This is a genomic window from Cupriavidus sp. GW822-FHT02D05 (genome assembly GCF_058802485.1).
Genome location: NZ_JBXAOE010000001.1, coordinates 237,124 through 292,469, shown reverse-complemented (window position 1 = coordinate 292,469; position 55,346 = coordinate 237,124). Strand labels below are relative to the sequence as shown.

At 66.3% G+C, this 55,346-nt stretch carries 53 protein-coding genes and 1 pseudogene (2 of these 54 only partly in view); 30 read left to right on the top strand and 24 right to left on the bottom strand.

Features of this window, described 5'->3' with window-relative positions:
• From shc to AC1RQK_RS01330, 4 genes are all read right to left on the bottom strand, one after another.
• Positions 1-1,351: the 5' portion of a squalene--hopene cyclase gene (gene shc, locus AC1RQK_RS01345; RefSeq protein WP_492807259.1), read on the bottom strand. The gene continues 695 nt to the left of window position 1, outside the view; only the first 1,351 of its 2,046 coding nucleotides appear in the window; its start codon is at positions 1,349-1,351; its stop codon lies beyond the left edge, outside the window.
• Positions 1,348-1,923, bottom strand: a complete 576-nt coding sequence (locus AC1RQK_RS01340) for a TetR/AcrR family transcriptional regulator (protein WP_492807257.1) — start codon at positions 1,921-1,923, stop codon at positions 1,348-1,350. The genes shc and AC1RQK_RS01340 overlap by 4 nt, the downstream gene beginning before the upstream one ends.
• A 186-nt stretch (positions 1,924-2,109) precedes the next feature.
• Positions 2,110-2,880, bottom strand: coding sequence for a substrate-binding domain-containing protein (locus tag AC1RQK_RS01335; protein WP_492370961.1), 771 nt, complete (start codon positions 2,878-2,880; stop codon positions 2,110-2,112).
• Between the two features lie 240 nt (positions 2,881-3,120).
• A complete protein-coding gene (locus tag AC1RQK_RS01330; protein WP_492370885.1) occupies positions 3,121-4,080 on the bottom strand; it encodes a LysR family transcriptional regulator in 960 nt (319 codons plus the stop codon).
• Between the two features lie 272 nt (positions 4,081-4,352).
• Between AC1RQK_RS01330 and AC1RQK_RS01325 the strand changes: the two genes are divergently transcribed.
• Positions 4,353-5,549, top strand: coding sequence for a GGDEF domain-containing protein (locus AC1RQK_RS01325; protein WP_492370886.1), 1,197 nt, complete (start codon positions 4,353-4,355; stop codon positions 5,547-5,549).
• A gap of 4 nt (positions 5,550-5,553) precedes the next feature.
• On the opposite strand, the gene AC1RQK_RS01320 is transcribed toward AC1RQK_RS01325, so the two are convergent.
• Positions 5,554-6,591 (bottom strand): AraC family transcriptional regulator, encoded by a 1,038-nt coding sequence (locus AC1RQK_RS01320; RefSeq protein WP_492370887.1) that lies wholly within the window; start codon positions 6,589-6,591, stop codon positions 5,554-5,556.
• 213 nt (positions 6,592-6,804) lie between these two features.
• Here AC1RQK_RS01320 and AC1RQK_RS01315 point away from each other — a divergent pair, with 213 nt between their 5' ends.
• The 5 genes from AC1RQK_RS01315 (at position 6,805) to AC1RQK_RS01295 (ending at position 12,697) form a co-directional block, all read left to right on the top strand.
• Positions 6,805-7,938, top strand: coding sequence for an acyl-CoA dehydrogenase family protein (locus AC1RQK_RS01315; protein WP_150985556.1), 1,134 nt, complete (start codon positions 6,805-6,807; stop codon positions 7,936-7,938).
• 88 nt (positions 7,939-8,026) lie between these two features.
• Positions 8,027-9,547: a CoA-acylating methylmalonate-semialdehyde dehydrogenase gene (locus AC1RQK_RS01310; protein WP_492807254.1), complete on the top strand. Its 1,521-nt coding sequence runs from the start codon at positions 8,027-8,029 to the stop codon at positions 9,545-9,547.
• A 318-nt stretch (positions 9,548-9,865) separates the two neighbouring features.
• Complete coding sequence (gene mmsB, locus AC1RQK_RS01305; protein ID WP_492807252.1) at positions 9,866-10,765, top strand: 3-hydroxyisobutyrate dehydrogenase; 900 nt, start codon at positions 9,866-9,868, stop codon at positions 10,763-10,765.
• Positions 10,762-11,532 carry an enoyl-CoA hydratase gene (locus tag AC1RQK_RS01300; protein WP_492807250.1) on the top strand — a complete coding sequence of 257 codons (771 nt, stop codon included), beginning with the start codon at positions 10,762-10,764 and terminating at the stop codon, positions 11,530-11,532. Before mmsB ends, AC1RQK_RS01300 begins: the two co-directional genes overlap by 4 nt.
• Before the next feature lie 10 nt (positions 11,533-11,542).
• Positions 11,543-12,697: an enoyl-CoA hydratase/isomerase family protein gene (locus tag AC1RQK_RS01295; RefSeq protein WP_492807249.1), complete on the top strand. Its 1,155-nt coding sequence runs from the start codon at positions 11,543-11,545 to the stop codon at positions 12,695-12,697.
• A 65-nt stretch (positions 12,698-12,762) separates the two neighbouring features.
• Here AC1RQK_RS01295 and alaC read toward each other — a convergent pair whose 3' ends face one another.
• The 8 genes from alaC to AC1RQK_RS01255 all read right to left on the bottom strand — a co-directional run bounded on the left by alaC (position 12,763) and on the right by AC1RQK_RS01255 (position 20,240).
• On the bottom strand, positions 12,763-14,019 hold the full coding sequence (gene alaC / locus AC1RQK_RS01290) for an alanine transaminase (protein ID WP_150985560.1): 1,257 nt from the start codon (positions 14,017-14,019) through the stop codon (positions 12,763-12,765).
• A gap of 132 nt (positions 14,020-14,151) precedes the next feature.
• On the bottom strand, positions 14,152-14,664 hold the full coding sequence (locus AC1RQK_RS01285) for a 2-thiouracil desulfurase family protein (RefSeq protein WP_492807248.1): 513 nt from the start codon (positions 14,662-14,664) through the stop codon (positions 14,152-14,154).
• Positions 14,665-14,752: 88 nt separating this feature from the next.
• Positions 14,753-15,214, bottom strand: coding sequence for a winged helix-turn-helix transcriptional regulator (locus AC1RQK_RS01280; protein WP_492371963.1), 462 nt, complete (start codon positions 15,212-15,214; stop codon positions 14,753-14,755).
• Between the two features lie 128 nt (positions 15,215-15,342).
• A complete protein-coding gene (locus tag AC1RQK_RS01275; RefSeq protein ID WP_492807247.1) occupies positions 15,343-16,161 on the bottom strand; it encodes a siderophore-interacting protein in 819 nt (272 codons plus the stop codon).
• Positions 16,162-16,232: 71 nt separating this feature from the next.
• A complete protein-coding gene (locus AC1RQK_RS01270) occupies positions 16,233-16,988 on the bottom strand; it encodes a PadR family transcriptional regulator (RefSeq protein ID WP_492371965.1) in 756 nt (251 codons plus the stop codon).
• Positions 16,989-17,477: 489 nt separating this feature from the next.
• Entirely contained in the window at positions 17,478-17,861 is a 384-nt protein-coding gene (locus tag AC1RQK_RS01265; protein ID WP_492807246.1) for a hypothetical protein, read from the bottom strand.
• 805 nt (positions 17,862-18,666) lie between these two features.
• Positions 18,667-19,293 carry an isochorismate family cysteine hydrolase YcaC gene (gene ycaC / locus AC1RQK_RS01260; protein WP_492371968.1) on the bottom strand — a complete coding sequence of 209 codons (627 nt, stop codon included), beginning with the start codon at positions 19,291-19,293 and terminating at the stop codon, positions 18,667-18,669.
• Positions 19,294-19,358: 65 nt separating this feature from the next.
• The gene (locus AC1RQK_RS01255; protein ID WP_492807244.1) at positions 19,359-20,240 is read right to left on the bottom strand and encodes a pirin family protein; all 882 of its coding nucleotides are present in this window, start codon (positions 20,238-20,240) and stop codon (positions 19,359-19,361) included.
• A 123-nt stretch (positions 20,241-20,363) separates the two neighbouring features.
• On the opposite strand from AC1RQK_RS01255, the gene AC1RQK_RS01250 reads away from it, so the two are divergent.
• Both AC1RQK_RS01250 and AC1RQK_RS01245 read left to right on the top strand, forming a co-directional pair.
• Positions 20,364-21,272, top strand: coding sequence for a LysR family transcriptional regulator (locus AC1RQK_RS01250; RefSeq protein WP_492371970.1), 909 nt, complete (start codon positions 20,364-20,366; stop codon positions 21,270-21,272).
• A gap of 317 nt (positions 21,273-21,589) precedes the next feature.
• Positions 21,590-21,821: pseudogene (locus tag AC1RQK_RS01245) on the top strand (patatin-like phospholipase family protein); the annotation flags it as partial.
• A gap of 121 nt (positions 21,822-21,942) precedes the next feature.
• On the opposite strand, the gene AC1RQK_RS01240 reads toward AC1RQK_RS01245, so the two are convergent.
• Together AC1RQK_RS01240 and AC1RQK_RS01235 are read right to left on the bottom strand one after the other, a co-directional pair.
• Positions 21,943-22,476: a hypothetical protein gene (locus AC1RQK_RS01240; protein ID WP_492807486.1), complete on the bottom strand. Its 534-nt coding sequence runs from the start codon at positions 22,474-22,476 to the stop codon at positions 21,943-21,945.
• Positions 22,477-22,992: 516 nt separating this feature from the next.
• Positions 22,993-23,841, bottom strand: a complete 849-nt coding sequence (locus AC1RQK_RS01235) for a LysR substrate-binding domain-containing protein (protein WP_492807242.1) — start codon at positions 23,839-23,841, stop codon at positions 22,993-22,995.
• 100 nt (positions 23,842-23,941) lie between these two features.
• On the opposite strand from AC1RQK_RS01235, the gene AC1RQK_RS01230 reads away from it, so the two are divergent.
• Positions 23,942-24,589 (top strand): LysE family translocator, encoded by a 648-nt coding sequence (locus AC1RQK_RS01230; protein WP_492807484.1) that lies wholly within the window; start codon positions 23,942-23,944, stop codon positions 24,587-24,589.
• 55 nt (positions 24,590-24,644) lie between these two features.
• On the opposite strand, the gene AC1RQK_RS01225 is transcribed toward AC1RQK_RS01230, so the two are convergent.
• Positions 24,645-24,995 (bottom strand): VOC family protein, encoded by a 351-nt coding sequence (locus tag AC1RQK_RS01225; protein WP_492807241.1) that lies wholly within the window; start codon positions 24,993-24,995, stop codon positions 24,645-24,647.
• A 200-nt stretch (positions 24,996-25,195) separates the two neighbouring features.
• Positions 25,196-25,666, bottom strand: a complete 471-nt coding sequence (locus AC1RQK_RS01220) for an SRPBCC family protein (protein ID WP_492371973.1) — start codon at positions 25,664-25,666, stop codon at positions 25,196-25,198.
• A gap of 225 nt (positions 25,667-25,891) precedes the next feature.
• Here AC1RQK_RS01220 and AC1RQK_RS01215 point away from each other — a divergent pair, with 225 nt between their 5' ends.
• Positions 25,892-26,647: a hypothetical protein gene (locus AC1RQK_RS01215; protein WP_492371974.1), complete on the top strand. Its 756-nt coding sequence runs from the start codon at positions 25,892-25,894 to the stop codon at positions 26,645-26,647.
• 110 nt (positions 26,648-26,757) lie between these two features.
• On the opposite strand, the gene AC1RQK_RS01210 is transcribed toward AC1RQK_RS01215, so the two are convergent.
• Entirely contained in the window at positions 26,758-27,390 is a 633-nt protein-coding gene (locus AC1RQK_RS01210) for an MlaC/ttg2D family ABC transporter substrate-binding protein (protein ID WP_492807240.1), read from the bottom strand.
• A gap of 55 nt (positions 27,391-27,445) precedes the next feature.
• A complete protein-coding gene (locus tag AC1RQK_RS01205; RefSeq protein ID WP_492371976.1) occupies positions 27,446-28,024 on the bottom strand; it encodes a TetR/AcrR family transcriptional regulator in 579 nt (192 codons plus the stop codon).
• Positions 28,025-28,215: 191 nt separating this feature from the next.
• Between AC1RQK_RS01205 and AC1RQK_RS01200 the strand changes: the two genes are divergently transcribed.
• Both AC1RQK_RS01200 and AC1RQK_RS01195 read left to right on the top strand, forming a co-directional pair.
• On the top strand, positions 28,216-28,944 hold the full coding sequence (locus tag AC1RQK_RS01200; RefSeq protein WP_150985585.1) for an SDR family oxidoreductase: 729 nt from the start codon (positions 28,216-28,218) through the stop codon (positions 28,942-28,944).
• A gap of 82 nt (positions 28,945-29,026) precedes the next feature.
• Positions 29,027-29,620 (top strand): 2-hydroxychromene-2-carboxylate isomerase, encoded by a 594-nt coding sequence (locus AC1RQK_RS01195; protein WP_492807239.1) that lies wholly within the window; start codon positions 29,027-29,029, stop codon positions 29,618-29,620.
• A 29-nt stretch (positions 29,621-29,649) separates the two neighbouring features.
• Here the strand turns inward: AC1RQK_RS01195 and AC1RQK_RS01190 are convergent, their stop codons facing one another.
• The gene (locus AC1RQK_RS01190) at positions 29,650-30,453 is read right to left on the bottom strand and encodes a MetQ/NlpA family ABC transporter substrate-binding protein (protein ID WP_492371978.1); all 804 of its coding nucleotides are present in this window, start codon (positions 30,451-30,453) and stop codon (positions 29,650-29,652) included.
• Positions 30,454-30,702: 249 nt separating this feature from the next.
• Between AC1RQK_RS01190 and AC1RQK_RS01185 the strand changes: the two genes are divergently transcribed.
• A complete protein-coding gene (locus tag AC1RQK_RS01185; protein WP_492807237.1) occupies positions 30,703-31,068 on the top strand; it encodes a hypothetical protein in 366 nt (121 codons plus the stop codon).
• Between the two features lie 7 nt (positions 31,069-31,075).
• Here AC1RQK_RS01185 and AC1RQK_RS01180 read toward each other — a convergent pair whose 3' ends face one another.
• Positions 31,076-32,323: an AI-2E family transporter gene (locus tag AC1RQK_RS01180; RefSeq protein ID WP_492807236.1), complete on the bottom strand. Its 1,248-nt coding sequence runs from the start codon at positions 32,321-32,323 to the stop codon at positions 31,076-31,078.
• A gap of 343 nt (positions 32,324-32,666) precedes the next feature.
• On the opposite strand from AC1RQK_RS01180, the gene AC1RQK_RS01175 reads away from it, so the two are divergent.
• Positions 32,667-33,578, top strand: a complete 912-nt coding sequence (locus AC1RQK_RS01175) for a YihY/virulence factor BrkB family protein (RefSeq protein WP_492371981.1) — start codon at positions 32,667-32,669, stop codon at positions 33,576-33,578.
• A 43-nt stretch (positions 33,579-33,621) separates the two neighbouring features.
• Here the strand turns inward: AC1RQK_RS01175 and AC1RQK_RS01170 are convergent, their stop codons facing one another.
• Positions 33,622-34,377 carry a sulfite exporter TauE/SafE family protein gene (locus tag AC1RQK_RS01170; protein WP_492371982.1) on the bottom strand — a complete coding sequence of 252 codons (756 nt, stop codon included), beginning with the start codon at positions 34,375-34,377 and terminating at the stop codon, positions 33,622-33,624.
• Between the two features lie 90 nt (positions 34,378-34,467).
• Positions 34,468-35,451, bottom strand: coding sequence for a LysR substrate-binding domain-containing protein (locus tag AC1RQK_RS01165; protein WP_492807234.1), 984 nt, complete (start codon positions 35,449-35,451; stop codon positions 34,468-34,470).
• 156 nt (positions 35,452-35,607) lie between these two features.
• Between AC1RQK_RS01165 and dsdA the strand changes: the two genes are divergently transcribed.
• The 7 genes from dsdA to AC1RQK_RS01130 all read left to right on the top strand — a co-directional run bounded on the left by dsdA (position 35,608) and on the right by AC1RQK_RS01130 (position 44,066).
• On the top strand, positions 35,608-36,981 hold the full coding sequence (dsdA, locus tag AC1RQK_RS01160; RefSeq protein WP_492807232.1) for a D-serine ammonia-lyase: 1,374 nt from the start codon (positions 35,608-35,610) through the stop codon (positions 36,979-36,981).
• Positions 36,982-37,033: 52 nt separating this feature from the next.
• Positions 37,034-38,014 carry a Bug family tripartite tricarboxylate transporter substrate binding protein gene (locus tag AC1RQK_RS01155; protein WP_150985594.1) on the top strand — a complete coding sequence of 327 codons (981 nt, stop codon included), beginning with the start codon at positions 37,034-37,036 and terminating at the stop codon, positions 38,012-38,014.
• A gap of 135 nt (positions 38,015-38,149) precedes the next feature.
• The gene (locus AC1RQK_RS01150) at positions 38,150-39,328 is read left to right on the top strand and encodes a DSD1 family PLP-dependent enzyme (RefSeq protein ID WP_492807230.1); all 1,179 of its coding nucleotides are present in this window, start codon (positions 38,150-38,152) and stop codon (positions 39,326-39,328) included.
• 74 nt (positions 39,329-39,402) lie between these two features.
• Positions 39,403-40,929 carry an amidase gene (locus AC1RQK_RS01145; RefSeq protein ID WP_492807228.1) on the top strand — a complete coding sequence of 509 codons (1,527 nt, stop codon included), beginning with the start codon at positions 39,403-39,405 and terminating at the stop codon, positions 40,927-40,929.
• 505 nt (positions 40,930-41,434) lie between these two features.
• Positions 41,435-42,889 (top strand): cytochrome ubiquinol oxidase subunit I, encoded by a 1,455-nt coding sequence (locus AC1RQK_RS01140; protein ID WP_492807226.1) that lies wholly within the window; start codon positions 41,435-41,437, stop codon positions 42,887-42,889.
• 5 nt (positions 42,890-42,894) lie between these two features.
• Positions 42,895-43,902, top strand: coding sequence for a cytochrome d ubiquinol oxidase subunit II (cydB, locus tag AC1RQK_RS01135; protein WP_492807224.1), 1,008 nt, complete (start codon positions 42,895-42,897; stop codon positions 43,900-43,902).
• Positions 43,902-44,066 (top strand): DUF2474 domain-containing protein, encoded by a 165-nt coding sequence (locus AC1RQK_RS01130; RefSeq protein ID WP_492371990.1) that lies wholly within the window; start codon positions 43,902-43,904, stop codon positions 44,064-44,066. The genes cydB and AC1RQK_RS01130 overlap by 1 nt, the downstream gene beginning before the upstream one ends.
• A gap of 89 nt (positions 44,067-44,155) precedes the next feature.
• Here AC1RQK_RS01130 and AC1RQK_RS01125 read toward each other — a convergent pair whose 3' ends face one another.
• On the bottom strand, positions 44,156-44,920 hold the full coding sequence (locus AC1RQK_RS01125) for an SDR family NAD(P)-dependent oxidoreductase (protein WP_174423665.1): 765 nt from the start codon (positions 44,918-44,920) through the stop codon (positions 44,156-44,158).
• Between the two features lie 158 nt (positions 44,921-45,078).
• Here AC1RQK_RS01125 and AC1RQK_RS01120 point away from each other — a divergent pair, with 158 nt between their 5' ends.
• The 9 genes from AC1RQK_RS01120 to AC1RQK_RS01080 form a co-directional block, all read left to right on the top strand.
• Positions 45,079-45,675: a TetR/AcrR family transcriptional regulator gene (locus AC1RQK_RS01120; RefSeq protein ID WP_492807222.1), complete on the top strand. Its 597-nt coding sequence runs from the start codon at positions 45,079-45,081 to the stop codon at positions 45,673-45,675.
• A gap of 54 nt (positions 45,676-45,729) precedes the next feature.
• Positions 45,730-47,046 carry an MFS transporter gene (locus AC1RQK_RS01115; protein WP_492807220.1) on the top strand — a complete coding sequence of 439 codons (1,317 nt, stop codon included), beginning with the start codon at positions 45,730-45,732 and terminating at the stop codon, positions 47,044-47,046.
• A 364-nt stretch (positions 47,047-47,410) separates the two neighbouring features.
• Entirely contained in the window at positions 47,411-49,426 is a 2,016-nt protein-coding gene (locus AC1RQK_RS01110; protein WP_492807218.1) for a hypothetical protein, read from the top strand.
• A gap of 30 nt (positions 49,427-49,456) precedes the next feature.
• A complete protein-coding gene (locus AC1RQK_RS01105) occupies positions 49,457-49,624 on the top strand; it encodes a hypothetical protein (protein WP_416052405.1) in 168 nt (55 codons plus the stop codon).
• Between the two features lie 101 nt (positions 49,625-49,725).
• A complete protein-coding gene (locus AC1RQK_RS01100) occupies positions 49,726-51,894 on the top strand; it encodes a phosphocholine-specific phospholipase C (RefSeq protein ID WP_492371994.1) in 2,169 nt (722 codons plus the stop codon).
• Positions 51,895-52,041: 147 nt separating this feature from the next.
• A complete protein-coding gene (locus AC1RQK_RS01095) occupies positions 52,042-52,911 on the top strand; it encodes a LysR substrate-binding domain-containing protein (protein ID WP_492807216.1) in 870 nt (289 codons plus the stop codon).
• 137 nt (positions 52,912-53,048) lie between these two features.
• A complete protein-coding gene (locus AC1RQK_RS01090) occupies positions 53,049-53,747 on the top strand; it encodes an HAD family hydrolase (RefSeq protein ID WP_492807214.1) in 699 nt (232 codons plus the stop codon).
• 166 nt (positions 53,748-53,913) lie between these two features.
• Entirely contained in the window at positions 53,914-54,945 is a 1,032-nt protein-coding gene (locus tag AC1RQK_RS01085) for a M14 family zinc carboxypeptidase (RefSeq protein WP_492371997.1), read from the top strand.
• A protein-coding gene (locus AC1RQK_RS01080; protein ID WP_492371998.1) for an alpha/beta fold hydrolase crosses the window boundary here: on the top strand, positions 54,942-55,346 show its 5' portion. Its footprint extends 363 nt past the window's final position; 405 of the gene's 768 nt are visible here — the first part of the coding sequence; the start codon lies at positions 54,942-54,944; its stop codon lies beyond the right edge, outside the window. The genes AC1RQK_RS01085 and AC1RQK_RS01080 overlap by 4 nt, the downstream gene beginning before the upstream one ends.

The following is a 55,346-nucleotide window of genomic DNA, read 5'->3' as shown; positions in this document are numbered from 1 at the left end:
TCCATTTCACGGCGCTCGCGACCGCGTCCTGGTAGCGCTCGGGCTGGCCGATCCGGCGCGCGTGCACGGCCAGCATGGCGGCTACCACGGCGCTGTCGTCGATGTCCGGGTAATGGGCATTGGCGTACTGGAACGCCCAGCCGCCGGGCTGCACGGAGGCCGGCACGTGCTTGCCCCAATCGCCGCGCAGGTCTCGCACCTGCCGCGCTTCCAGCCAGTCGTAGGCGCGCTGCACCGCCTGCTGCGTGCACGCGTCGGTGCTGGCGTGCTGCAAGGCCATAATGCTCCAGGCGGTATCCCACACCGGTGACAGACAGGGCTGGCAATAGGCCGAGCCGTCGGCGCGGCGCACCACGAGCTTGCGGATCGCGGCCAGGCAGGTAACGCGTGCCGGATCGGTCTTTGGCACGCCAAGCAGCGTCATCATCTCGTACCAGTACACCATCGGCGGAAAGATCCCGCCCAGGCCATCCTCGCCGTTCATGCGCTCCACGCACCAGGCTTGCGCCCGGGCGATGGCCCGCCGGCGCACCGCGGCGGGAATCCACGGCTCGATCGTGCGTGCCAACTTGTCGGCCACCAGAAAGGCCTTGCGCATCAGGCCCTCGCGGGAGAAATAGTGCCGCTCGTGCTCGGGCGGCGTGACGAACAGCTCGCTGACCCCGACACGGTGCGGATTGATGGCCTTGGCCCGCAACGAACACAGCACCGTCAGCGGCACCAGCGTGGAGCGCGCCCAGTAGGCCATCTTGTCCAGATGCACCGGCGCCCAGCGCGGGAACAGGATGAGCTCGACCGGTACGAAGGGCGTGGCGCGCCAAGGCACCTGACCGAATGTGGCCAGGAGGATGCGGGTGAAAACATTGGCCTTGGCGGCCCCGCCCTGCGCCAGGATGGCGCGGCGAGCCTGGGCCATGTGCGGGGCATCCGGGTCGTCGCCGGCCGCCTTCAGCGCGAAATAGGCCTTGACGCTGCATGACACGTCGAGCGCGCCGCCGTGGTACTGGTCCCAGCCACCATGACGGTCTTGCCTCTGGATGCTTCGCAGGTAGACCGCCATCGCCGCCTGCAAATCGGCGTCGATTTCGTCCACGAAGTGCATCATCAGAATGTACTCCGCAGTAATGGTGGCATCTGACTCGAGCTCGAAGCACCAGTGGCCATCGCGATGCTGGTGGCTCAGCAGGGCGTCTCGGGCCGCGTCGATGGCCCGGTGCAAATTCGCGTCGGCGCCCGGCGTGGCCGGCGTGGGCGCGCCGGCGTCCTGCCAGGGGCCAAATTGAGCGCTTGGCTGGGTATTCAGTTGGGTATTCAGTGAGGTACTCAATTGAGCGTTCGATCGTGCGTTCATTGCGGCTGGCACCGCGTCATCTGGTCCAGCTGGCGCAGGACCTCGACCCTCAGCCCGGGTTCCATCGACTGGCTGCCCAGCAGGTCGGCGAGCCACAGCCCGTCAGCCGCCAGGCGGCAAATCATCAGCCTCGCCGCCTCCGCCGCGGGCAGCGGATCGGGGCGCGCGATTTCGGCAATGCGTGGTGCCCAGCGATCGCGTGTATCGGCATCGGTCAGCATCAGCGCCAGCAGCAGATGCAGATAGCTGGCGGCGTCCTCTTTCCGCTCTTCCTGCAACGTCGCCTGCATATAGGCCCGCGCCGCGCGGCCCTCGGCCTGCGTGTCGCTGGCGATCGCAGCGGCCACATCGGTGTTGAAGGTCTCAACCGCATCGTCGAAGAGCGCGTCCAGCAGCGCCTGCTTGTTGCGGAAATGATGCTGCAAGCCACCCTTGCTGACGCCGGCACGCGCCGCCACCGCATCCAGCGTCACGGCGCGCAGGCCGGATTCGAGGGCGAGCTGCGCCGCAGCGTGCAATAGCTGCGGGCGCAGCACGTCGGGCTGCTTCTTTCGGCGGTGTGCTTGTGTCATGGGCCCGGATCATACCATCCAGACGGATTGTTTTGAATCCGGTTGCACGGCGCGCCAAGAACCCGTTTCAGGATGAAGTCTCCTCGCGCCGGAGCAGCCCCGCCGGCGCCGCTTCGCCGCCGTTCCGGATTGCCAGGGCAAGCGCCAGGGCGAACGCGCAACCAGCGCCCGCCCTGCCTCTCACACTCACTGCCTCCGCGTATCCCCAACGACCGGATCCATGCCGCTGCGCTCGATCTCGCCCCGCGCCGCGGGCGAAGCCAGATAGCGAATCAACGCGCGCCCGGCCTCAGGATGCTCCGCCCCCACCGGTACGCCGGCGGCAAATGTCGTGATTTTCTGCAAAGGCTCGGGAATCTTGCCAACAAAGCTGGCACCCTTGACCGGCAGCAGCTCGCTGACCTGCTGCAGCCCGATCTGGTATTCGCCCTGCGCCACCACGCTGCCAACCGGCGTCTTCTCGATCTTGTGGGCTCGGCCCTTGACCTGCGCCTCGATGCCTAGCTTCCTGAACATCTCCGTCTCGACATACACGCCGCTGGCGCTGTCCGAGTAGGCGATGGACCTGGCATCCAGCAGGGTCTTGCGGAATGCGTCGACGGTGCTGATATCCGGCTTGGGTGCGCCCTCGCGCACCGACAGGCCGATGCGCGAATCGGCCAGGTCGACCCGGCTGTCCGGCAGCACCTTGCCTTGCTTGATCAGGTCATCCAGCGCATAGGCCACCATGATCACCACGTCGGCATGCTCGCCGCGCGCGAGCCGGTTGGGAATGGCCTCGGGCGACTTGCCCATCGAGGGGCCCCATGCGGTGGACAGCGTATTGCCGGTGGCCTTCTCGAAGCCCGGGCCGAGCGCCTTGTAGGCCGCGGTAAAGCCGCCCGAATTCATGACCTTGACCTCGTCGGCCAGCGCATTGCCGGCGGCCAGCGCCATGCTGGCCACGCCGGCCAGCATGAGCGCCAGCCATGGCTGCTTGTGTTGCCGAGGGAGATGGGAAGGGGAAACAGGCTTGCGGGCTGCCTTGACGGGGGACGGCACGGCAATGGTCAGCATGGTCGGCGTGGTCATATGCGCTCTCTGTGGGCATTGAAATGGAAATCGGCCTGCCCGCTTCAGTCTCCGCGGCGCAGGCCGACCATTCTATGCAAGCACCGCGCACGGCGATAATGCAATGTTTCTTGGATTTGATCGGTTTTACGCATCAATACCGGCGCTGCCGCCCCCGCCTTGCGCCGATGTGGCCGCGCTCCGGCCACGCCGTGCCACCGCCTGCCCGACCATGTCGTACAGCGCTTGCGCATGCGCCGGCAACGTACGCCCACGGCGGCGCAGGATGCCCAGCGTGCGGGACACGGCAGGATCGCGCAGGGGGACCGCGACCAGCGTGGCGCGCTCGCCACCGGGCAGCGCCAGGCGCGGCACGGCCGCTACCCCCAGCCCGGCCTCCACCAGCGCGAGCACGCTGCTGACATGGCGCACTTCGTAGAAGGCGGCCGGCCGCAGCGGCAGCTCGGCCAGGGCAAGATCCAGCATCAGCCGGTTGCCGCTCGACTTGGCTAACGCTACCAGCGTGTGGGCGCCAAGTTCAGCCCATTTCACCGAGCGGCGCCGGGCCAGCGGATGGTCGTGTCGGCAAGCCAGCACGAAAGGATCGCGCAGCAAGGGCTCGAACAGCAGGTCGGCCTCCTGCGTGCCGATGAAGTTCAGGCCAAAGTCCGCCTCGCCGCTGGCCACGCTGTGCAAGACGACGTTGGCGCCTTCGTCCACCATCTTGACGCGGACGTTGGGGAATTGCGCATGAAAACGCGCGATCACCGCCGGCAGGAAGTAATGCGCCGCCGACGGCACGCAGGCAACCGTCACCTCGCCTGAGCGCGTCGCGGCCGCGTCGCCGATGCCCATCAGGGAAGATTCCACTTCCGCCAGCAGCGCGCGCGCCTTGCCGACAAACTCCCGGCCCACCACGGTCAGGGTGACGCGGCGCGTGGTGCGCTCGAACAGCCTGACATTGAGCGCCTGCTCCAGTTTGTCGATACGACGCGACAGGGCCGGCTGCGACAGGCTGAGAGCCTCGGCGGCAGCGCGGAAGCCGCCTTGCTCCACCACGGCCACCATCGCCTGCAGGTCGCCGAGGTCAAATCTGATCGGTTGCATTGTGTTCCAGGCTAGGGCAGTGATGAAGGGATCAGGCAGGCATTGATGCGCCCCGCCGATCAAAGCGTTCCGCCCCGCATTCTAGCCGTCCGGCCCCGGCGCGTCCTCTCGCACCGGCCTCCCGCAGGCGGTTGTCCGACACCCCACGTGCGTAGGTGAATGGGGACAACGCCATTGAGGTATTCTCGCGAGCTTCGCCGCCAGGCCCGGCGAGACTACCCGCCTCACCAAGCCTCATCACGCCCACCCACTGCACCGGAGGAAATTTGCAGATGTCCGACCCGTTCGCCCTGCTAGCCGTTACGACGCTCCTTAGCGTCATGATGCTGGCGATCGTCTGGTCGCTGCGGCGCTGCGGCCAGCCGGGCGTGACGCTGTGGTGGCAAGCCAACCTGACGGCCATGGTCGCGCTGCTGCTGATTACACTGCGCGACAGGATCCCGGATGCGCTATCGATCGTGGTGGCCAACGGCGCGCTGGCTTGGGGGCTGGCATTGTTTCATGCGGGCATCGCCCGCTTCTGCGGGCGGCAGCCACCCTGGCGCGCGATGATCGCCGGCACCCTCGCCGTGGTGGCCGGCGTCGTGACGTGGCGCTATGTATTCAATGATTTCAATACCCGCGTGGTCATCGTCTCGGCATTCCACGCCACATTCTGCGCCTGCGCAGGGTACGTGCTGGTGCGCTACCGCCCGCGCGCTCGCCCGGCCAGCCATTACCTGACCACCGCCGGGTTCGCCTTCTTCCTGTCCGCGGCGCATGCATTGCGGGGCGTGCTGTCCGCGCTCTCGGTCATGGACCACCCTGCCACGACGAGCACGCCCGGATTGAATGCCGCCTTCCTGGTGCTCGGCGCGCTGGCCATGCCGGGCCTCACCATGGGCGCCGTGCTGATGATCCACGACGCCATGGTGCGCCAGCTCGAGGCCGTGGCCAACACGGATTTCCTGACCGGCGTGATGTCGCGCAAGGCGTTCGAGAACGAGGCCGCGCGCGAGCTGGCGCGCGCCGGGCGCGGCGGCCCTCCGCCCGTGCTGCTGATCATCGACATCGACCACTTCAAGGCGGTCAACGACACCTTCGGCCATGCCGCGGGCGACGCCGTGCTGGTGGAGTTCGCGCGCCTGGCCGCCGCCAGCCTGCGCGCGCCTGACAGCATCGGCCGCATGGGCGGCGAGGAATTCGTCGTGCTGCTGCCCGCCAGTTCGCTGGAAGCGGCCCGCCCTGCCGCCGAGCGCATCCGCCTGCTGGCCGAAGGTAGCCGAGTCAGTGGCCCGTTCGGCACCGTGCACTACACGGTCAGCGGCGGCTATGCCCGGTGGCACCCCGGCGAGAGCCTGGCGCAGCTCACCGCGCGCGCCGATACGGCGCTCTACATGGCCAAGCTATCGGGACGCAACCGCATGCTGGCGCATGTGCCTGCCCCGGCAGCAGCCAGCGCGCCCTCCGAACTGGTCACTAGGCACTGACGCTCTAAGCCTGCAACGGCGTGCCCCGGTACGCCCCGGGCCGCAGCCCCGTCCAGCGCCGGAACGCGCGATGGAACGCACCCGGCTCGGCAAAGCCAAGCTCGGCCGCGATTTCCGCCAGCGGACGGCTGGAATGGCTCAGCGCTTCGATGGCCAGGTCGCGCCGCATCTCATCCTTCAGTTGCTGGTAGGTCCCGCCCTCCTCCATCAGCCGGCGCCGTAGCGACGATGACGACATGTGCACGTCGTGCGCCAGGCGGTCGAAGGTGGGCCACTGCTCCGGCGGCTGCGAGCGCAACTGGCGCCGCACGCGCGCCATGATGCTGGTGCGGTCGGTGTATTTCACCACCACGTTGTGCGGTGCGTCGCGCAGGAAGGCCTTGAGGCTGCGCTCGTCCTGGTGCACCGGCTGGTCCAGCCAGGCCGCGTCGAACACCAGCGCCGTGGCCGGCTGGCCGAACGCCAGGTGGCGCGAGTACATCAGGCGGTATTCGGCGCTATAGGCCGGCTCCGGATAGCTGAACGCCGCCAGCAGCACGGGCACCCGCCGGCGCAGCAGCCAGCTCATCAGCCCGTGCAGCATGATCAGCATGGTCTCCTGCGCGAACACGCTCGGCGGCTGGCTTGAGGTGGCCGTGAGCACCAGCGCAGCCCGTGCGCGCTTGCCGGCGCCCGGCTCACCGCCCACGCCTTCGCGCTCCAGCCGCACGCCGATATCGTCCAGCAGCAAGCCGAAGTAACGCACCACCCTCTCCAGCCCCTGCGCCAGCGTCTTGCTGCCCACGATGGCGTGGCACAGCATGGCAAAGCTGCCGCACTTCATGCGGCGCGAGTCCTGGCCAAAGAATTCATCGTCCAGCGCGGCGGCCACCTCCATCCACAGCGCGCTATAGCTTGCCGCTGACACACGCGCCTGCGGCACCGCCAGCAGCGCGGGCACGATGCCCGCCGCCTGCAGCACCGGCTCCGGCGCGATGCCGCGCGCGCGCAAGCCCGTGATGGCGTGATGCACGAAGCAAATGGCGACACTGTGTTTTTCCATGGAAAGGCAAGGATCTGGAACGGATGGCTTGCTGGCCCAGGCTTGCCAGCAGTGGCAAACGAGTTCAGCAAGGTTGGCGGATTCTGGCATAGGAGCGCCTCGCCTGTCTTCCTACACTTGCTGCCAACACTCCCGCCCAGTGCGGGCCACCAGACCGCCAGCCTCACCCGGATCGCGTGCCCCCACGCCAATCCCGGCCCAACCCGAGCCGCCATGCACCACGAATTCAGCGAACAGCAAGCCATGATCCGCGACACCGCTCGCGCCTTCGCCAGCGAGCGCCTGGCGCCCTGCGCCGCCGAGTGGGACCGTGCCGGCCAGTTGCCGCCGGAGGTGGTGGCGGAGATGGGCGCGCTCGGGCTGCTCGGCATGATCGTGCCGGAGGAATGGGGCGGCACGTATACCGACTACATCGCCTACGCGCTGGCCATCGAGGAAATCGCCGCAGGCTGCGCCGCCTGCGCCACCCTGATGAGTGTGCACAACTCGGTGGGCTGCGGCCCGATCCTGCACTACGGCACGCAGGCGCAAAAAGAGCGCTACCTGCCGCGCCTGGCCAGCGGCGAAATCATCGGCGCGTTCTGCCTGACCGAGCCGCAGGCCGGCTCGGAAGCGCACAACCTGCGCACCCGGGCGCGCGCCACGGACAATGGCTGGGTGCTGTCCGGCAGCAAGCAATTCGTCACCAACGGCCAGCGCGCAGGCGTGGCCATCGTGTTTGCCGCCACCGAGCCGGCACAAGGCAAGCGCGGCCTGTCGGCCTTCGTGGTGCCCACCGATACGCCCGGCTTCTCGGTGCACACGCCCGAGCGCAAGATGGGCATCCGCGCCTCCGACACCTGCGCCATCACGCTGGACGACTGCCACGTGCCGCACGACGCGCTGCTCGGCGAACCCGGCGAGGGACTGCGCATTGCCCTGTCAAACCTGGAGGGCGGGCGCATCGGCATTGCCGCGCAGGCACTCGGCATCGCCCGCTCGGCCTTTGAGGCCGCCTGCCGCTACGCTGCCGAGCGCGTGCAGTTTGGCCGCCCGCTGCGCGAGCATGCGCCCATTGCCAACATGCTGGCCGACATGGCCACCGAGCTCAACGCCGCACGCCTGCTGGTGCACCGCGCCGCGCACATGCGCACGGCCGGCCAGCCCTGCCTGTCGGAAGCCTCGCAGGCCAAGCTCTATGCCTCCGAGCTGGCCGAGCGCGTGTGCTCCAAGGCGCTGCAGATCCATGGCGGCTACGGCTACCTGGAAGACTACCCGGTCGAGCGCCATTACCGCGACGCCCGCATTACGCAGATCTACGAAGGCACCAGCGAGATCCAGCGCATGCTGATCGCCCGCACCCTTTGAGCTGCTTGCCCGACGACTTGCCTGACCACTTGCCCGAACACCTTCCTGTCTTGCACCACCCACACTTAGAACCGACGGAGACCACCCCATGAGTGCCCAGAACCCCAACGCCGCCGTGCCCACCGTCAAGCTGTTGATCAACGGCGAGTGGGTGGAGTCCGCTGCCACCGAATTCCGCCCCGTGGTCAATCCGGCCACCCAGCAGGTGCTGGCGCAGGTGCCGCTGGCCACCGCGGCCGAGATCAATGCCGCCGTGGGCGCCGCGCACCGCGCCTTTGCCACGTGGCGCCACACGCCGCTGGGCGCGCGCCTGCGCATCATGCTCAAGTACCAGGCGCTGATCCGCGAGCACAGCAAGCGCATCGCCGCCATCCTCACCGCCGAGCAAGGCAAGACCCTGGCCGACGCCGAAGGCGACATCTTCCGGGGGCTTGAGGTCGTGGAACACGCGTGCTCGATCGGCACCCTGCAGCAAGGCGGCTTTGCCGAGAACGTGGCCGCCACTGTCGACACATACACCCTGCAGCAGCCGATTGGCGTGTGCGCCGGCATCACGCCGTTCAACTTCCCGGCCATGATCCCGCTGTGGATGTTCCCCATGGCGATCGTGTGCGGCAACACCTTCGTGCTCAAGCCATCGGAGCAAGACCCGCTATCCACCATGGAACTGGTCAAGCTGGCCATCGAGGCCGGCGTACCCGCCGGCGTGCTCAACGTGGTCCATGGCGCGCGCGAGGTGGTGGACGCGCTGTGCACGCACCCGGACATCAAGGCGGTTTCCTTCGTCGGCTCCACCGCCGTGGGCACCCATGTCTACAACCTCGCCGGCGCGCACGGCAAGCGCGTGCAATCGATGATGGGCGCCAAGAACCACGCCGTGGTGCTGCCCGACGCGCACCGCGAGCACACGCTCAACGCGCTGGCCGGCGCAGCCTTCGGCGCGGCCGGCCAGCGCTGCATGGCGACGTCGGTAGCCGTGCTGGTGGGCGCCGCGCGCGAATGGCTGCCCGAACTGGTGGAAAAGGCCGCCACGCTCAAGGTCGGCGCCGGCAACGAGCCTGGCACCGACGTATGCCCGGTAGTATCCATCGCCGCCAAGCAGCGCGTGCTCGGCCTGATCGAAGCCGGCGAACGCGAAGGCGCCACGCTGGCGCTCGATGGCCGCAACGTGCAGGTAGCCGGCTACCCCGAAGGCAATTTCATCGGCCCGACCGTGTTTGCCGATGTCACCACCGAGATGTCCATCTACACGCAGGAGATCTTCGGCCCGGTGCTGGTAGTGATCGGCGTCGACACGCTGGACGAAGCCATCGCCCTGGTCAACCGCAACCCCTTCGGCAACGGCACCGGCGTATTCACGCAAAGCGGCGCGGCCGCCCGCAAGTTCCAGAGCGAGATCGACGTCGGCCAGGTCGGCATCAACATCCCCATCCCGGTACCCGTGCCCTACTTCAGCTTCACCGGCTCACGCGGCTCCAAGCTCGGCGACCTCGGCCCCTATGGCAAGCAAGTGGTGCAGTTCTACACGCAGACGAAGACCGTCACGGCAAGGTGGTTTGACGACGCAACGGTAAATGACGGGGTGAATACGACGATCAGCCTGCGCTGATTGGCAAGCATCGGCTTCGGCCAGCGCCCGCCCTCTCCCCCGGCCCCTCTCCCACAAGTGGGAGAGGGGAGCCAACCAGCAGGAGAGTCAGAGCACCGATTTGGTGTAGCCATGCGCGATGCGAAGCGAGCCGTCAAGGTTTACCTAGGCCGTATGGCGCGCCTTCTTTGCCTACTTTCTTGGCAAGACAAGAAAGTAGGTCTGCCGCCCCGCAGGGGTGGTGAAACTGCAGTTGAAGTTCAGCAGTTTCAGTTAAGCAGTTCCAGTCGCCACAACCACCAAACACCGACCACCAAACACCAAGAGTAAGGACCCAACATGCACATAGCCTTCATCGGCCTAGGCAACATGGGCGCCCCCATGGCCCGCAACCTGCTCAAGGCAGGCCACACCCTGACCGTCTTCGACCTCAACCCCACCGCCCTGTCAGCCCTGCAAGCCGACGGCGCAGCCGTAGCCCCCTCCGCCCGCAAGGCCACCGCCGAAGCCGACTTCGTCATCACCATGCTGCCGGCCGCCGCTCACGTCCGCGCCACCTACCTCGGCCCGGAAGGCGTCCTTGCCGGCGTACGGCCCGGCGTACCGCTAGTGGACTCCAGCACCATCGACCCGGCCACCATCCGCGCACTGGCCGTCGAGGCCAAGCAGCAAGGCAACCCGATCGCCGACGCCCCCGTCTCCGGCGGCACCGGCGGCGCGCAGGCCGGTACGCTGACGTTCATGGTCGGCGCCGAACCAACCCTGTTCGAACAACTGAAACCTGTGCTGTCCGGCATGGGCCGCAACATCGTCCATTGCGGCGACACCGGCACCGGACAGGTCGCCAAGATCTGCAACAACCTGATCCTCGGCATTTCCATGATCGGCGTGTCGGAAGCCATGGCGCTCGGCGTCAAGCTGGGCATCGACGCCGGCGTGCTGGCCGGGATCGTCAACACCTCCACCGGCCGCTGCTGGGCCGCCGACACCTGCAACCCCTACCCGGGCGTGATCGAGACCGCGCCGGCCTCGCGCGGCTACAGCGGCGGCTTTGGCGCGGACCTGATGCTCAAGGACCTGGGCCTGGCCACGGATGCCGCTCGCAGCGTGCGGCAACCGCTGTTCCTCGGGGCACTGGCCCAGCAGATCTACCAGGCGGTGAGCCAGGCCGGCGACGGACAGCTCGACTTCTCGGGCGTGATCCGCCAGTACCTGGCCCAAGAGGAGCGGCAAGCATGATCGAGCACGTCATCGACGGACATATCGCCCGCCTCACCCTCAAGCGCCCGCCCGCCAATGCGTTCAACGCCGAGGGGCTGGCACAGTTGCAGCAACTGGTGGCCACGCTGAATGCGGACACGCGCGTGCGCGCCATCGTGATCACCGGCGACGGCAGCCGCTTCTTCAGCGCCGGCGCCGACCTCAATGGCTTTGCCGACGGCGATCGCGCCCATGCGCGGCTGATGGCGCAACGCTTCGGTGCCGCCTTTGAGGCGCTGCAAAACGCACGCCCCCTGGTGATCGCGGCGATCAACGGCTATGCCATGGGCGGCGGGCTGGAATGCGCGCTGGCCTGCGACGTGCGCATTGCCGAGGAACAGGCCCAGATGGCGCTGCCGGAAGCCGGCGTCGGCCTGCTGCCGTGTGGCTGCGGCACGCAAACCCTGCCCTGGCTGGTGGGCGAGGGCTGGGCCAAGCGCATGATCCTGGCCAACGAGCGCATCGATGCCACCACCGCGCTGCGCATCGGGCTGGTGGAAGAGATGGTGCCCACGGGCCAGGCGCTGGACGCGGCGCTGCGGCTGGCCGAGCGCGCCAGCAACGTGAGCCCGCGCGCGGCTGCCTACAGCAAGCAGCTGGTGCACCTGGCGCGCCAGGGCGTGCCGCGCGGCCCGGCGCTGGCGCTGGAGCGCGAGCGCTTTGTCGACCTGTTCGACGACGAGGACCAGCGCGAAGGCGTCAACGCCTTCCTGCAAAAACGTGCGCCGCAATGGCGCAATGCCTAGGAGCCGCGCCATGCGCCTGAACCCGAACGATGCCGCCCAGGAACGCCCCGCAGCCGCGCCGAGCGCCGAAGACGAGGTGTGCTTCGTCGAGATCAACGGCATCGGCCTGATCACGCTCAACCGGCCGCGCCAGCTGAACGCCTTGTCCTACCCGATGATCGGCCTGCTCGATGCGCAGCTTGCCGCCTGGGCCGCGCGCGACGACATCGCTGCGGTGGTGCTGCGCGGCGCGGGCCCCAAGGCGTTCTGCGCCGGCGGCGACATCCGCGCGCTGTACGACAGCTTCCACGCGGGTACGGCGCTGCATCGCCAGTTCTTCGTGCACGAGTACCAGCTCGACTATCGCCTGCACTGCTACCCCAAGCCGGTCGTGGCGCTGATGGACGGCATTGTCATGGGCGGCGGCATGGGCCTGGCGCAGGCCGCGCACCTGCGCGTGGTCACCGAGCGCTCGCGCGTGGCCATGCCGGAGACCGGCATCGGCCTGGTGCCCGATGTGGGCGCGAGCCATTTCTTGTCGAAGCTGCCGCCGGCGCTGGCGCTCTATGTCGGGCTGACGGGCGTGACGCTTGGCGCTGCCGATACGCTGCTGTGCAAGCTGGCCGACATCGCCGTGCCTGCCGCAAGCCTGGAGCACTTCGAGCAGACGCTGGCAGCCATCAACCGGACAGGCGACGTGCTGGCGGACCTGCGCGCCGCGCTGCAGGCAACGCCTGCCGCCAGCGCGCCCGCGGCGCCGCTGCAGTCAGTGCTGCCTGCCGTGCTGCGGCATTTCCGGGCAGACGCCAGCGTGGCCGGCCTGCTCGAGAGCCTGGCCGCCGAATCCGACCCGGCCTATGCCGACTGGGCCGCGCGCACACTTGAGATCCTGCGCGGGCGATCGCCGCTGATGATGGCGGTCACGCAGGAATTGCTGCTGCGCGGCCGCGACCTGGATCTTGCCGATTGTTTCCGCATGGAGCTCGGCGTGGTGTCGCACGCGTTCACGCAGGGCGATTTCATCGAAGGGGTGCGCGCGCTGATCGTCGACAAGGACAATGCGCCGCGCTGGCGCGTGAAGGATGCGAGCGAAGTCAGCAAGGCCATGGTGCAGTCGTTCTTCGACAGCACATGGCCGCGTGAGCCCCACCCGCTGGCCATGCTTGGCCGATCAGGGCACGCCTGATGGTTGCACGCCGGCATGGCGCCGGCGTGTGGTCACGTGCATGCGGATACGGAAAAACTAGGCACTCAGTCCTTGGGCTTCGGCGCGTGGCCGTGCGGCTGGTGCTCGTCCACCGGCACCTTCACCAGCCCATCCGCGCGGAACATCGCCTTGATGCCGCGCACCGCCTGCCGGATACGCGCCTCGTTCTCGATCAGCGCGAAGCGCACGTACTCGTCACCGTAATCGCCAAAGCCGATGCCGGGTGAGACGCAGACTTTGGCCTTGGCCAGCAGTTGCTTGGAGAACTCCAGCGAGCCCAGCGCGCGATACGGTTCGGGGATGCGCGCCCAGATATACATCGATGCCTTGGGAATCTCCACCGGCCAGCCGGATTCGATCAGCCCGCGCGCCAGCACGTCGCGGCGTGTCTGGTAGTGCGCGGCGATCTCCTTGACGCATTGCTGGTCGCCTTCCAGCGCGGCGATGGCGGCCACCTGCAGCGGGGTGAACGTGCCGTAGTCGTGATAGCTCTTCATGCGCGTGAGCGCGGCCACCAGATCCGGGTTGCCTACCATGAAGCCGATGCGCCAGCCCGCCATGTTGTAGCTCTTGGACAGCGTGAAGAACTCCACGGCAATGTCTTTCGCCCCTTCCACCTGCATGATCGACGGCGCCTTCCAGCCGTCGAACACGATGTCGGCATAGGCCAGGTCGTGCACCACGAAGATATCGTGCTTGCGCGCCAGCGCGATCACGCGCTCGAAGAAGTCCAGCTCCACGCATTGCGCGGTGGGATTCGACGGAAAGCCCAGCACGATCATCTTCGGCTTGGGATAGCTGCCGCGAATGGCGCGTTCCATCTCGGCGAAGAAGTCCACGCCCGGCACCAGGGGCACGGAACGGATATCGGCTCCGGCAATCACCGCGCCATAGATATGGATGGGGTAGCTCGGGTCGGGCACCAGTACAGTGTCGCCCCGATCGAGCGTGGCCAGCATCAGGTGGGCCAGCCCTTCCTTGGAGCCGATGGTGACAATGGCCTCGGTGTCCGGATCGATCTCGACGTCGTAGCGCTCGCGATACCAGTGCGAGATGGCGCGGCGCAGTCGCGGGATGCCCTTGGAGGCGGAGTAACCGTGGGTATCGGGGCGTTGTGCGGCTTCGGTCAGCTTGGCAACGATATGCGGCGGCGTGGCGCCGTCCGGGTTGCCCATGCTCATGTCGATGATGTCTTCGCCACGGCGGCGCGCCGCCATTTTCAACTCGGCGGTGATATTGAAGACGTACGGGGGAAGACGATCGATACGCGCGAAGCGGCGCTTGCCTGCGGAGGCTGACATGGATTTTCCTTGAACGTAAGCGCCCGGAACCGTCCGAGCGACGCTGCCAGCCGTTGGTGCGGCTGACCGGAAAGATCTTAGCGGCGAATACCGGCCGCGTCTACGGCTTTTGCAAGCTGGGCGGCGGCACCGCTACGCACCGGGCACGCCGGCCGTGCGGATCAGGGCATCGATCTCGCTTTCGTTCCACACGCGCACGCCGGCCTCGGCCAGCAACGCCGCGGCCACGCCCTGGCCCGGGCGCAGCACGCCGCCAAACGAGCCATCGTAGTGCTCGTGATTGCCGCATGAGGGGCTCAAGGCCTTGAGCAGCGCGTGCCCGCATTGACGCTGCCGGGCGATGGCCAGCGCGTCGCGGGCGCCTGCCACGAACGGCGCGGTCACGTCGGCACCGGTGGCATCGCGCACGATGGCCGCGCCGGCCAGCACCTGCGCGCCGCTGCCGCCGACGATCTCCGCTGGCGGGCGCGGCGTCGGCAAGCCCCCCATGGACTCCGGGCAGACCGGAATCAGTTCGAAATGCCGCGCCAACATGGCCAGCGTGGCGTCGGGCTGGGCCTTGGCCTGGCCGTCATAGCGCACGGGCTGGCCTAGCAGGCAGGCGCTGACGAGAAGGGGCGGCCGGGTGAGAGATGTTTGCGGCATGGCGATGCGCGAGAGAAGGTGTCGGACAGTGTTGAACAGTATTGAACAGTGTTGAAGCGCGGGATGGTCGATGCATCCGGCGCCGGACTTACTGCAACGCGTCCTCGCCGACCTTGCGGACCACCGCATCGTCGGGCCCAAGCAACCGGCCATCCTCGGCACGCACCTCGAGCGGCCGCACGGGCTTGCCAGCCTTGCTGTCCACCAGCACGGAATGCGGCTCGCCAGGGGCATAGAAGAACGCTTCGCCCCACTGCCGCAAGCCCACCACCACGGGGAACAGCGCGCGCCCTTTCGGCGTCAGCACGTATTCCTGGTAGGCGCTGCCGTCGGAGGCCGGCACCTGTTCCAGGATGCCGTGCGCCAGCAACGTGCGCAGCCGGCCGGCAAGGATGTTCTTCGCAAGGCCAAGGCTGCGCTGGAACTCGCCAAAGCGCCGCAAGCCATCGAAGGCATCGCGCACGATCAGCAGCGACCACCAGTCGCCGATCACATCGAGCGAGCGGGCCACGGGACATGCGGCGCCTTCCAGGCTGGTTCGCCGGACCATAGTGCAACTCCGTTTCACTCGCCAGATGCGGCGCGCCGCGGAATGCGGCGCCAAAATGGCGAGGCGGTTGCATTGTAAAACCAGTTGATCCGGCCTTCAAGGCTTGCACTGCCCCCAGCATGCGCCGCTCAGTCGTCGATGTGCTCGTGCACGGCGGCGGCACCGGCCTTCCAGTAGCTGGCCGCGCGGATGCGGCCCTTCTCGATGCCGCGCTCGCCCACCAGGTACTGACGCACGGCGCGAATCGACGCGGCCTCGCCAGCCGCCCAGACATAGCCTTCGCCGCGCGGCAACGTGACCTCGCGCAAGGCTTGTTCCAGCAGCCCGGCGGCGCTATCTGCCGGTGCGCTGTCGCGGTGCTGCCAGTGGATCTCCACGTCGGCGCGGCTGGGCAGCGGGATTTCGGCGGCGGCGTTGTCCACCGCCAGCACCACCAGCGCGCGCACGCCGGACGGCAGTTCCTCGAGGCGGCGGCCGATGGCAGGCAGCGCGGTTTCGTCGCCTACCAGCAAGTGCCAGTCGAAGCCCTCGGGAATCACGAACGACCCACGCGGGCCGCCCACGCCCAGATACTGGCCGGGCGCAGCCTGCGCGGCCCAGGTGGAGGCGGGGCCATCGCCATGCAGCACGAACTCGATATCGAGCTCGCCGGCGGCGGCATCGTAACGGCGCGGCGTGTAGTCGCGCGCGGCGGGCTTCGGCTGGCCTTCGGGAAACACAGGGCCATTGGGGCCAAGCTCCGGCAGCGCGGGCTTGCTTTGCCCCGGCGCGGGAAGGAACACCTTGATGTGGTCGTCGAAAGACGCGGAGACAAAGCCCTTCAGGTCTTCGCCAGCCAGCGTCACGCGCAGCAGTTGCGGCGACACCGCCTGGGTACGCACCACTTGCAGCAAGCGCATCTTGAGTTCATGGCGAACGCGTTGCACGGTGAGATCGCGAGTAGTCATGGATTTCCTGGTTGGCGGGAATGAGGGGAATGAGGAATACGGAATGTGGAGTGTCGGGATGCGGGTCAGCACTAGGCACCCTGGCCGCCCTGGCCGGCGTTGATCTCGGCGGTTGCCCGCGCCAGGATGGCGGCGATGCGGCGCTGCTCGTCCGGCGTGGCATCGGTGCGCAGCAGCAGCGCCCGCTTGAGCGCCACGCGCGCCTCGACGAACTCGGGCAGCCAGCCGCCCGCGGCTTCACGCTCGTCGGCGGCTACGCCCGCCGCACCCGGCTCGGCGGCTTCGCCCGACAGCGCGCGCCGCACCCACTCCATCTTGCGCGCCACGTGCTTGAGCTTGTTGAGCATCAGGGCCAGCCGCTCACGGTTGGCGTCGAGATGGGCCAGGCCCGGCCCCGCCAGCTGATAGCGCTTTTTGTTGCCCTCGGTGTCCACCGTAGCGTAGCCAAGTTCTTCGAGGAAGGTCAGGGCCGGATAGACCATGCCCGGGCTGGGCTTGTAGAAGCCGTTGGTGCGGGCCTCCAGCGCCTTGATCAGCTCATAGCCATGGCTGGGCTTTTCTTCCAGCAAGGACAGCAGCATGAGTTGAAGATCATCCGAGCTGAACTTGCGGCCACGCCGCCAGCTATCGCCGTCGCCGTCGAAGCCATCGCCGCCGCCACCAAAGAAGCCGCCGGGGCCACCGCCGTGGTGGTGGCGGCCAATGGCTTGGCGGCCATGGCGCTCGCCGTGGTGCGAGGAATGGGACGAAAAGTGGGACGAAAAGTGGGAAGACAGATGGGCAAGCATGTGATGGCTAAGCCTGCCCAGAATGGGGTGGTGACGCATCGTCGCAGCTCCTACGTATCGAAAAACATATCTTACGATATATATCGTACGTAAGGATGTCAAGGCGAGATTTGCAGGCGAGACCGGGGGAATCGCAGACGGCCGGCCGCGTCATACCGACAAATCCAGATCCTGCCTTCCGACTCGATGCGTCGGCGACCGCTGGGTTGTCGGACGCGATCACATCGGCAGGCAGGCAAAAGAATCGCCGCATCACGTTCCACGGGCAGGTGTCAGTGATGCTGGCTTCACTGCTCTCCTCCAGGCTCGTGACCAGAGGCGTTTTGGGCCCTCGATGGGCTGGTCTATTCGCGATACTGATCGAATGCCATGCACGCTAGACGTGGTAACGCCATTTTCCCTAGCCATCGGCCAAGCAGGTAACTCCCTCCATAAGCTCGCCTATCGCAGCGCGTGGCACAAAGTGCCACTGGCCGAATTCGGCATCGAACAACGCGAACTGGTTACATGGGATTCTCAGTTCTTGGTTCAGGGGCCTTTGACGTGCCAATGAAGCCTACTCGCGCCTTGTCTTTCTGAGTTTCCAGCCCGGATTTCTGCCAGCGCCTTCTCCAGCATCTTCAGATCCGGCGGGTTCTTCTGTCCCCCCTTGGAACCTAACCATCTATGCACGGGATTTTTGGGGCCACTGCTGAGTCGGTTGCCTTCCTCCGTTATCTGGCTTGCCATGATCTGCCGTTTAACCACCTGACCTTGCTCGTCGGTGACGCGACATGTAAGCAGACCCTCGGTCTCCATAAACTTGAACAACGCCTCCATACCCGTTCTCACGGTCTCGGCTAGGTCAGGGACGTTGGCGTACGCCGCCACCAACTCATCAATGTCCCAGACCGAATAATCCTTTGCCATCATTCAATACTCTCCATTTTCGACATACCGTTGACGGGCGTGTCGGGTGTTGGCCGGCACCTGCACGACTGCCCGTTGGTCCCGGTGGCCAGGAACGCGGCTTCGACCAGCGTTTCGTCCAGCCGCGCCAGCGGCACGAGCATGTGCGTCGTGGAACCAAAGATCTCCCATTGTTCACTAAGAGCCAATCCGAGAAAGATCTGGGTAGCGTGCGTCCCAATTCAGCCTCAGCAGCACGGATAGCATCTATTGATGATCCAATTACGCGCGCTTTAGACATCGCTCCTCACCTACGGAAGTGCGCCCGGTTTCGGCAGACTAAGCTCTCCCGTACCAGGAGAACCGGAGCTTGGCATTTTTGCAGACCAGCATCATTCTCGAACCAGGGACGGTGTGCGAGCTCGTATCCAGGCGGCGCCTTGATGTTGGCTTGTTTACCAGAATCCTTGACACCGCCGACAGCTCGGCGGCACTGGCCGCGCCGGGCACCTCGAGGAAATAGGATTGCTGACCGCCCTTGCCGGTCGATTCGTTTGCCATGTCTGGGCCGCAGTGCGCGGCAATGGTAAAGGTGAGGGGCCCGCGAGCGACAACACGTCAACCAACGCAAACACGGGGTAGCGGGTCAGGCCACCGAAGAATGTTCGCCATTCACATCGGACAAGTCCGAAATCGCACCACTTTTAACAAGAATTTTGCATTGTGTAGCGCAATGTGGGCAGCAGATGCGTGCGCCATGGACCAAGAAGCGGGGCCCGTCCCAGCCCCGACCCGGTTCGCCCTTTTGGGCGGGGCTGTATGTCCAACGCTACTTGCCAGCCTTCACCGTGCTATAACTCGCCATCAGGTTGCGATAGTCGGGAATGTGATTGGCAAACAGCGTGCCCAACCCTTCGATATCGTTGCGCCAGTCGCGGTGCAGTTCGCAGGCCACGCCGAACCAGCTCAGCATCTGCGCCCCGGCTTGCTCCATGCGGGCCCATGCGGCGTTGCGGGTGATCTCGTTGAAGGTGCCCGATGCATCCGTGACCACAAATACGTCGTAGCCTTCGGCCATCGCCGACAATGCCGGGAAAGCCACGCAGACTTCGGTCACCACGCCCGCGATGATCAACTGCTTGCGCCCGGTGGCCTTGACCGCCTTGGTGAAATCCTCGTTGTCCCAGGCATTGATCTGGCCGGGGCGCGCAATGTAGGGTGCATCGGGAAAGGTCTGCTTGAGCTCCTGCACCAGCGGCCCGTTCGGGCCATCTTCGAAGCTGGTGGTGAGGACGGTGGGCAGGTTGAAATACTTGGCCAGATCCGCCAGCGCGAGCACATTGTTCTTGAACTTGTCCGGCTCGATATCGCGGACCAGCGATAGCAGGCCGGCCTGGTGATCGACCAGGAGGACGGCGGCCTGGCTCTTGTCCAGGCGCTTGTAGGGGGTTGCCATGAGAATCTCCTTTCATTGACTCACGATTTGCGATTGACGTCGAATGGGTTAGCGTCCGACGCTGACTACGCCGCTTCGATCTGCCCGAAGCGGCCGCTGCGAAAATCCTGCAGCGCTTGCTTGATCTCTTCCTCGGTGTTCATCACGAACGGCCCGTAGGTCGCCACCGGCTCGTCGATGGCGTCGCCATGCAGCACCAGCACCAGCGCGTCGCTTGTGGCCGCCAGCGCGAATCCGGCGCCCGCGCGATCGAGCAGCACCATCTGCCCGGCTTGGGCGGCCTCGCTGCCGTTGACCAGCACATTGCCGCACAGCACCACCAGTGCCACGGTGCGCCCCTCGGGAGCAGGCAGGTCCACGTCCGCGCCGTGGCGCAGTTGTACGTCCCATACGTCCATTGGCGTGAAGGTGTGTGCCGGCCCGCGTGCGCTTTCGCCTGTGCCCCGATACTCGCCCGCAATCACGCGCACCTGGCCGGCGCCGCCGGGCAACTGCACCGACGGGATCTGCGCCGACACGATGGTCTGGTAGCCGGGCGCGGCCATCTTGTCGCTGGCGCGCAGGTTCACCCACAACTGCACCATTTCCAGCGTGCCGCCGGTGCGGGTGAAGGCCTCCGAGTGGAACTCCTCATGCAGGATGCCGGACGCTGCCGTCATCCATTGCACGTCGCCGGGGCCGATGCGCCCGCCCTGCCCCGTGGAATCGCGATGCTCCAACTCGCCCTGGTAGACGATGGTCACCGTCTCGAAGCCGCGGTGCGGATGCTCGCCCACGCCGCGCCGCCGGGCGGCAGGCGAGAACTCAGCCGGGCCCGCATGGTCGAGCATCAGGAAGGGGCTCAGGTGACTGCCAAGGCTTTGCTGCGAGAACAGCGTGCGCACGGGAAAGCCGTCGCCCACCCAATGGGCATGCGGGGCACGGTAGGTGCCGCTGATCTTCTTCATGGGAACTCCTGAACGGTGGCGGGCAGGCTTTGCCCCTGACGAAGACCAGCTTAGGCCTGCGGCAGGAACGCCGGTAGCCTCCATGCGCTATTCTCAGTGTCCTATTGATAGGACGATGACCCGATGCATCCCGACCTCAACGACCTTTTCTACTTTGCCCAGGTGGTGGACCATCAGGGCTTTGCGCCGGCAAGCCGTGCGTTGGGCATCCCTAAGTCCAAGCTGAGCCGCCGCGTGGGCGAACTCGAAGAACGCCTGGGCACGCGCCTTATCCAGCGCTCGACGCGGCATTTCTCCGTGACCGAGATCGGGCAGAGCTACTACACGCACTGCAAGGCCATGCTGGTGGAGGCCGATGCCGCGCAGCAGGCCATCGACCTGACGCACTCGGAGCCCCAGGGCATCGTGCGGGTGACCTGCCCGGTGGCGCTGCTGCACGCGCGGATCGGCGCCATGATCGCTGAATTCATGGCGGCCTACCCAAAGGTCATCGTGCATCTCGAGGCGACCAACCGCCGCGTGGACGTGATTGCCGAGCGCATCGACGTGGCGATCCGGGTGCGGGTGCCGCCTTTGAGCGACAGCGACCTGGTGATGCGCACGCTGGCCACCCGCGCGTGGTGCCTGCTGGCCAGCCCCGCGCTGCTGGCGGGCCGCACCATGCCCGCCGTGCCGGCCGACGTGGCCGAGCTGCCCACGCTGGACTGGGGCCCGCCGCAGCCCACGCATAGCTGGCGGCTGCAGGGGCCGGAGGGCGCCAGCGTGGAAATCCGCCATAGCCCGCGGCTGGTCACCGACGACATGCTGGCCCTGCGCCTGGCCGCACTGGCCGGGGTGGGCGCGGTGGCGCTGCCGAGCATGGTGGTGGAGGACGAGTTGAAACTAGGCCAGCTGGTCATGCTGGTGCCAGAGTGGCGGCCAAAGGGCGGCGTCATTCATGCCGTGTACCCTTCGCGCCGGGGCCTGCTGCCTGCGGTGCGTGCTCTGATCGACTTTCTTGCCCTGCGCTTCGAGGCGCTTGTGGAGGCGTAGGCAAAGCGCTGGCGGGCAAGCCGACACATCGCTAGCCACACCACTGCCCAACCACCTTTTGCAGCACAACTACGGGCCAAAAAAGAAAACACTCAATTGCCCTGCCCGCAGTCATGATCGAACATGGAAAACGCGCGGTTGGATGGTGCAGCCAGCGCCATTGCATGAGGCACCGCCGATCACCCGAGGAACAGGCCATGCGACTGCAACGCCTAGCCGTTGGTCTTTTGCTATGTGCCACTGGGTCCACGCAAGCCCAGGCGCAGAAGCCCATCGTGTACCCCGCCAAAGGCAGACCCCGACCCAGCAAGCCCAGCATCGCCGGCACCAGCATGGGCTCGCTGGTGGGTGCCGCGTACGCCACCGGCATGGCACCGATGGCGCAACTGGTCGGCGGCTTGTCGACCGAGAAGCTGTTCAAGGAGCGTGCGCCCCGGCAGGAGTCTGGCGATTCGCCGCAAGCTCGACGACCATACCAACCTGTTCACCCCGGAAATCGGGGTCAGCGGGAATGGCTTGCTGCTGCCAAAGGGCATCGTGTCGGGGATTTTCGCGGGGATGCCTTTTTCAACCTGAACGCCAGCTACCGCCGCACGTGGATCAATTCGCTCGGCGCCGAGTGGCGCACCGATGCGCAAGTCGGCCAGACCAGCCGGCTTGTCAGCGCGCCTTACGACTTCGGCGCCGACGTCACCACAATCGAGATGACCTCGCGATAGACGAGCTTGGCCAGGCGGCCCGCCTTGAGCTTGCCCAGGTCGATGTTGGGGTCCTGGACTTTCACCGTGCGCAGCGTCTCGCGCGGACCACGGAAGGTCACGGTACGGTGCTTCGCATCGACCTTGGTGATCTCCGCCGTCACCGTGGTTGTGATCTCGCGCGCAAAGCCAGGCTTGTCGCCCTCGCCAGCGCGCGCGGTGCGCTCCACCGACTCCGCCAGCGGCATGTCCTTGCTATCGACCGGCTCCAGCGTGGTGACCACGGCCGCCGCGCGGGTCAGCGTGACCATGTCGCCCTTCTTGATCTGCTTGAAATTCTTGACTTCGTCGCCGCCGATCAGCTCGGCGACATTGCCGCGCGGGCCTTGCACCAGCACCGCCTTCGATTCCGGATCGATCGAAACGATGCGCCCGGAGATCACGGTTTCCTCCGCCACGCCGACGGGGCCCGGCGGCGCGGCGTGGACGAGCGGTGCGAATAGCATGGCCGCGCCAAGGCTCAGCGCGTGCAGGGAACGGGGAATCAACCGACGATTTGGCATGGCTGTCCTGACAAGTGAAAAAGCGTGGATACGAAATAACTCGGAGGCCGCCGGGGCACGCGGCACGCAGCGGTACTTCGGAGTTGAACATAGCGCGCAATGGCGCCACGCGGCATGCCTGTTGAAAGATTTCATATCGGACGGGGTAGAAGGTGAAATCAGCCGAAAGTGCCGCCTGACTCACCCATTCCGGATATCGCGCTCGCCACAAGACTTAATTCACACGGCGAGAACTGCAGGACGAAACCCGTGCCATTGCGAGGGATGCCTATATCTATGCATTCCCGATGATCGAGAACTACAACACAAAACTGCAGCACCATGGCCAAGCCTGCGGGCCAAGCGAGGCGGCGATGAATGGCACGTGGAAGCTGCCACCGTTGACACCCGCCACGGACTGACCTACCCCTCTCCATGCGTCGATGGACGCTTCACCATGCGTGATCGCTCAGGTTTTCCTCAGGTTCTCAATTCAACCAGGATCTGCTCAGCGAGATAATCGCAGGGAGGTCGCGCGGACCGGGAGCTGCGGGCGAGGACGATTTCGAGTTCGGCCAGTGGTGGCAAGCCGTCGCTCTGGGATAGCTGAACAAGATGCCCGGGTACGCTGCATCTCGCCAGGGGGGCCACCGCAAGCCCCGCTTCGACCATGCTGACAAGGCCCAGCAGGCTCGGGCTTTCGTAGGACATGCGGTATTTGATGTTCTCCCGCTGCAGCGCACTGATGGCATTAGCGCGCGCCGTGCTGCCATGGGCGAAAACGGCGATGGGCAGCGGGCGCTCGTTCCACACTTTCCTCACGGCCGACCCGACCCAGACCATCGGCTCGCACCGGATGAATTCGCCGGCGATGCCCTTGGCTTTAGTCAGGCAGGCCAGGTCGAGCGTGTTGTCCTTGAGCAATGGCACGAGCGCACTGCTAGGCATGCCGATCACCCGGATTTCCACTCGCGGGTGCGCCACCGCGAACTGTCTGAGGACCGACGGCAGCAACGATGAGGCGTAGTCGTCAGGCACGCCGATGGTGACGCGCCCCTTCATCTCCGGGCGCACGATCGACGCCCACGCCTCCTCCCGCATCGCGAGCATGCGACGGCCATAGTCCAGCAGCGTCTTTCCCTCGGCGGTAATCGTCACGTGCCGCGTGGTCCGCACAAACAGCGGCTTCCCAAGCGACTCCTCAAGCGCCTTGATCTGCATGCTCACCGCCGACGCGGACCGGTGTACGGTCTCTGCCCCCCGCGCAAACGAGCCGGTGTCGGCGACCGCCACCACCATCTCAATGACGTCCAGATCAAGCTTTTTCATATTAATCAGAAAATCTGAATAAAAAAGTCAGTTTAACCCGTTTTACTCGGCCGCTCACCAAGTGGATACTGCGGTCAATGTCCACTGGGGAACCCCGAAAATGCACAGTGCGGAATCGATCTACGGATTTTTAGCGGTTGGGGGCATGCTAGCCGTGACGCCGGGCCCGAACATGGTCTACGTGATGTCACGCTCCATTGCGCAAGGACGCAAGGCCGGGCTCGTGTCCCTCGCTGGCGTCATGCTCGGATACCTTTTCTATATGTTTGGCGCGGCGTTTGGCATCACGGCATTTTTCCTGAGCGTGCCCTACGCCAGCAGCATCCTGGGCACGGTGGGCGCTGCCTATCTGTTCTATCTGGCATGGCAGGCCGTGAAGCCTGGTGGCCGCTCCCCGCTCGAAGTCCGCGACCTGCCGCACGAACGCCCCCGACGGCTGTTCGCGATGGGCGCCACCACCAGCCTGTTGAATCCCAAGCTGGCGATGACCTTCCTGTCAGTTCTGCCGCAGTTCATCAACTATCGGAACGGCAACGTCCTCGAGCAATCGCTCGTGCTCGGGTCCTCGTTGATTGTCGCGTTCGCCACCGTCAACGGCGCCGTGGCAATCTGCTCTGGCAGCATGGCAACCCTCCTGTCCCGCCGGCCGGGACTCCTGCTGGCCCAGCGCTGGGCCATGGGCGCGGTTCTGCTTGTGCTGGGCGCGAACATGATGCTCGACGCCCGAAGACTGGCGGGAATTGGCTGACTGTTGCGGTTGCCTGCCATTGCCAGCGCACCTGCCCCCGTAGCAGACCTGCGCGTCAGGTGTGAGCGAGCACATTGATCAGCTTGCCAAATGGGTCGCGAACATAGAAGCGCCGTACGCCCCATGGTTCGTCGACCGGGCCGTACTCGATGGGAATCCCTGCCGACTTTACGCGCTCAAGCGCGGCGACAATGTCGTCCACTTCGATTGATAAATCCGGCGTTGGCGTGTCCGATCCGCCTTGCGAAGCGAAACTAATCTGCACCTCCATCCTCTCCGACGACCCGTACGTGGCAATCCAGCCATGATCCATCAGCAGGTCGAGGCCAAATACTCTCCCGTAGAAGTCCTTCGCGTCGCCTACGGCTTGCGTGCTGATATTTGCAACGATGCGTTTGACTTTCATTGCGACCTCGATAGGCGTGTGGAGGGAAATATAGCGGGACACTACCATACGGCTTCGACCGCTCCCCCCCGGCAGCAGGCTGCGCCTATTGGAAAGGATGACATTCTTGAACAACTGCTTCTGGGTGAGGATTCAACCGGTCGATGCAACAGATAGCAGTTTGATGAAACCGATCAGCGGGAAGCGCCACCCCAATGCAGTCAGTCATCTCCCGGCTTCCGTTGTCGCAAGTAGGCAGCCATCGCAGCAAAGCGTCGACGCGTTTCCAACTCGAAGACCTTGGCCACGAATGGATCCAGAATGCGCCCCAACAGCTGTGGGCGTAGCTTGATGTTGAATGTGTAAATCAGCTCCGAGGCGCCATGACCAAGGTCACGGTGTCGCATCGAAGCGCCCCAGAATGCGAACAGGCCGGTAGGGGCAATGATGGTCGCTGCGGCAATTCTGGGAGGATCGTAGCTGACGAATTGCGTCCGCATGCCAAGAAGTTTCTTCCAGCCACGACCGAGATTCGTGGTGATGGCACCTACGTGGGGATGCGTCCCGCCGCCCTCCACATAAGCAACCGACAGCAATGTGTCCCATATCAACCGTTTCTCGTGATTATGGAAGGCCTCAAACGCTGCGGCGGCAGATGCCGGCATTGTAAGCACGATACGACGCTGAGCCATGATCAGGATTCTTCTATCGTTGCGTGGATTCCCCACTCGCGAAAGTGGGGTTCGAAATCCGCGAGCTACCTGAGACGGCCCGTGGATGATCGCAATACACTACAAGCGGCGAGCTTACCAGCAGCCCCCCGCTCTCACAGCCCTTAGTGTGCGGCATTGACCGGTTGAACCCACAGCCAACAGCGGCCGACGCGCTACGATCCGCTACAGTATCAATACAGCCGCATGACACTGGTACAGATGAACCACCGCCCTCAACAGCATCGAGCACAAGACCTCCTCACTTCCTATTTCTGGAGCGGCGACGGCATCCGCAGTCGATGCGTCAGTGACATCGTGTTATGCGGCACGGTCGACGTGCCTGTGCCCCCTGCACGCCTGCTTGCGGACTGGGCCAGGGAGATATCGTCCCGCATGGTCCTGGAACCCGGGGATGTCGAGGCAATGCCTTTGGCACGAGCGCGGGCGCGCTGGCCGGACTACGTGCACTGCGTGCAGGCGGCGTCCGATTGGGCGTGCGCGCTTGGACTGCCCGGGGTGCTTGCCGGCAGCGACGTCGCCCTCATGGCCTGCCGCGGCGCGAGGTACCACCATGATGGTGCGCAGTATGGCGGTGCGGCCTTTTGCAATCTCTTCCTGAGCGAAGACAGGGACCAGGACTTGCATTTTCCCTCGCTGGGTCTTCGAATTCCCCTGTCCCGGGGTACGGCGGTGATATTCGATACTTGCCAGCCCCATGGCGTGATTCAACGCCACAGCGGCAGTTTTAACGCGGCCGACTTTCCGCCCGACCAGGATTGCATCCAGCTATTCCTGACCTGGGAGCTTCCCATCGAAGATACCCATGTTGCGCACGCACTTCAGGTTGCCTTCGACACCGCCCCTTCGACCTCGTTGCCACTGAATGAAGAGCAAGTCTGGCTGAACGGTGCAAGGGCCGCTGTGTGCCCGGATTCTGGCCGGTGGTGCCGGGCCGCCTAATCGTCAGGGTCATGCAGCGGTTTGCCCTGACTGGGCGCACGGGTGCTGCCATCAACCGGACAGTCGCTCCGGATCCAAGGCATACAGCCCGCATGGCCCCTTGGACTCCCCTACTGCCTGCCAGACACAAGCCGCTCATTGCGCTCGGTCAGTGACTGGATCAGCCCATCCACCCCGCTTTGCTGAATCCTGTCGTTGAATTGCTGCCGGTAGGTCTGCACCAGCCAGGCGCCCAGCACGTTCAGGTCATACACGCGCCAGCCTTCCGGCGTCTTGTGCAGACGGTAATCGATCTGCACAGGCTGGCCGCTTTTCATATTGGTGGCGACCGTGCGCACCACCACGTCCGTCTCGGCCGGCTCGATGCGCGACGGTGGATACTCGATCTGCTGGTCCGGGCGGAGTTGCGCGATAGCGCCGGCATAGGTGTGGATCAGCAGCAGCTTGAACTGCTCCACCACTTGTTGCTGCTGCGCCGGCGTCGCGGTGCGCCAGTAACGGCCCATGGCGAGCTGCGTGGTGCGGTTCAGATCGGTGTACGGAAGGATGTCCTTGTTCACGATCGTCGTGATGCGCTGGATATCGCCCGGCGCGACCGCGCGGGTGCGCACCTCACGCAGCAACTGCTGCGTCACGGTCTGGATCAGCGCCTGCGGCTTCGACTGGTCATCGACCTGGGCGCAGGCCGCACTGCCAAAGGCAAGCAAGGCCGAAACAACGGGAATCAGGAATACGTTCCTCATCGGTGGGAGTCCTGTCTGAATGTGCAGCCCGCATGTTAAAACAAAGCGCGTTGCGCTACACCCGCACGTCACCCGCCGCACCGCCAGCACGCTCCAACATCGTCCGTGCCCCCTTCAATATCTCCCTGGCCACATCCTGGTTGGCCACCGTGCGCGCCAGCATCAGCGCCCCGACGCACTGGGACATGACGCCCCAGGCCGCCTCCCCGCTCCCCAGCCTTACCGCCAGCTCCAGTTGCATGGCCACCATGCCATCCTCGCAGGCCTGGCGCGTGTCCGCATCGGCTCGGGCGATCTCCGCGCCCAGGCTGGGCAACGGGCAGCCCGTCTCCGGATGCCGCACATGGCCCATGGTGAGGTAGCAATCCAGCATCCTGGCCAGCCAGGCGCCATCGCCTGCCTCCCCGTCGGGCAGCAACAGCTCCCGGCTGCGCTGCAGCTCGCGCTCGATCACTTCGCGCAGCAATGCCTGCTTGGAATCGAAATGGCTGTAGAACGCCCCGCCGGTCAGGCCGGCGGCGCCCATCAGCTGGTCAACGCCGGTCGACGCAAAGCCCTCGCGCTTGACCAGCGCGCCGCTGGCCTCCAGCACCCGCTCGCGGGTGGCAGCTTTGTGAGTTGCGGAATAACGCATTGCAGTTCCTGAGATTGTCCTGGGGCAGATGCCGCTTGACGCGACCCGCATTCATACCATAACGTTCGTTTACTAAACGATCGTTTATCTTATGCCGGATCCACTTCCGATGGAAGCGGCCAGCGTGGGCACGAACGCAGAAAGCCCGCCCGACCATGGCCGGCGGATCATTCCAAGACTGGAGACAAGTCATGTCCAACAAGAAAGCCATCCTTGTGGTAGGTGCCGGCGACGCCACTGGCGGCGCGATTGCGCGCCGCTTTGCCCGCGAGGGCTATATCGCCTGCGTGACGCGCCGCAGCGCCGACAAGCTCACGCCGCTGGTCGAGCAGATCCGTGCAGAGGGCGGCGAGGCCTACGGCTTTGCCTGCGATGCCCGCAAGGAGGACGAGACGGTGGCGCTGATCGAGCGCATCGAGCGCGAGATCGCGCCGCTGGAGGTGGCAATCTTCAATATTGGCGCCAATGTACGGTTTTCCGTGCTGGAAACCACATCCCGCGTGTACTTCAAGGTCTGGGAGATGGCCTGCTTCGGCGGCTTCCTGATGGGGCGCGAGGCCGCCCGCGTGATGCTGCCGCGCGGGCACGGCTCGATTTTCTTCACCGGTGCAACCGCCAGCCTGCGCGGGCGCGATGGCATGAGCGCCTTTGCGGGCGCCAAGCATGCCCTGCGCGCGCTAGCCCAGAGCATGGCGCGAGAGCTGGGGCCGAAGAATATCCATGTGGCGCACCTGGTTGTGGACGCCGCCATCGACACCGATTTCATCCGCTCGAACTTCCCCGACCGCTACGCCACCAAGCAGGACGACGGCATCGTCAATCCGGAGCACATCGCCGACACCTACTGGATGCTGCACCAGCAGCCGCGCGACGCGTGGACACACGAGCTAGATATCCGCCCGTGGATCGAGCCGTGGTAAGCGCTGCGGGCCAAAGCCTCAAAACCATGGAAGCCATGAAAGCCATCAGCAAAAAAACACCACAACAAGCGGAGACGACGACATGAGCAAGCAAGTGGAATTCTATTTCGACTTCGGCAGCCCGTATTCCTACCTGGCCTACAAGGAATTGCCGCGCGTGGCACAGCGCACCGGCGCGCAGATCGTATGGCGGCCCATCCTGCTGGGCGGCGTGTTCAAGGCCACCGGCAACCACAGCCCCGCGGAGATCCCCGCCAAGGGCCGCTGGTCGAAGACCGACACCGCGCGCTGGTCGCGCCGGTACGGTGCCAACCTGCAGCAGAATCCGCATTTCCCGGTCAACACGCTGGCGCTGATGCGCGCCGCGATCGGCTTCCAGTTGCAGGACGAAGCCGCGTTCCACCGCTATGTGGAGACAATCTTCGCCGCCATGTGGGAGCAGCAACGTAACCTGAACGACCCCGCCGAGATTGGCACCGCGCTCACAGCCGCCGGGTTCGACGCGCGCCAGGTGCTGGCGATGATCGATGACCCGGCGGTGAAGGATGCGCTCAAGCAAGCCACCGAGGCCGCGGTAGCACGCGGCGTGTTCGGTGTCCCGAGCTTTTTCGTCGGCGACGAATTGTTCTGGGGCAATGACCGCCTGCTGTTTGTCGAGGAAGCGCTGGCCGCATAGCCGGCGCTATCCCTCGAAAGCGCGCGCCGTCAGAACGCCGGCAAGATCGCTCCCTTGAACTGCGTGGCCAGGAAGTCGCGCACTTCCTGCGACTGGTAGGCCGCCACCAGCGGCTTGACCCACGGCTTGTCCTTGTCCTGCGTGCGCACCGCGATCAGGTTGGCATAGGGGCCGCGCAGGTCTTCGGTGGCAATCGCATCCTTGGCCGGGCTGAGGCCGGCCTTGACCGCGTAGTCGGTATTGATGGAAGCCACGGCCAGGTCATCGAGCGAGCGCGGCAGGATGGCCGAGTCCAGTTCCACGATCTTCAGCTTGCGGGGATTGGACTTGATATCGAGCGGCGTGGCGTTCTTGCCGTTCTTGCCGGCGCCGTCGCGCAGCGTGACCAGGCCTTCTTTCTGCAACAGCAGCAGCGCGCGGTTGCCATTGGAGGGATCGTTCTGGATGCCCACCTTGGCGCCGTCCGGCAGTGCCTTCAGCGACTTGAGCTTCTTCGAGTAAAAGCCCATTGGCGCCACGTACGTCAGGCCGACATTGGCGATCTTGTAGCGCCGCGCCTCGATCTGGCTGTCGAGAAAGGGCTGGTGCTGGAAGCTGTTGGCGTCCAGGTCCCCGGCATCCAGCGCGGCATTCGGCTGCGCATAGTCGTTGAACTCGATGATCTTCACGTCCAGGCCGCTGCGCTTGGCCACGGTGCGCACGACCTCCCAGATCTGCGCGTCGGGACCGCTCATGGTGCCAAGGCGCACCACCTGGTCGGCGGCGTGCGCGGCCGGCAACACGATCATGGCGGCGGCCAGGGCGATGGATTTGAATAGACTACGGCGTTGCATGCAGGCTCCACACTCAGGGTTGCGGCTCTTCGCGCGCCGCGCCGATGCGCGGCGGCGCGCAAGCTGGCCGCTGTGATCAAGGCGCGACCAGCACTTGTCATGCCGGCTCGCTTGGCAGCGATGTTAGCGCCGCGGCCATGGGCAGGGAATGAAGGTGTTCGCCTATCGATATGCGTGGCGTGCGCGGCGCGGGCGCGCTCGGCTGCGGGTAGAATCGCGCTCCAGTTTCCTGCAGATATCCAGCCCGCCATGACGCAAACCCTTCCAGCATCGCCCGCCTGCGAGATTCTCCATGCCTTCACCGCAGCCGCGGGCACAGTACTGGAAATCAAGCGCCTCGGCTTGCCCGCCGATGCGCCGCGTTCGCGCAAATACCAGTGGCTGTGGATAGCCGCGGGCAATGGCCCGCAGCAAGCGCTGCCGTTGCAGTTTGTGTCGATGAGCCAGGGAGATTGCCAGGAGCGCGTGTTTGCCGAAGGCACGCTGCGTTTTGGCGAGCGGGATGCGGCAATGACGCTGCCGACGGGACAGACGCTGCATCTGCGGGCGTGCGCGGCGGATGCGGTCCCGCCCGATGTGGCGGTGCTGGTGGCGAGTTTTTTGGCTGCGGGTTGAGCCAACCTCACTCGCCCAGAAACTCCGCCACCACTTCCAGCCCCTCCACATGGTCAGCCACCACCTTGGCGATCACGGCGATGGGAATCGCCAGCAGCACGCCCCAGGTGCCCCATAGCCAGGTGAAGAGCAGCAGCACGACGAACACCGCGACGGCGTTCATCTTGGCCATGCGCCCCGTCATCCAGGTGGTCACCAGCGCGCCGATCAGCGTGGCGACCAGCAGCGAGCCGCCTGCCGCCATGGCCGCCAGCGCGAAGTCGCCCGACTGCATGAAGGCGGCAAGCCCAATGCAAACCGCGATGAGCACCGCACCGAAGTAAGGCACCAGGTGCAACGCCGCGGCGGCCAGCGCCCACGTGCCGGCGTTCTCTACTTGCAGCCATTTCAGCAGGAACCAGGTCAGCACGCCCACCATGGCGTTGGTGACCAGCAGCATCACCATATAGCGCTGGATCTGCCGGTTGATCTCGTCGAGCATGTGCACGCTGATCTTCTTCTGCGAAAGCGTGGTACCCGCCATCTTGATGAACTTGCGTTTGAACATGTCGCCGGACACCAGCATGAAGAAGGCGAGGAACAACACCACCGCGGCCTGCCCGGCGACGGCAAAGACGCCGACCGAACCTGCCAGCAGGATATTGTTGAGCGAATCCCCGGCGCGCTCCACCACGATCGGGGAGCCACGCACGGGCGGCCCTTGCCCGGTGCCGCCCAGCACCGTGGCCGCCCGCCGGATCTTTTGCACCATCGAGTCGTCTCCGCTGAGCAAGGCGCCCACGGAGCGCGACAGCTTGGTGGCAACTTCCGGCAAACGGTCGATCAGGCTAGCAACCTGATCCTGCAACAGGTATGCGCAGCAGACCACGCTGGCCAGCAGCGCCAGCAGCACCAGCGAGGCGCCGAGCACGCGCGGAATGCGCCGGCCGCACAGCACGGTGACCAGCGGATCGAGCATGTAGGCGACGACCACCGCCAGCACCACGGGGATCACGAAAGCGCTAGCCAGGTGCAGCGTGTAGAGCGACGCGAGCACCGCGAGGATGGTCAGTGGCATTTCGCCGCGCCTGGCCGGTACGGGAAGGTTTGCGGCCACCGCAGGCTGGGCCGCCGATGCGCCCGCAGCCGCGGCTTCAGGCGGCGCCGGCGGCTGGCTGGCTGCAGGAGCCCGCTGGCCTTCGCCGGCGCCGTCACTGGCATCCGCGGAGACAGACGACTGGCTAGCCACAGCGGGGCCGGCGTTCAGATCAGCCATTGGATTGCGGTTCCTGTCGTGATGGTCGCGTACGTGTCGCGTGAAGTGTCGCGTGAATGCCGGCGAGGCAATTGGCCTGTGCGCGCAGCGCGCGCCATGCTTCATCCAAGCATAGCCTTGCCTGCCGGCGTTTCTGTCGGAGAATGCCGCAAGCCTGTGTAGGACAACCACGGCTTGCCGTGCGGCGCGCGATGCACCACATTGAGAGAACACGGATGCGCCGCGAAAGTGACCTCCCTGCCAGTCATACAGACCTCCCAACCAGACAACCCAACCCGCAACGCGCCGTGGCCTGCGCTTTTTCCTGCTGCCCCTGCCATGACGAACTGACACATCCTCTGCCATGCAGATACTCGACGCGCGCGCCCGACTGGTGCTGAAACACCCGTGGCGCTTCGTACTGCGCACGCTCCGGCAATTCCGGGCCAACCAGGGCTTGCTGCTCGCGGGCGCGGTGGCGTACTACGCCCTGCTGTCGATCGTGCCCTTGCTGATCCTGATGGTGATCGCGCTGTCCCATGTGATCGACCCGGCATCGCTGCTGGCCACCTTGTCGCGCTACCTGGAATGGTTGCTGCCGGGACAATCCCGCGCGCTGGTGGGCGAGCTGGCCAGCTTCCTGGCGAACCGCGGGGTGATCGGCTGGGTGCTGCTGGCGAGCATGATCTTTTTCAGCTCGCTGGCGTTCACGGTGCTGGAGAACGCCATGTCGGTGATCTTTGTGCACCGGGTGGCGATCCGCCGCCGCCACTTCCTGGTATCGGCGGTGCTGCCGTACTGCTACATCGTCGTGCTCAGCGTCGGCCTGCTGCTGGTGACGGTGGTCTCGGGCAGCCTGCAGGCCTTAGGCGCGCGGCATGTGGAAGTGCTGGGCCACGACCTGTCACTCGACCGGGTCTCCGGCACCCTGCTCTACCTGCTCGGGCTGGCGGGGGAGATCCTGCTACTGGCCTCCCTCTACCTGGTGATGCCGGTGGGCCGCTTGTCTGTGCGCCATGCGCTGATCGGCGCGGTGAGCGCCGCGCTGCTGTGGGAGGTCTCGCGCCACGTGCTGGTCTGGTACTTCGCCACGCTGTCGCAGGTGAGCGTGGTGTATGGCTCGCTCACCACCGCGATTGTCGTGCTGCTGAGCCTGGAGATTGCCGCCACCTTGCTGCTGCTCGGAGCGCAGGTGATCGCGGAGTTCGAGCGCGGCGGCCTCGATGCGCAAGGGCAGGCGGAGGCGGAAACCGAAACCGAGACCTTTCACACCTGAGCCGCTGCGCACACGAGCCCAGGGCCCAGGGCTCAATGGCCAATCAGTGCAACGTCCCCAGCAGCTTCGGCAGCGAGGCAGAAAGCAGCGCCACGCCGGATGCGGTCAGCAGGCTCAGCACGATCCTGCGAAATGCGATCTCGCTGATGCCGATGTACAGCCGCGCGCCAAGGATGCTGGGCACCAGCATGGCCGGGCCCACCACCAGGAACATGGGCAGCATGTCGCGCGTGACGATGCCGGTGCCGACATAGGTCGCCATGGTCACCGCCAGCGTGGCCAGGTTGAAGTTCTGGATGATGGCGCGCTGCTCGTCCTTGGCCAGCCCGCGCAGGGTGCACCACAGCGTCGGGATGACGCCAGTAAAGCCGCCGATGCCGCCCATGATGCCCCCGGCCGCGCCGATCACGCCGTCAGCCACCCGCCCGCCGGCCCGGATGTGGGGTAGTTGCCTGGACATCAGCATCAGCGGACACCAGATGACCAGCAGCCCGCCCAGGCAAGCCTTGAACACACTGGGATTGAGCGCCGGCAAGATCGCCACGCCAATGGGAATGCCCAGGATGCCGCCGGCCACGAAGGGCAGCAACTGCCGAGGTGAAAAGCTGCGCCGCACCGTCACCGCCGCCACCACCTGGCCGGTCAGCGAGCCGAACACCGCCATCGCCGCGGCCAGGCGCGGCTCCACGGTCCAGACCCAGAAGGACATGGCCACCATGCCGAAGGCAAACCCGGACAAGCCTTGCACGAAGCCGGCCACGATGGCGCCCAGCGCCAGGATCAGGACAGGAAATTCCATCGGTAGCTCGAACGCCCGAAAGCCGGAAAGCCAGAAAGCCGCCCTATGCGGCACGAAAGCCGCAAACTATGCCGGGGATTGAGCGCTTTGTCACCTTCCGGTGGCCTTCGCGCCGCGTGCCTGCACGTCGAGCACCTTGGCCCGCGCCGCTTCGAAGCGCGCGCCCTCGGCAGCCAGCCAATCCTCCACCATGGCAATAGGCGGCGTCTGCCCGTGCGCGCAGACGAAGAAGTAAGACGCCTGCGAGCGCGCATGGATGCCGAACAGGTCGACCAGGCGGCCGGCCTCGATATCTTCCAGCACCAGCGCCGAGCGCCCCATCGCGACGCCCTGCCCGGCCAGCGCCGCCCCCACGGCAAGCTGCGACAGGTTGAAGCGCTGGCCCGCGTCAAGTTCGCCCACCTCTGCCTCCACCCCCGCCACCTGCAGCCAGTGGCGCCACTCCTCGAAGGCTTGCGCGCCGTCCCACGGGCTCACGTCGTGCAGCAGCCAGGCCCCCCTCAGGTCCTGCGGCCTGCGCAACTCGGGATGCGCGGCCAGGAAGGCGGGGCTTGCCACCGGCAGCAGCCATTCGTCGAGAAACAGCCGGGCCTTGAGGTCGTCGTAGCCACCCAGGTCGAAGCGCACGGCGGCGTCAATGCCATCGCGCACCATCCGGGTGCGGTCCAGCGCGTGGAACTCGCCATAGACGCGCAGGCCCACCTCGGGGTGATCACGGAAAAAATCGCCCAGCCGCGGGGTCAGCCAGCGCATGGCAAACGACGGTGCGCAACTCAGCGCAATGGGGCCGGCCTCGCGCGGCTTGCGTAGCTGGGTAAGCGTGCCTTCGATAGCCTGGAAGGACTCGCGCAGCACAAAGCGCAACCGCTCACCTTCGGGCGTCAGCACCAGCGCGCGCGGCGTGCGCAGGAACAAGGGCCGGTCCAGCCACTGCTCCAGCTGCTTCACCTGCTGGCTGACCGCGCCCTGCGTCACGCACAGTTCCGTGGCCGCGTGGGTGAAGTTGCAATGGCGCGCCGACGCCTCGAAGCAGCGCAGCCAGCTCAGCAAGGAAGACGATAACAAGGTGCTCATGACAAGGTGCTCATCAGTGGCCGCCGATACGCATGTCTGCTCTCAGCCAACAATTAGTAAAACTAATGCCTCGCTAAATATAAATGGATTGCCAGCGAATCCGCGCAGGCCAACAATGAAGTCACCCAGGAACCCGCAGCAGCCTATCCCTTTCTGATGAACCAGCCTTTAGCCACGAACCCATCAACCGCAACCGGCCCGCACAATGCCGCAGCGCTGCGCGCCAGCCTGGCCGCCGCCACGCCGTTGTTCTGGTGCAATCCGGCGCGCGCCGGGACGCCGCCGCCCGTCCAGGCCGCCGGCGAGCATAGCATTAGTCTAGCTGATGTCGAGGCTGCACAGGCGCGCTTTGCCCGCTTTGCCCCGCTGCTATCGGCGCTGTTTCCCGAGCTGGCCGAGACCCATGGCGTCATCGAGTCGCCCCTGGTGGCCGCGGCGTCGATGCAGGCGGCCCTTGGGCTGCCACACAGCCAGGGCCAGCTGTGGGTCAAGGCAGACCACAGCCTGCCGGTGGCAGGCTCCATCAAGGCACGCGGCGGCATCCACGAGGTGCTGGAATTTGCCGAGAACCTGGCGCTGCGCCATGGCCTGCTTGGCCCTGGCCACAACGGGCCGGAGCATTACCTGGCACTGGGGGAGCCTGCGGCGCGCGCCTTGTTCGGGCGCTACCAGGTGGCGGTGGGTTCCACCGGCAACCTTGGCCTGAGCATTGGCGTGATGGCCTCGGCGCTGGGTTTTCGCGCGGCCGTGCATATGTCTTCGGATGCAAAGGCATGGAAGAAGGCGCGGCTGCGCAACCGTGGCGTGGAAGTCGTGGAGCATGCTGGCGACTACGAGGACGCCGTCGCCGCCGGCCGCCGCCAGGCGCAGCAGGACGAGTTCACCTACTTCGTGGACGACGAGCGCTCGCTGTCGCTGCTGCTCGGCTACAGCGCCGCGGCGCTGCACCTGCGCCAGCAACTCGCCGCGCACGCGATCCGCGTCGATGCCGCGCACCCGCTCTTCGTCTACCTGCCTTGCGGCGTGGGCGGCGCGCCGGCCGGCATCACCTTCGGCATGCGGCAACTGTTTGGGCCGCACGTGCACTGCGTGTTTGCCGAGCCGACTCAGTCGCCCTGCTTCCTGGTGCAGATGATGGCTGGCGCAGGCAATCCGTCCGTCTACGATTTTGGCCTGAGCAACCGCACGCAGGCCGACGGGCTAGCCGTGCCGCGCGCTTCGGAGCTGGCCGCTGCCGTCATGCGCCCGCTGCTGTCCGGCGTGTACACGGTGGCGGACGATACCCTGTTCGAGCACCTGGCCATGGCATGGCGCACGCAAGGGCTGCGCATCGAACCCTCGGCCGCGGCCGGCTTCAGCGGGCCGCGCATGCTATGCGAGAGCCCGGCGGGGCGCGACTACCTGGCCCGGCACCAGCTCGAAGCCGCGATGCCGCAAGCCACGCATCTGGTGTGGACCACCGGCGGGCTGTTCGTGCCGCCAGCGGAGTACCAAGGTTTTCTGGACCAGGCGGCCGCGCTCGCGGCCTGAGCCGCTCACCGCCAGCATCCATCCCCCCATCGTCGCACGCAGGAGAGTCAGCATGAAACCCGTCCATACCTTCAAGCTTGCATGCCTGGCCGCCTGTTGCCTGGCGGTGCCCGCCGGCAGCGCGCTGGCCCAGGCCTACCCCACGCACCCGATCCAGATGGTGATCCCCTTCCCACCCGGCGGCGCGACCGATGTGATCGGCCGGCTGCTGGCCAAGAAGCTCGGCGACCACCTGGGCCAGACCGTGGTGATCGACAACCGGCCCGGCGCCGGCACCATCGTGGGCGCCGGCCTGGTGGCCAAGGCCGCGCCGGATGGCTACACGCTGCTGGTCAGCTCGGGCACCACATTCACGGTCAATCCGGCCATCCATCCCAAGCTGCCTTATGACCCGCTCAAGAGCTTCGAGCCGATCGGGCTGACCGGGCGCACCGGCCTGATCCTGCTGGCCAACCGCGATGTGCCGGTCAACAACCTCAAGCAGCTCGCGGCGGCGGTGAAGGCGACCCCCGGAAAATTCTCCTACGGCTCGTTCGGCACGGGTACCACCGCGCAGTTCGCCGGCGAGATGCTGCTGAACGATCTTGGCATCAAGATGCTGCACGTGCCCTACCGTGGCAGCTCGCCGGCCATGACCGACCTGATCGGCGGCCAGATCCCGTTCTCGGTGGATACCGTCTCGGCCGCCGTGCCGCAGATCCGCGCCGGCAAGGTCAAGGCCATCGCGGTCACCACCGCCAAGCGCTCATCCTTGCTGCCCGACGTGCCCACCGTGGCGGAAAGCGGATACCCGGGTACCGATATGGATACCTGGCTGGCCGTGGTAGCGCCGCGCGGCCTGGCGCCCGAGGTGAAGGCGAAGCTGGAAAAGGCGCTGGCCGAGACCATGGCCGACCCGGACACGCGCAAGAAGCTGCTGGACAATGGCTTCGAGCCGTCCTACGGCACGGGCGCGGAGGTGACCGCGCTGATCACCAAGGAACTACCGCGCATGCGCGCCATTGCGCAGCGTGCCAACATCACGGCGGACTAAGCGCACCCAAATGGCCCGTGGCGGGCTCGGTTTGACAGCGCCCGCCTCCAGCCCACATCATCGCAAGCACCGCCGCCCCCGAGGCGGCGCCACGCCCTCCAGAACGATCCGAGACAGCCCAAGACAGCCCGACATATGACGCTCCCCGACTCCACTTCCGCCACCCTGCAGCTTGGCGCCTGCGCCGTCGTCGGCCAGCCCGCGGTGGCCATCGACACGCCGGCGCTGATGCTCGACCTCGATGCCTTTGAGCGCAACCTGGCGCAGATGCAGCAAGCCGCCGACCGCGCAGGCGTGCAACTGCGCCCGCATGCCAAGGCGCACAAATGCCCGGAGATAGCGCTGGCGCAGATCGCGCGCGGCGCGGTCGGCATCTGCTGCCAAAAGGTCAGCGAGGCGCTGCCCTTCGTGCAGGCTGGGGTCAGGGACATCCATATCAGCAACGAGATTGCCGGGGCGGCCAAGGCCGCGCTGCTGGCCCGCCTGGCGCGGCATGCACGGATGAGCGTTTGCGTGGATGACGCGCGCCAGGTCGCCGCGCTGGCGCAAGCCGCCGCGCAGGCCGGCAGCAGCATCGGGGTGTTCGTCGAGATCGACGTGGGCCAGGGACGCTGCGGCGTGGCCGACGCGCCTGCCGCGCTGCGCCTCGTCCAAGCCATCGGCGCGCACCCGCAACTAGCGTTCCGCGGCTTGCAGGCGTATCACGGCGGCATCCAGCATGTGCGCGATTATGCTGCGCGCCGGCAAGCTGCAGCCGATGCCGCGGCGCGTACCGCCAACATCGTCGCCGAACTGGCCGAGGCCGGCGTGGCTTGCGCCACGGTGACGGGCGGCGGCAGCGGCAGCGTGGAGTTCGACCTGGAGAGCGGCGTCTATACCGAAATCCAGCCCGGCTCCTATATCTTCATGGACGCCGACTACGGCCGCAACGACTACAGCTGCGCGCTGCGTTTCGAGCACAGCCTGTTTATCGCCACCACCGTGATGAGCGTGGCGGCGGCAACGCGGCCCTCGCCGCGCGTTGTGCTGGACGCGGGCCTGAAATCGATGGCGGTGGATTCCGGCCTGCCGCTGGTGTGGGGCGCCAATGGCCAGGACCACGCGCTGGCCTATGTGGCGGCCAACGACGAGCACGGCATCGTCGAGCCCGTGCCCGGCACCAGCGCGGCGGGCCTGCCGGGCCTCGGCAGCCAGGTGCTGCTGGTGCCTGGCCATTGCGACCCCACCCTCAACCTGTACGACGAGATCGTTGGCGTGCGCGGGCAGGCCGTGGCCTGCTTGTGGCCGGTGTCGGCGCGCGGGCTGAGCCGCTAGCGCGATCCGGATGCCACGCCGCCGCACCTGCCATGCCGGCGCGGCGCTTCCCCCTACCTGCCAGAGAATTCACCATGACCCAGACCGATAACCTGCTTGCCCAATCCGCCGTGGCGCTGCGCCGCCTGATCGGCAGCAAGGAGATCTCGCCCGTTGAGCTGCTTGAGGCGTGCATTGCCCGCATCGAGGCGGTCAACCCCTTTATCAACGCCATCACCGCCACCTGCTACGAGCGTGCCCGCGCAGAAGCCCGCGCGGCTGAGCGCGCCGTGCTCGACGGCGCGCCGCTGGGCCTGCTGCATGGCCTGCCGCTGGGCGTGAAGGACCTGGAAGCCACGGCCGGCCTGCTCACCACCTATGGCTCGCCGCTGTACCGCGACAACGTGCCCAGCGCCGACAACGTGCTGGTGGCCCGGCTGCGCGCGGCCGGCGCCATCGTCACCGGCAAGACCAACATCCCCGAGATGGGCGCGGGCGCCAACTCGCGCAACGCGGTGTGGGGCGCCACCGGTAACCCCTTCAACCCCAACCTGAATGCAGGGGGATCCTCGGGCGGCTCCGCTGCCGCGCTGGCGACCGACATGCTGCCGGTCTGCACCGGATCGGACACCGGCGGCTCACTGCGCATCCCCGCCGCCAAATGCGGCGTGGTGGGCTTCCGCCCGTCGCCTGGCGTGGTGCCGAGCTCGCGCAAGCTGCTGGGCTGGACGCCCATCTCCGTGGTCGGCCCGATGGGCCGCACCGTGGCCGATGCCTGCCTGCAACTGGCGGCCTCGGCCGGCGTCTCGGCCAGCGACCCGCTCACCTATGCGCTCGACCCGATGTCGTTCCTGCTGCCCGCCAATGTCGACCTGGGCTCGCTGCGGGTGGGCTGGACCGAGGATTTCGGCGTGTGCGCGGTCGACAACCAGATCCGGCAGGTCTTTCGCGACAAGATCGCCGCCATGCGTCACCTGTTCCGCAGTTGCGACGAGATCCAGTTCGACCTGGGCGAGGCGCACCGCTGTTTCGACGTGCTGCGCGCCGAGAGCTTTGTCGCCGGCATGCACGAGGCCTATCAGCGCGATCCGCAGAGCCTGGGCCCGAACACGCGCGCCAACTATGAGATGGGCGCGGCCATGTCGCTGGTCGACAGCGCCTGGGCGCAAGCCGAGCAGACCCGCATCCTGGGCCGCTTCCAGGCCGCCTTTGAAGACTACGACGTGATCCTGTCGCCAACCACGCCGGTGTCGCCGTTCCCGTGGACCAACCTCTACGCCGAGACCATCAACGGCGAAAAGCAGGAAAACTACTACCGCTGGCTGGCCCCTACCTATGTGGTCACGCTCACCACCCACCCCGCCATCAGCCTGCCCTGCGGCCTGGACCATGCCGGCATGCCGTTCGGGCTGCAGGTGGTGGGCCGCTTCCGCGCCGATCACCATACGCTGGGCGTGGCGCATGCCATGGAGCAAGCCTTTGCAGGGTCGGAGGCACTGCGCCGACCACTGCCGCGGCTGGACCAGTTGCGCGCGGCGCAGCCCGGGCTGAAGTCGATCGTCACCGCGCCGCCGGTGCTGGATGGCTCGTCGGGCGGTGCCGCTTCGGTCTCGGCCGTCTAGCGCAGCCGCTGCCGCCCGCGCGCGCGGCAACAACGTGACGTGAAGCGAACGCCCCCGGCAAGGACTCCGCCTGTGCAAGTCCCCGGGGGCTTTGCTTCGAGCGCTCAGGCGGCAGCCCGCCCGGCGACGGCTCGGCCGCTGAGCCGTCTTCCGAAACAAGACACCGCTCTCAAATCTGATCCGGTCTTTTTCTGAGCCGTTGCTTCTGTTATCCACCGCAAGCTACCGGTAGCATGTTGTCCATGGCATGCCGCCAATCTCCCAGCCTCACTGCTGCCCCATCCATGGACATCCCTGCATCAAACCCGGCCGCCTCGGCGGGTTTCCTTTTGCGAGCCACATCCCCCGGCCTTTCGCCCCCTCAGTCAGCCCACGAAAAAGAGCACCTCTATGCGCTCGGCCTGTGGTCTACTCTATGTACGCGTGCGCCTGAAACGCAACGTGAATGGACCGCCCCCGAACTGGCCGGCCAAGCCTGTTCCCAATGCCCCACGGAGATCACGACATGTTTGGCTTGAGCGCGCTCGACCTGGCACGGATCCAGTTCGGCTTCACGATTTCCTTCCATATCATCTTCCCAGCCATCACCATCGGCATGGCGAGCTACCTCGCCGTGCTGGAAGGCTGCTGGCTGCGCACGCAAAACACGGTCTACCGCGATCTCTATCACTTCTGGTCCAAGATCTTTGCCGTCAACTTCGGCATGGGCGTGGTCTCGGGGCTGGTGATGGCGTACCAGTTCGGCACCAACTGGAGTTTCTTCTCGGACTTCGCCGGCAGCGTGACCGGCCCCTTGCTGGCCTACGAGGTGCTGACCGCGTTCTTCCTGGAGGCCGGCTTCCTGGGCGTGATGCTGTTCGGCTGGAGCCGGGTCGGCCCCGGCCTGCATTTCTTCGCCACGCTGATGGTGGCGCTCGGCACCCTGATCTCGGCCACGTGGATCCTGGCCTCCAATAGCTGGATGCAAACCCCGCAGGGCTACGAGATCGTCGATGGCCGCGTGGTGCCGGTGGACTGGCTGGCGGTGATCTTCAACCCGTCGTTCCCCTACCGCCTCTTGCATATGAGCGTGGCGGCCTTTCTCGCCACGGCGCTGTTCGTGGGCGCCTCCGCCGCCTGGCACCTGCTGCGCCGGCGCGATAACCCGGCCATCCGCAAGATGCTGTCGATGGCCATGTGGATGCTGCTGATCGTGGCCCCGATCCAGGCCGTCATTGGCGACATGCACGGCATCAACACGCTCAAGCACCAGCCGGCCAAGATCGCCGCGCTCGAAGGCCACTGGGAAAACCGCGGCGACGAACCGCTGCCGCTGATCGTGTTCGGCTGGCCCGACATGGCGCGCGAGGAAACCCGCTTCGCGGTGGAAATCCCGCGCCTGGGCAGCCTTATCCTCACCCATAGCCTGGATGGCCAGATCCAGGGCCTGAAAGAGTTCGCGCCGCAGGACCGCCCCAACTCCACCATCATCTTCTGGAGCTTCCGCGTGATGGTGGGCCTGGGCATGCTGATGATCCTGCTCGGCCTCTGGAGCCTGCTGCTGCGCCGGGGCGGCAAGCTGTTCCACGCGCGCGCGTTCCTGCGCATGGCGCTATGGATGGGCCCGACCGGGTTGATCGCGATCCTGGCCGGCTGGTTCACCACCGAGATCGGGCGCCAGCCGTGGGTCGTCTACGGCGTGATGCGCACCGCCGACGCGGTCTCGCCGCACGGCGTGCCGGAACTGGCGTTCTCGCTCGCGCTGTTCGTGGTGGCTTATTTCTTCGTCTTCGGCGTGGGCATCGCCTACATGATGCGGCTGGTACGCAAGGGCCCGGTCGAGCATGAGGGCGATCCGGAACCCGACGGCGGACACGCTGTGGAAGGCACGCCGGCGCGACCGCTCTCCGCGGTGGACGATCCAGGCGATGTGCCTGGCGCGGTCCCTTCCACCAACCGCCTGGCCGATAGCAGGAGCTGATCATCATGGGCATCGACCTCTCTCTGATCTGGGCCGTCATCATCTTCTTTGGCGTGATGATGTATGTGGTGATGGACGGTTTCGACCTGGGCATCGGCATGCTGTATCCCTTCGTGCCGGACCGCCATGACCGCGACGTCATGATGAACACGGTGGCACCCGTGTGGGACGGCAACGAGACCTGGCTGGTGCTGGGCGGCGCGGGCCTGCTGGCCGCGTTTCCGCTGGCCTACTCGCTGGTGCTCAGCGCGCTCTACCTGCCGCTGATCTTCATGCTGCTGGGGCTGATCTTTCGCGGCGTGGCGTTCGAGTTCCGCTTCAAGGCCAATGACCGCGAGCGCCACGTCTGGGACAAGGCGTTTATCTGCGGCTCGCTGGTGGCGGCGTTCTTCCAGGGCGTTTCGCTGGGTGCGTATATCGACGGCATCAAGGTGACCGGGCGCACCTTCTCGGGCGGCCCGCTAGACTGGCTGCAGCCCTTCCCGCTGTTCTGCGGCATTGGCGTGGTGGTGGCGTACACCGTGCTGGGCAGCACCTGGCTGATCATGAAAACCGAAGGCAAGCTGCATGAGCGCATGCTGGAGCTCACCGGCAAGCTGGCCTGGGTGTTGCTGGCTGTCATCGCGGTCATCAGCATCTGGACGCCGCTGTCGCAGCCGCGCATTGCCGAGCGCTGGTTCAGCCTGCCCAACCTGTTCTGGTTCTCGCCGGTGCCGCTGCTGGTGGCGTTTGCCATGTACCGGCTGATCCGCTCGTTGCAGCAGCATGCGCACCTGGCGCCGTTCATGTACACGCTGGCGCTGGTCTTCCTGGGCTATAGCGGGCTGGCGATCAGCGTATGGCCGAATATCGTGCCGCCGGATATCTCGATCTGGGACGCCTCCTCGCCAGCGCAAAGCCAGGGCTTTGCGCTGGTGGGCGCGCTGTTCATCATTCCCTTCATCCTGATGTACACGGTGTGGGCCTATTACGTGTTCCGAGGCAAGGTGAAACACGGCGAGGGCTATCACTGATGCCAGCGACGCAGCACCGCCGGCGACCGCCGGATGATGCGCCCAGGCCGTGGCTCAAGCGGGTCGGCTGGATGGTGCTGATCTGGGTGGCCAGCGTGGCCGCGCTGGGCGTGGCGGCTTTACTGCTGCGCCTGCTGATGCGGCTGGCAGGTATGCATAGCTGAGGGGCGTTTGCGGCCCGGCGCCCCGGCATCTGCGGGGCGCGATCCTTTGACCGTTGACCGTTGACCTTTGATCCTTGACCCTCAGCGGCTCACGCCGAAAGTCCACCATCCACGCCAATGCTCTGGCCGTGGATAAAGCGCCCGGCTGGCGATGCCAGCAACACCGCCAGCCCCGCTACATCCTTCGCCTCACCGATCCGCCGCATGGGAATTGCGGCGGCCAGGCGTGCCTCCTGTTCGGGGTTACCCCATAGCGCCTCGCGCGAGAACTCCGTGCGCACCGGCCCGGGGTTGATCGCATTCACGTTGATCCCCTTCGGCCCGAGCTCCAGCGCCAGGCTGCGCACCGCTCCGTCCGTTGCGGCCTTGGTGATGCTGTACATGCCGAGCATGGCCGAGCCGCGCTTGGCGGCGATGCTCGACATGAAGATGACGGCACCGTCACCACGCTCGATCATCTGCGGCGCCAACGCATTGACCAGCACCAGGTTGCCTCGCACATTGCCCGCCATGGCCTGCTCGAACACTTCCGGGCCCTGGCTCAGCAGCGCGCCCGCCGTGCCGCTGCCCGCGGCGTTCAGCACCAGCGCATCCACGCGGCCGTAGGCGTCCAGCGCTTGCCTGGCAAACGCCTGGACGCTCTCCACGTTGCCGATATCGCAAGCGATGCCCTTGGCCTTGAAGCCCTCGCCCTCCAGTGCGGCCGCTACCGCCTGGGAAGCGGCCTGGTCACGGCCGGATACCACGAGCGCGGCGCCGGAGGCGCCCAGCGCGCGGGCCATTTCCAGGCCCATGCCCTTGGTGGAGCCGGTGATGACGGCAACGCGGCCGGTGAGATCGAACAGGTTCTGCATGACGGATTCTCCTGATACAGAGGAAAAGAAAAGCGACGCTGCCCGCATCTGCGATGCCGCGCGGCGACGCCGGTTTAAATGATGACCAACATCTATTGAATAAATTATGGTCGTCATATAAAATCCGGTCAAGCAAAGTTTCAGCAGGAGAGATCAATATGGCGCGCGCATCACGAGAGCAGGCCGACAAGCATAGGGAAGCCATCGAGCAGGCCTCCTCCAAGCTATTCCGCGAGCGCGGCCTGAACGGCGTGAGCGTGGCCGAACTGATGGCCGGCGCCGGCCTCACGCACGGTGGCTTCTATGGGCACTTCTCGTCCAAGGACGCGCTAGCCGCGCTGGCGAGCAAGCGCGCCTTCGAGGAATCCGCGCAGCGCTGGTCGCGCCGCATCGAACGCGCCAAAGGCGACAAGCAAGCGATGCGCGCCAACCTGGTGGAGGCCTACCTCACCACGGCGCATTGCGCCAACCGCGGCGAAGGCTGCGCGGCGGTGGCACTCGCTGGAGACATTGCCCGCGAGCCGGCGGACAAGCCGGTGCGCCAGGTCTATATCGACGGCTTCAAGGTCATGGTCGATGACTGGATGAAGACGGTCGAGCACGCCGACCCGGCCGAGCGCCGCAAGCTGGCGCTGGGACAACTGGCCATGCTGGTGGGTGCCATGACGCTGGCACGTGCCACCGAGCGCGATGCCATCTCCGAAGACATCCTGGCCGCGGCGCGCGACATGCTCCTGGGCCCGAATCCGCAGTAACAGCAAGGGCCAGCGCCCCAAGACAAACCAAACGCCCCCCCCGGAACCCGACCCATGTTCGCTCAAGCACTTTCCAGCCGGCTCGACCGGCGCGGCATCCACTACGCGTGGCTGATCGCCGCCATCACCTTCTGCGTGATGCTCACCACCTCGGCCGCACTCGGTCTGCCCGGCGCCTTCCTCAAGCCGCTGACGCGCGAGATGGGTTGGGACACGGATCAGATCTCATCCATCCTCGCGTTTCGCTTTGCGCTGTTCGGCCTGATGGCCCCGTTCTCGGCGATCCTGATGGAGCGTTTCGGCGTGCGCAACGTGGTGTGGGCGGCGCTGGCGCTGATTGCCGGCGGCATGGCGCTGGCCACTGTGGCCACCGAACTGTGGCAATTGTTCATTGCCTGGGGCCTGATGCTCGGCATTGGCTCTGGCCTGACCGCGCTGGTGCTCGCGGCCGTGGTCGCCAGCCGCTGGTTCAGCGCGCGCCGCGGGCTGGTGATTGGCATCCTGACCGCCAGTTCGGCCACCGGCCAGTTGGCGTTCCTGCCCGTGGCCGCCTGGCTGATCGAACATATGGGCTGGCGCATCGCGGTGCTGCCGGTGCTGGGCGCCTGCGCGGTGCTGGCCGTGCTGGTGTTCTGCTTCATGCGCAACCGTCCCGCCGATGTGGGCCTGGCTGCGTTCGGTGAAGTGCCAGTGCACGTGCAAGCCGCGCCGGCACCGACCAGCGCGCCCGCGCCGCTGACCTTGCGCGGGCCCTTCGTGGTGCTGCGCGATGCCGCCCGCAACCAGACCTTCTGGATCCTGGCCGGCACCTTCTTCATCTGCGGGCTGAGCACCAACGGCCTGATCCAGACGCACTTCATCTCGCTGTGCGCGGACTTCGGCATGGCCGCCGTGCCCGCAGCCGGCGCGCTGGCGATGATGGGCGCGTTCGACTTTGTCGGCACCATTCTCTCGGGCTGGCTGTCGGACCGCTATGACTGCCGCAAACTGCTGTTCTGGTACTACGGCCTGCGCGGCCTGTCGCTGTTCTGGCTGCCTCACTCCACGTTCACGCTGTACGGCTTGTCCATCTTTGCCATGTTCTATGGCCTGGACTGGATCGCCACGGTGCCACCCACGGTCAGGCTGGCAGGCTCGGTATTCGGCAAGGAGCGCGCGCCGATGGTGTTCGGCTGGATCTTTGCCGCCCACCAGGTCGGCGCCGCCACGGCTGCGTTTGGCGCGGGTCTTACCCGTACCTTGCTGCTGACCTATACACCGGCGCTGTACGCCGCAGGCGCGGCGTGCGTGGTGGCCGCGCTGCTGGCGTTGATGGTCCGCCGCCCTAGCACGCAGCCTAGCGGTGCGGCCCCGCAGGCAGCCAAGGCCTGACATTCGCGGCGCTCGCCGCCGCTGCGTTGCCCACGTCGCCATGACAAGGGCAACGCAGCACGCTTGATCCCCGCACTACATCCCGCCTTACGCCTCGCTTCCTCTCCCTTCGTCGTCCTCCGCGGTCATTCCTGACGCCGCGCTTTCCTCGTTTTTTCGTCCCCCAACCCGCCATCCAGGCAGGGCCTGTGCCTCTGCGTGCCTGTCCCATCAAGAATACAAATGGGCGCATCAGCATTCTTTGCCTCCCTGTCACCCGCATGACAACCCCTTTTCTTACTCTGCCAACGCGTCACGGGGAGCGTGATCGGACGCGCCGCCGGAGCGGCGCGCCGCGTTGGACAACAGAAAAGAGGAACCGGATATGGCATGGAAACAGCAGGCACGCATGGCATGTGGCCTGGCCCTGGCGGGCACGGTAGCGGCATGCGGCGGCGGCAGCGACTCGCCGGCAGTGGTGGCACCCGATCAGAACAACTTGAGCGGCGCAAGTGTCGGCAGCAAGAAGAAGGTGCTGCTGGTCGGCGTGGACGGCGCCACCTATAGCCAGCTGCAGAGCGGCATCGGCCAGCGCACTTTGCCTAACCTCGCCACGCTGTCGATCACGCCAGCATCGACCGGCGGCCGGCTCGGCACCACCACCGAGCAGGCTCCGCTTGCCGGCCCGAGCTGGGCCACGGTCCTCGCCGGCAACTGGGCCAACCGCCACGGCGTCAGCGACGACGTTGCCGTGGCCAGCGGCATGCGCACGCCGAGCCTGTTCCAGTACTTGCGTGCCAACGCCAGCTCGAGCCGGCTGCGCCGCGGCGTCGCTTCCAGCGCGCCCGTGCTGCCGGCACTGCTCAAGGCCGACGTGACCGCGGGCAATCTCGATTCGATGCGCGACTGCACCGCCGACGACAACTGCGTGGCACAAGAGGGCGTGAAGCTGGTGCAGTCCGGCTACGACGTGGTCTTCACCCAGTTCAGCGCGCCCGGCCTGGCCGCTGCCGCCCAAGGCTTCCAGGGCGGCAGCTACGCCACCGCGCTGTCCGCCTTCGACCAGGCACTCGGCAAGCTGCTGGCCGCCGTGCAGGCAAGCCGCCAGGCCAACGCCGATGAGGACTGGCTGGTAGCCGTGACCACCAGTCACGGCCTGGACGCGACGGGTTCCACCACCACGCTGCCGACGGTGCAAAACCGCACCACCTTCATCGCGCTCAACAAGCCCTTCAACACCGCGGTGGCCAGCAACTTGCCGGCCGCGCCCGCCAACGCGGACGCGCTGGCGGCACTGCCGACCGAGGCCGACCTGCTGCCCACCATGCTCGCGCACGTCGGCGTGGCCCTGCCCGCCGCCTCGTACCAGATCGACGGCTCGGCCTTGGCCGGCACTGCGGGCGTGCGGGCCTTGCAGTCCGTGGTGGGCAGCACCAACACCTCGGTCGTGCTGTCATGGCAAAACCCCACCACCGCCACCGGCGACATGACGCTGCTGCGCGACGGCGTGCAGATCGCCACGCTGCCCGCCGGCACGTCCACCTATGAGGACAAGACCATCACCGCGCCGGCCAGCGGCGTGTACCGATTCAACTACACGTTGGTGCGCAACGGGGTGCCCACCGCGTTGCTGGCGCAGATCAACTACGTCAAGCCGATCGTGCTGGCCGACACGCTGCGCAACAACCTGGCTGCTTACTACAGCTTCGAGACGCTGCCGGCAACCGACAGCAAGGGCACTACCACCATCGGCCCCTGGGTCCCCGGCACCGATGGCGGCTCGCTGAGCAGTGACAATTTCGGCGGCAAGGCGCTGAAGGTCGATTCGAGAATCGATGCCTATCGGCTCACGCAGAGCGGCGCCGATATCGCACTCGCCCCGCAATTCACCATCGGCTTCTGGTTCAGGTCCGACTGCACCCAGGGCAACGGCACCGGCGAGCCGATCCTGGCCAACAAGGACTGGACCTCCGGCAGCAACCCGGGCATCGCGATCGGCCTGTGGGGCAGCTGCTCGGTGAGCTTCAACATCGGCAGCGGCGGCAAGCGCGACGACATTAAGGGCATGACGTTCAGCGCCAACCAGTGGACCTATCTGGCCTTGTCGATCAACGCCACGGCCAAGACATTCAGCGCCTACGTCATGGATCCGGTCCTCGGGTTGCAGAAGAGCGAGAACATGGCCATCGCCAACACCGACGTGACCAAGCTCAACGGCCTCGCCACCAAGGTCTGGGGCATCAACGACGATGCCACGCACGCCTATGTGCCGAACAACAGCGGCGCGCTCAAGGGCGTGATGGAGTTCAACGACCTGGCCATGTGGACACGCCAGCTCAGCCTGGCCGAGCTGCAGACCATTGCCGGCTCGCGCCAGCCGCTGTCCACGCTCAACCCTTGATACCCATTCACCCCGAGAGCAAACATCATCATGAAGCCTTCGATCTCCTTCTTTGCCCGGCCAGGCTGGCTGGCGGCACTGGCGCTGTGCGCCGCGCTGGCCGCCTGCGGCGGTGACTCCACCGACAGCAAGCCCGCCGATCCTGCGCAGCCCGGGCAGCCGCCCGCAGCCACGCCGCAGCTGCGCTGCGCGCCTTAACGAGCAGCCGCCAACAGCGGTGACCCGTCCCTAACAGCAGCGCACCGCAGGGCACCGGCCCTGCCCACCGCACGAACCAAACAGTCCAGCTAAACACCAAGATGAGCCTTCACAGCAGACGCAAATTCCTCAAGATGGCCGGCGGCAGCGCCGCCGCCACCGCGGCGCTGGCCGCCTTCCCGCCGTCGATCCGGCGCGCGCTGGCGATTCCCGCCAACAACGCCACCGGCACCATCCGCGACGTGGAGCACGTGGTGATCCTGATGCAGGAAAACCGCTCCTTCGACAATTACTTCGGCACGCTGCAGGGCGTGCGCGGTTTTGGCGATCGTTTCCCGATCCCGCTGGCTGGCGGCCTCAATGTCTGGCAGCAGGCCTACACCAACCGCATCGTGCAGCCGTACCACCTCGACAGCACGGCCGGCAATGCGCAACGCGTCAGCGGCACGCCGCACAGCTACCCCGACGCCCAGAACGCCTGGGACCTGGGCCGCATGAACAAGTGGCCCACCTACAAGAACACCCAGTCGATGGGCTACTACACCCAGACCGAGCTGGACTTCCAGTTCGCACTCGCCAACGCCTTCACGCTGTGCGACGCCTACCACTGCGGCTTCCATGGCGGCACCAACACCAACCGCCTGTTCCACTGGACCGGCACCAACGACCCCACCGGCGCCAATGGCGGCCCGGTGATCGACAACAGCGGCGACTCCATGGGCGCTTCCACCGGCGGCTACCGCTGGACCACGTATCCGGAACGCCTGCAGGCGGCGGGCGTGAGCTGGAAGCTGTACCAGAACATGCCGGACAACTTCACCGACAACCCGCTGGCTGGCTTCGTGCAGTACCGCAAGGCCAATGAGGCGCGGGGCAATACGTCCAATGGCAGCCCCTACCCGGCCTATACCATCGCCGACGACGTCATCAACCCGCTCATCAAGGGCATCGGCAACACCATGCCGGACGGCGGCTTCCTGCAAGCGCTGAAGGACGACATCGCCGCGGGCAGCCTGCCGCAGGTGTCGTGGATCGTGGCGCCGGCGACCTACTCCGAGCACCCGGGGCCTTCCAGCCCGGTGCAAGGCGCCTGGTACACGCAGGAAGTGCTCAATGCGCTGACGGCCAACCCGGCCGTCTGGAGCAAGACCGTGCTCCTGATCAACTTCGACGAGAACGACGGCTTCTTTGACCATGTGCCGCCGCCCTGCGCGCCTGCCTACGACGCCAACGGCGTGCTCGCCGGCAAGTCCACCGTCGCCACCGACGGCGAGTACCACACCGACATGCATCCTTACGGCCCTGGCCCCCGCGTGCCGATGTACGTGGTCTCGCCGTGGAGCCGCGGTGGCTGGGTCAACTCGCAGGTGTTCGACCACACCTCGGTGCTGCGTTTCCTGGAGGCGCGCTTCGGCGTCGCCGAGACCAACATCAGCCCGTACCGCCGTGCCATCTGCGGCGACATGCTGTCGGCGTTCAACTTCGTCAGCCCGAACAGCGCGGCGCTGCCTGTGATCCCGAACCGCACCAAGACCGTTGCCGACAAGGTGCGCACGGATCAGGAAGGCATGGCACCGGTTGCGCTGCCGACCGTAGCCTTCCAGACCGCCAACCCGGCCACCCAGCCGGTGGGCACGCGGCCCTCGCGCGCGCTGCCTTACGAGCTGCATGTGAGCGGCCGTGAGGATCCGGGCCGCCAGGATCCCAACAGCAGGGGCATGTGGCTGCTGTTCAGCAACACGGGCACCGCCACCGCGGTCTTCCACGTATATGACCGTCTGCACCTGGACCGCGTGCCGCGCCGCTATGCGGTCGAACCAGGCAAGCAGCTTAACGGTCTTTGGGACGTCTTCTCCGCTGACAACGGCAAATACGACCTGTGGGTACTGGGCCCGAACGGCTTCCATCGCGCCTTCCAGGGCGACGTCAGCACCGTGACGGCAGCTGGCGGCACCGCGCCGGAGATCCGGGTGTGCTACGACATCGCCAATGCCGCGGTCTACCTGACCATGATCAATACCGGCGCCACGGCCTGCACCTTTACCGTCACGCCCGCCGCCTACCGCGACGACGGCCCCTGGACCTTCGACATCCCGGCAGGCAAGCAGCTCGACCAGCACTGGCCCGTCGGGCTGCAGGGCAACTGGTACGACTTCGTCGTGACAACCACCCAGGGCAGCTTCCGGCGCCGTTTTGCAGGCCGGCTGGAGACAGGCGCCGACGGCATCTCCGACCCCGCCCAGGGCAAGCCCGCACGGGCGGTGCCCTGAACGCAGCCCGGGCCGCACGCACCGGCCCGGGCTTGCCTGCCATCCCTGCTTCTTCGCCGCGCCGCCGCGCCCGTGGCCGCGCGGCGAAGAACTGTCATAAATCGCGGCTAGACTGGCGCGCTTGCATAATTCCCACGGAAATCCCCCATGCTCGGCGACCTGCTGACGACGTTCTATGAAGTGGCACGGCAGGGCAGCATCACCACTGCTGCCAAGCAGCTGCGCGTAAGCCAGCCCACGGTCACCGGCCGCATCCGCCAGCTGGAAGAGAACTACGGCGTGGAGCTGTTCTACCGGCGCGCTGGCCGGGTCGACCTGAGCGACGTCGGCGTGGCCCTGATGCCGGTGGTGGAGCAGTTGATGCAGCACGAAGGCAGCGCGGATTTCCTGCTGCGCAATGCCGGCAACCTGCATCTCGGCCATCTGCGTATCGGCGCTACCGGGCCCTACTACATCCTGAAGAGCGTGGCCGCGTTTCGCGAACGCTATCCCGCCATCGAGATCAGCATCGATATCGGCAACTCGCAGCAGATGCTGGATGCGCTGATCGAGTACCGCATCGACGTCGCCGTCTCCTCGCACGCCGTCGTCGACGATCGGCTGGCCCGCATCACGCTGGCCACCGACCCAATGGTGCTGGTGGTCAACCCAGCCCACCCGCTGGCGCGCGCGCCCAGGGTCAGCCTGGCGCAGCTGGCAACCTGCCACCTGCTGATCCGCGAGCACGGCTCGATGACGCGCAAGGCCACCGAGACCGCGCTGGACGACGCCGGCTTGCCGCTGCCGGCCAGCACCGTCATCGGCAGCCGCGAAGCCATCTACGAAGCCATTCGCCAGGGCCTTGGCGCAAGCGTGGTGCCGCTGGGGGAAGTGCCGCGCGACCCGGCGCTGTGCGTTGTGCCGTTTGCCAGCCAGCCGCCCGTGCTGCACGAATACCTCTATTGCCTGCAGGGCCGCACGCATACACGGCTGATCGGGGCCTTCCTGGAATGCCTTGCGCCGCGCAAGGCAGCGTAAGTGCCATCGGCAGCGTGAGCTAGCTGCGCAGCGCCGGCAAAAATCCCTGATATCCGTATTGGGATTCTTGCGCCGCACTTCATCCGTGGGTCATTGCCGGTAGGCATGCTTGCCGCTTTTCCGACCGGAGACGGCGCATGTCCTGCCTTGCCTTGTTTGACCTCGACCACACCTTGCTACCGCTGGATAGCGAATATGAATGGGCACGCTACCTGGTGGAGGCCGGCGCGGCGGATGCCGGCGAAGTCGAGGCCAACAACGCGCTGTGGCTGGCCGAGTACAGCGCCGGACGCCTGGACTTCCACCGCCACGCCGCCTTCGCCCTGGGCCTGCTGGCGCGTCATCCGCACGCACAGCTGGAGAGCCTGCGCAGCGGCTTCATGCGCGACGTGATCGCGCCGGCCATCCGCCCCGAGGCGCGCGCGCTGCTGGCCACGCACCAGGACGCCGGCGATCTTTGCTGCATCGTCACCGCCACCTGCCGCTTCGTCACCGAGCCGATCGCCGAGGCGCTGGGCGTGGCGCACCTGCTGGCGGTAGAGGCCGGGCGCGACGCGTCGGGCAATTTCACGGGTGCGGTAGATGGCGTGCCAAGCTTCGGGGTGGGCAAGATCACGCGTGTGGCGCAGTGGCTGGAATCGCTCGGCATGGCGTGGGCGCAGTTCGAGCGCAGCGTGTTCTACAGCGACTCGCGCAACGACATTCCGCTGCTCGAAGCCGTGAGCCACCCGGTGGCCACCAACCCGGACGCCGCGCTGCGCGCGCTGGCCAACACGCGCGGCTGGCCCCTGCTGATGCTGTTTGCTTCGGCCGAGCCGGCGCTGGCCACGGCCTGACACCCGTGACACCCGTGACACCCGGCGCCAGTCACGGGGCTTTCACAAAACCGGGGGATGATGGCGGGCACGCTTTTGTTACCTGACCGGCCGCCAGCGCCTATATTGACGTTGACGCCCTGACAATCGACCATCGCATCGCCCCCCCAAGGAGCCGCCCTCGCCCATGGCGCAGCCACCCAACGCAGGCAGTTTTGCTGAAATGCAGCAACTGGAGAGCATCCTGGAAGCCGGCGCCAGCCGCCTGGATGCCCGCCGCGTTGGCGAGGTGCAGGCAGGCGGCCAGTGCTTTCCCTTGTACACCGCCAGCATCGGGTCGAACGATCCGCACGCGCCCGCCATCGGCTTTTTTGCCGGCATCCATGGCCTGGAGCGCATCGGCACGCATCTGCTGCTCGACTACATGCGCATGCTGCTGTGGCGCCTGGAGTGGGACGAACTGCTGGAGCGCCAGCTGCAATCCGTGCGGCTGCTGTTCATGCCGATCGTCAACCCGGGCGGCATGTGGGCGGGCGCGCGCGCCAACCCCAATGGCGTGGACCTGATGCGCAACGCGCCACAAGACGCGGTTGGCCGGGTGCCGCTGCTGGCCGGCGGCCAGCGCGTGGGGGCGTGGCTGCCGTGGTACCGCGGCAAGCTCGGCGCGCCCATGGAGGTGGAAAGCGCAGCCATGCTGCAAGTGGTGGAGCAACAGTTGCAGGGCCGGCCCTTGAGCTTCGCGCTGGATTGCCACTCGGGCTACGGCTGGGGCGACAGCATCTGGTTTCCCTACGCGCGCACCGCCGCGCCAATGCCGCACCTGCCCGAGATGTTTGCCCTCAAGACCATGTTCGAGCAGGCACATCCTCACCATGGCTATGCCTTCGAGCCGCAGAGCCGCCAATACCTGCTGCACGGCGACCTGTGGGACTGGGCCTACGACCACACGCCGCCCGGCAATATCTTCCTGCCGATGACGCTGGAGCTGGGCTCGTGGCTGTGGATCAAGAAGAATCCCCGCCAGTTGTTCTCGCGCCAGGGCTTCTTCAACCCGGTCAAGGCGCACCGCACCGCGCGCGTGCTGCGCCGGCATGCCAACCTGCTGGATTTCCTGGCCCGCGTGGCCTATGCGCCCGAGCGCTGGCTGCCACGCGGGCAACACCGCCAGGAATTGCTCGACCGCGCCAACGCGCAGTGGCCCTGGGGGCCGCCCGGATGAGCGACTGGATATTGCTGCGCGGCCTGACACGCGAGACACGCCACTGGGGCGTCTTGCCGGGCGTGCTGCAAACCCACGCCGGCATCGGGCCAGTCACCATGCTGGACCTGCCTGGCAATGGCGTTGAGGCGACCGGGCGCGCGCCGGCCAACGTAGCTGCCATGGTGGCGTTCCTGCGCGATCGTGCCGCCAGGCAGGGGCTGGCGCGGCCGTACCGGCTGCTGGCGATGTCGCTGGGCGCCATGGTGGCGGCGCAGTGGGCGCAGCAGCACCCGGAGGAGATCGGCACGCTGGTGCTGGTCAACACCAGCATGCGGCCCTTTTGCAGCGTGGCCGAGCGGCTGCCGACGCGCAACTGGCCCGCACTGCTGGGCATGGCGCTGCGCTGGCACAACGCACCT

What these genes read in the sequence shown, in the direction of transcription:
- AC1RQK_RS01340 (WP_492807257.1), bottom strand. Translation starts at nt 1,923, where the DNA reads ATGACACAAGCACACCGCCGAAAGAAGCAGCCCGACGTGCTGCGCCCG.
- AC1RQK_RS01335 (WP_492370961.1), bottom strand. Translation starts at nt 2,880, where the DNA reads ATGCTGGCCGGCGTGGCCAGCATGGCGCTGGCCGCCGGCAATGCGCTG.
- AC1RQK_RS01330 (WP_492370885.1), bottom strand. Translation starts at nt 4,080, where the DNA reads ATGCAACCGATCAGATTTGACCTCGGCGACCTGCAGGCGATGGTGGCC.
- AC1RQK_RS01325 (WP_492370886.1), top strand. Translation starts at nt 4,353, where the DNA reads ATGTCCGACCCGTTCGCCCTGCTAGCCGTTACGACGCTCCTTAGCGTC.
- AC1RQK_RS01320 (WP_492370887.1), bottom strand. Translation starts at nt 6,591, where the DNA reads ATGGAAAAACACAGTGTCGCCATTTGCTTCGTGCATCACGCCATCACG.
- AC1RQK_RS01315 (WP_150985556.1), top strand. Translation starts at nt 6,805, where the DNA reads ATGCACCACGAATTCAGCGAACAGCAAGCCATGATCCGCGACACCGCT.
- AC1RQK_RS01310 (WP_492807254.1), top strand. Translation starts at nt 8,027, where the DNA reads ATGAGTGCCCAGAACCCCAACGCCGCCGTGCCCACCGTCAAGCTGTTG.
- mmsB (WP_492807252.1), top strand. Translation starts at nt 9,866, where the DNA reads ATGCACATAGCCTTCATCGGCCTAGGCAACATGGGCGCCCCCATGGCC.
- AC1RQK_RS01300 (WP_492807250.1), top strand. Translation starts at nt 10,762, where the DNA reads ATGATCGAGCACGTCATCGACGGACATATCGCCCGCCTCACCCTCAAG.
- AC1RQK_RS01295 (WP_492807249.1), top strand. Translation starts at nt 11,543, where the DNA reads ATGCGCCTGAACCCGAACGATGCCGCCCAGGAACGCCCCGCAGCCGCG.
- alaC (WP_150985560.1), bottom strand. Translation starts at nt 14,019, where the DNA reads ATGTCAGCCTCCGCAGGCAAGCGCCGCTTCGCGCGTATCGATCGTCTT.
- AC1RQK_RS01285 (WP_492807248.1), bottom strand. Translation starts at nt 14,664, where the DNA reads ATGCCGCAAACATCTCTCACCCGGCCGCCCCTTCTCGTCAGCGCCTGC.
- AC1RQK_RS01280 (WP_492371963.1), bottom strand. Translation starts at nt 15,214, where the DNA reads ATGGTCCGGCGAACCAGCCTGGAAGGCGCCGCATGTCCCGTGGCCCGC.
- AC1RQK_RS01275 (WP_492807247.1), bottom strand. Translation starts at nt 16,161, where the DNA reads ATGACTACTCGCGATCTCACCGTGCAACGCGTTCGCCATGAACTCAAG.
- AC1RQK_RS01270 (WP_492371965.1), bottom strand. Translation starts at nt 16,988, where the DNA reads ATGCGTCACCACCCCATTCTGGGCAGGCTTAGCCATCACATGCTTGCC.
- AC1RQK_RS01265 (WP_492807246.1), bottom strand. Translation starts at nt 17,861, where the DNA reads ATGATGGCAAAGGATTATTCGGTCTGGGACATTGATGAGTTGGTGGCG.
- ycaC (WP_492371968.1), bottom strand. Translation starts at nt 19,293, where the DNA reads ATGGCAACCCCCTACAAGCGCCTGGACAAGAGCCAGGCCGCCGTCCTC.
- AC1RQK_RS01255 (WP_492807244.1), bottom strand. Translation starts at nt 20,240, where the DNA reads ATGAAGAAGATCAGCGGCACCTACCGTGCCCCGCATGCCCATTGGGTG.
- AC1RQK_RS01250 (WP_492371970.1), top strand. Translation starts at nt 20,364, where the DNA reads ATGCATCCCGACCTCAACGACCTTTTCTACTTTGCCCAGGTGGTGGAC.
- AC1RQK_RS01240 (WP_492807486.1), bottom strand. Translation starts at nt 22,476, where the DNA reads ATGCTATTCGCACCGCTCGTCCACGCCGCGCCGCCGGGCCCCGTCGGC.
- AC1RQK_RS01235 (WP_492807242.1), bottom strand. Translation starts at nt 23,841, where the DNA reads ATGAAAAAGCTTGATCTGGACGTCATTGAGATGGTGGTGGCGGTCGCC.
- AC1RQK_RS01230 (WP_492807484.1), top strand. Translation starts at nt 23,942, where the DNA reads ATGCACAGTGCGGAATCGATCTACGGATTTTTAGCGGTTGGGGGCATG.
- AC1RQK_RS01225 (WP_492807241.1), bottom strand. Translation starts at nt 24,995, where the DNA reads ATGAAAGTCAAACGCATCGTTGCAAATATCAGCACGCAAGCCGTAGGC.
- AC1RQK_RS01220 (WP_492371973.1), bottom strand. Translation starts at nt 25,666, where the DNA reads ATGGCTCAGCGTCGTATCGTGCTTACAATGCCGGCATCTGCCGCCGCA.
- AC1RQK_RS01215 (WP_492371974.1), top strand. Translation starts at nt 25,892, where the DNA reads ATGACACTGGTACAGATGAACCACCGCCCTCAACAGCATCGAGCACAA.
- AC1RQK_RS01210 (WP_492807240.1), bottom strand. Translation starts at nt 27,390, where the DNA reads ATGAGGAACGTATTCCTGATTCCCGTTGTTTCGGCCTTGCTTGCCTTT.
- AC1RQK_RS01205 (WP_492371976.1), bottom strand. Translation starts at nt 28,024, where the DNA reads ATGCGTTATTCCGCAACTCACAAAGCTGCCACCCGCGAGCGGGTGCTG.
- AC1RQK_RS01200 (WP_150985585.1), top strand. Translation starts at nt 28,216, where the DNA reads ATGTCCAACAAGAAAGCCATCCTTGTGGTAGGTGCCGGCGACGCCACT.
- AC1RQK_RS01195 (WP_492807239.1), top strand. Translation starts at nt 29,027, where the DNA reads ATGAGCAAGCAAGTGGAATTCTATTTCGACTTCGGCAGCCCGTATTCC.
- AC1RQK_RS01190 (WP_492371978.1), bottom strand. Translation starts at nt 30,453, where the DNA reads ATGCAACGCCGTAGTCTATTCAAATCCATCGCCCTGGCCGCCGCCATG.
- AC1RQK_RS01185 (WP_492807237.1), top strand. Translation starts at nt 30,703, where the DNA reads ATGACGCAAACCCTTCCAGCATCGCCCGCCTGCGAGATTCTCCATGCC.
- AC1RQK_RS01180 (WP_492807236.1), bottom strand. Translation starts at nt 32,323, where the DNA reads ATGGCTGATCTGAACGCCGGCCCCGCTGTGGCTAGCCAGTCGTCTGTC.
- AC1RQK_RS01175 (WP_492371981.1), top strand. Translation starts at nt 32,667, where the DNA reads ATGCAGATACTCGACGCGCGCGCCCGACTGGTGCTGAAACACCCGTGG.
- AC1RQK_RS01170 (WP_492371982.1), bottom strand. Translation starts at nt 34,377, where the DNA reads ATGGAATTTCCTGTCCTGATCCTGGCGCTGGGCGCCATCGTGGCCGGC.
- AC1RQK_RS01165 (WP_492807234.1), bottom strand. Translation starts at nt 35,451, where the DNA reads ATGAGCACCTTGTTATCGTCTTCCTTGCTGAGCTGGCTGCGCTGCTTC.
- dsdA (WP_492807232.1), top strand. Translation starts at nt 35,608, where the DNA reads ATGAACCAGCCTTTAGCCACGAACCCATCAACCGCAACCGGCCCGCAC.
- AC1RQK_RS01155 (WP_150985594.1), top strand. Translation starts at nt 37,034, where the DNA reads ATGAAACCCGTCCATACCTTCAAGCTTGCATGCCTGGCCGCCTGTTGC.
- AC1RQK_RS01150 (WP_492807230.1), top strand. Translation starts at nt 38,150, where the DNA reads ATGACGCTCCCCGACTCCACTTCCGCCACCCTGCAGCTTGGCGCCTGC.
- AC1RQK_RS01145 (WP_492807228.1), top strand. Translation starts at nt 39,403, where the DNA reads ATGACCCAGACCGATAACCTGCTTGCCCAATCCGCCGTGGCGCTGCGC.
- AC1RQK_RS01140 (WP_492807226.1), top strand. Translation starts at nt 41,435, where the DNA reads ATGTTTGGCTTGAGCGCGCTCGACCTGGCACGGATCCAGTTCGGCTTC.
- cydB (WP_492807224.1), top strand. Translation starts at nt 42,895, where the DNA reads ATGGGCATCGACCTCTCTCTGATCTGGGCCGTCATCATCTTCTTTGGC.
- AC1RQK_RS01130 (WP_492371990.1), top strand. Translation starts at nt 43,902, where the DNA reads ATGCCAGCGACGCAGCACCGCCGGCGACCGCCGGATGATGCGCCCAGG.
- AC1RQK_RS01125 (WP_174423665.1), bottom strand. Translation starts at nt 44,920, where the DNA reads ATGCAGAACCTGTTCGATCTCACCGGCCGCGTTGCCGTCATCACCGGC.
- AC1RQK_RS01120 (WP_492807222.1), top strand. Translation starts at nt 45,079, where the DNA reads ATGGCGCGCGCATCACGAGAGCAGGCCGACAAGCATAGGGAAGCCATC.
- AC1RQK_RS01115 (WP_492807220.1), top strand. Translation starts at nt 45,730, where the DNA reads ATGTTCGCTCAAGCACTTTCCAGCCGGCTCGACCGGCGCGGCATCCAC.
- AC1RQK_RS01110 (WP_492807218.1), top strand. Translation starts at nt 47,411, where the DNA reads ATGGCATGGAAACAGCAGGCACGCATGGCATGTGGCCTGGCCCTGGCG.
- AC1RQK_RS01105 (WP_416052405.1), top strand. Translation starts at nt 49,457, where the DNA reads ATGAAGCCTTCGATCTCCTTCTTTGCCCGGCCAGGCTGGCTGGCGGCA.
- AC1RQK_RS01100 (WP_492371994.1), top strand. Translation starts at nt 49,726, where the DNA reads ATGAGCCTTCACAGCAGACGCAAATTCCTCAAGATGGCCGGCGGCAGC.
- AC1RQK_RS01095 (WP_492807216.1), top strand. Translation starts at nt 52,042, where the DNA reads ATGCTCGGCGACCTGCTGACGACGTTCTATGAAGTGGCACGGCAGGGC.
- AC1RQK_RS01090 (WP_492807214.1), top strand. Translation starts at nt 53,049, where the DNA reads ATGTCCTGCCTTGCCTTGTTTGACCTCGACCACACCTTGCTACCGCTG.
- AC1RQK_RS01085 (WP_492371997.1), top strand. Translation starts at nt 53,914, where the DNA reads ATGGCGCAGCCACCCAACGCAGGCAGTTTTGCTGAAATGCAGCAACTG.